At 42.3% G+C, this 57,671-nt stretch carries 46 protein-coding genes and 2 pseudogenes (1 of these 48 running past the window's edge); 43 read left to right on the forward strand and 5 right to left on the reverse strand.

The features are described 5' to 3' along the window. Positions 1 to 288 precede the first annotated feature (288 nt). The 4 genes from WKT11_RS10640 to WKT11_RS10655 all read left to right on the forward strand — a co-directional run bounded on the left by WKT11_RS10640 (position 289) and on the right by WKT11_RS10655 (position 5,083). Positions 289 to 1,476, forward strand: coding sequence for a pyridoxal phosphate-dependent aminotransferase (locus WKT11_RS10640; protein WP_117674224.1), 1,188 nt, complete (start codon positions 289 to 291; stop codon positions 1,474 to 1,476). A 511-nt stretch (positions 1,477 to 1,987) separates the two neighbouring features. Further along, positions 1,988 to 3,796, forward strand: a complete 1,809-nt coding sequence (locus WKT11_RS10645; RefSeq protein ID WP_117674225.1) for a Na/Pi cotransporter family protein — start codon at positions 1,988 to 1,990, stop codon at positions 3,794 to 3,796. A 211-nt stretch (positions 3,797 to 4,007) separates the two neighbouring features. Beyond that, positions 4,008 to 4,262 (forward strand): hypothetical protein, encoded by a 255-nt coding sequence (locus WKT11_RS10650; RefSeq protein ID WP_117674226.1) that lies wholly within the window; start codon positions 4,008 to 4,010, stop codon positions 4,260 to 4,262. A 113-nt stretch (positions 4,263 to 4,375) separates the two neighbouring features. After that, the gene (locus tag WKT11_RS10655; RefSeq protein ID WP_117674227.1) at positions 4,376 to 5,083 is read left to right on the forward strand and encodes a helix-turn-helix domain-containing protein; all 708 of its coding nucleotides are present in this window, start codon (positions 4,376 to 4,378) and stop codon (positions 5,081 to 5,083) included. 143 nt (positions 5,084 to 5,226) lie between these two features. On the opposite strand, the gene WKT11_RS10660 is transcribed toward WKT11_RS10655, so the two are convergent. Continuing rightward, on the reverse strand, positions 5,227 to 6,360 hold the full coding sequence (locus WKT11_RS10660) for an ROK family transcriptional regulator (protein ID WP_118516747.1): 1,134 nt from the start codon (positions 6,358 to 6,360) through the stop codon (positions 5,227 to 5,229). Between the two features lie 283 nt (positions 6,361 to 6,643). Between WKT11_RS10660 and WKT11_RS10665 the strand changes: the two genes are divergently transcribed. The 12 genes and pseudogenes from WKT11_RS10665 to WKT11_RS10720 all read left to right on the forward strand — a co-directional run bounded on the left by WKT11_RS10665 (position 6,644) and on the right by WKT11_RS10720 (position 18,506). Then, positions 6,644 to 8,260 carry a mannitol dehydrogenase family protein gene (locus tag WKT11_RS10665; protein WP_118247398.1) on the forward strand — a complete coding sequence of 539 codons (1,617 nt, stop codon included), beginning with the start codon at positions 6,644 to 6,646 and terminating at the stop codon, positions 8,258 to 8,260. 66 nt (positions 8,261 to 8,326) lie between these two features. Then, the gene (locus tag WKT11_RS10670) at positions 8,327 to 8,473 is read left to right on the forward strand and encodes a GntT/GntP/DsdX family permease (RefSeq protein ID WP_278277936.1); all 147 of its coding nucleotides are present in this window, start codon (positions 8,327 to 8,329) and stop codon (positions 8,471 to 8,473) included. Between the two features lie 84 nt (positions 8,474 to 8,557). Further along, a pseudogene (locus WKT11_RS20005) lies at positions 8,558 to 8,656 on the forward strand (VOC family protein); the annotation flags it as partial. A gap of 458 nt (positions 8,657 to 9,114) precedes the next feature. Continuing rightward, a complete protein-coding gene (locus WKT11_RS10680; protein ID WP_118136786.1) occupies positions 9,115 to 9,969 on the forward strand; it encodes a class II fructose-bisphosphate aldolase in 855 nt (284 codons plus the stop codon). A 1-nt stretch (position 9,970) separates the two neighbouring features. Next, positions 9,971 to 10,984 (forward strand): LacI family DNA-binding transcriptional regulator, encoded by a 1,014-nt coding sequence (locus tag WKT11_RS10685; RefSeq protein ID WP_118516746.1) that lies wholly within the window; start codon positions 9,971 to 9,973, stop codon positions 10,982 to 10,984. A 26-nt stretch (positions 10,985 to 11,010) separates the two neighbouring features. Beyond that, the gene (gene xylB / locus WKT11_RS10690) at positions 11,011 to 12,522 is read left to right on the forward strand and encodes a xylulokinase (RefSeq protein ID WP_118247405.1); all 1,512 of its coding nucleotides are present in this window, start codon (positions 11,011 to 11,013) and stop codon (positions 12,520 to 12,522) included. A gap of 31 nt (positions 12,523 to 12,553) precedes the next feature. After that, positions 12,554 to 13,600, forward strand: a pseudogene (locus WKT11_RS10695) (galactitol-1-phosphate 5-dehydrogenase); the annotation flags it as partial. After that, entirely contained in the window at positions 13,586 to 14,596 is a 1,011-nt protein-coding gene (locus WKT11_RS10700) for an aldo/keto reductase (protein ID WP_178761915.1), read from the forward strand. The pseudogene WKT11_RS10695 and the gene WKT11_RS10700, both read left to right, overlap by 15 nt. Before the next feature lie 117 nt (positions 14,597 to 14,713). Next, positions 14,714 to 15,103 (forward strand): hypothetical protein, encoded by a 390-nt coding sequence (locus WKT11_RS10705; RefSeq protein ID WP_118136780.1) that lies wholly within the window; start codon positions 14,714 to 14,716, stop codon positions 15,101 to 15,103. 105 nt (positions 15,104 to 15,208) lie between these two features. Then, positions 15,209 to 15,724, forward strand: coding sequence for a flavodoxin family protein BilS (gene bilS, locus WKT11_RS10710; protein ID WP_118629539.1), 516 nt, complete (start codon positions 15,209 to 15,211; stop codon positions 15,722 to 15,724). A gap of 23 nt (positions 15,725 to 15,747) precedes the next feature. Beyond that, on the forward strand, positions 15,748 to 17,307 hold the full coding sequence (cls, locus tag WKT11_RS10715) for a cardiolipin synthase (protein WP_118247394.1): 1,560 nt from the start codon (positions 15,748 to 15,750) through the stop codon (positions 17,305 to 17,307). Between the two features lie 110 nt (positions 17,308 to 17,417). Continuing rightward, a complete protein-coding gene (locus WKT11_RS10720) occupies positions 17,418 to 18,506 on the forward strand; it encodes a class II aldolase/adducin family protein (protein ID WP_117845068.1) in 1,089 nt (362 codons plus the stop codon). A gap of 89 nt (positions 18,507 to 18,595) precedes the next feature. On the opposite strand, the gene adhE is transcribed toward WKT11_RS10720, so the two are convergent. Together adhE and typA are read right to left on the reverse strand one after the other, a co-directional pair. Next, a complete protein-coding gene (adhE, locus tag WKT11_RS10725) occupies positions 18,596 to 21,253 on the reverse strand; it encodes a bifunctional acetaldehyde-CoA/alcohol dehydrogenase (RefSeq protein WP_340284255.1) in 2,658 nt (885 codons plus the stop codon). A gap of 652 nt (positions 21,254 to 21,905) precedes the next feature. Beyond that, positions 21,906 to 23,738, reverse strand: a complete 1,833-nt coding sequence (typA, locus tag WKT11_RS10730) for a translational GTPase TypA (RefSeq protein ID WP_117674237.1) — start codon at positions 23,736 to 23,738, stop codon at positions 21,906 to 21,908. Between the two features lie 455 nt (positions 23,739 to 24,193). Between typA and WKT11_RS10735 the strand changes: the two genes are divergently transcribed. From WKT11_RS10735 to WKT11_RS10785, 11 genes are all read left to right on the forward strand, one after another. Continuing rightward, entirely contained in the window at positions 24,194 to 24,820 is a 627-nt protein-coding gene (locus tag WKT11_RS10735; protein ID WP_117674238.1) for a single-stranded DNA-binding protein, read from the forward strand. A 298-nt stretch (positions 24,821 to 25,118) separates the two neighbouring features. Continuing rightward, positions 25,119 to 25,610, forward strand: coding sequence for a cob(I)yrinic acid a,c-diamide adenosyltransferase (locus WKT11_RS10740; protein ID WP_117674239.1), 492 nt, complete (start codon positions 25,119 to 25,121; stop codon positions 25,608 to 25,610). 56 nt (positions 25,611 to 25,666) lie between these two features. After that, positions 25,667 to 26,560 carry a 4-hydroxy-tetrahydrodipicolinate synthase gene (gene dapA / locus WKT11_RS10745; RefSeq protein ID WP_117845064.1) on the forward strand — a complete coding sequence of 298 codons (894 nt, stop codon included), beginning with the start codon at positions 25,667 to 25,669 and terminating at the stop codon, positions 26,558 to 26,560. An 18-nt stretch (positions 26,561 to 26,578) separates the two neighbouring features. Beyond that, positions 26,579 to 27,340, forward strand: coding sequence for a 4-hydroxy-tetrahydrodipicolinate reductase (dapB, locus tag WKT11_RS10750; protein ID WP_117845062.1), 762 nt, complete (start codon positions 26,579 to 26,581; stop codon positions 27,338 to 27,340). Positions 27,341 to 27,871: 531 nt separating this feature from the next. After that, a complete protein-coding gene (locus WKT11_RS10755; protein WP_147324757.1) occupies positions 27,872 to 28,366 on the forward strand; it encodes a hypothetical protein in 495 nt (164 codons plus the stop codon). Between the two features lie 288 nt (positions 28,367 to 28,654). Continuing rightward, positions 28,655 to 29,422, forward strand: a complete 768-nt coding sequence (gene hisA / locus WKT11_RS10760; RefSeq protein WP_117674243.1) for a phosphoribosylformimino-5-aminoimidazole carboxamide ribotide isomerase — start codon at positions 28,655 to 28,657, stop codon at positions 29,420 to 29,422. A 242-nt stretch (positions 29,423 to 29,664) separates the two neighbouring features. Then, the gene (gene hpf / locus WKT11_RS10765) at positions 29,665 to 30,192 is read left to right on the forward strand and encodes a ribosome hibernation-promoting factor, HPF/YfiA family (RefSeq protein ID WP_117674244.1); all 528 of its coding nucleotides are present in this window, start codon (positions 29,665 to 29,667) and stop codon (positions 30,190 to 30,192) included. 184 nt (positions 30,193 to 30,376) lie between these two features. Then, the gene (thiD, locus tag WKT11_RS10770) at positions 30,377 to 31,189 is read left to right on the forward strand and encodes a bifunctional hydroxymethylpyrimidine kinase/phosphomethylpyrimidine kinase (protein WP_117674245.1); all 813 of its coding nucleotides are present in this window, start codon (positions 30,377 to 30,379) and stop codon (positions 31,187 to 31,189) included. A 140-nt stretch (positions 31,190 to 31,329) separates the two neighbouring features. Further along, a complete protein-coding gene (malQ, locus tag WKT11_RS10775; protein WP_278277937.1) occupies positions 31,330 to 32,847 on the forward strand; it encodes a 4-alpha-glucanotransferase in 1,518 nt (505 codons plus the stop codon). A gap of 352 nt (positions 32,848 to 33,199) precedes the next feature. Beyond that, positions 33,200 to 35,776: a preprotein translocase subunit SecA gene (gene secA / locus WKT11_RS10780; protein ID WP_117674247.1), complete on the forward strand. Its 2,577-nt coding sequence runs from the start codon at positions 33,200 to 33,202 to the stop codon at positions 35,774 to 35,776. A gap of 228 nt (positions 35,777 to 36,004) precedes the next feature. Continuing rightward, positions 36,005 to 37,468 carry a sodium-dependent transporter gene (locus WKT11_RS10785; RefSeq protein ID WP_117674248.1) on the forward strand — a complete coding sequence of 488 codons (1,464 nt, stop codon included), beginning with the start codon at positions 36,005 to 36,007 and terminating at the stop codon, positions 37,466 to 37,468. A gap of 180 nt (positions 37,469 to 37,648) precedes the next feature. Here the strand turns inward: WKT11_RS10785 and WKT11_RS10790 are convergent, their stop codons facing one another. Next, positions 37,649 to 38,485: a helix-turn-helix domain-containing protein gene (locus WKT11_RS10790; RefSeq protein WP_117674249.1), complete on the reverse strand. Its 837-nt coding sequence runs from the start codon at positions 38,483 to 38,485 to the stop codon at positions 37,649 to 37,651. A 523-nt stretch (positions 38,486 to 39,008) separates the two neighbouring features. Here WKT11_RS10790 and dapF point away from each other — a divergent pair. The 8 genes from dapF (at position 39,009) to WKT11_RS10830 (ending at position 49,557) form a co-directional block, all read left to right on the forward strand. Further along, positions 39,009 to 39,857, forward strand: coding sequence for a diaminopimelate epimerase (gene dapF, locus WKT11_RS10795; RefSeq protein WP_117674250.1), 849 nt, complete (start codon positions 39,009 to 39,011; stop codon positions 39,855 to 39,857). Positions 39,858 to 40,274: 417 nt separating this feature from the next. After that, positions 40,275 to 41,385 (forward strand): peptide chain release factor 2 gene (gene prfB / locus WKT11_RS10800; RefSeq protein ID WP_117674251.1). Its coding sequence is split into 2 segments (ribosomal slippage): positions 40,275 to 40,349 and positions 40,351 to 41,385, totalling 1,110 coding nucleotides; the frame shifts between segments, so codons are not numbered across the junction. Between the two features lie 220 nt (positions 41,386 to 41,605). Next, complete coding sequence (locus WKT11_RS10805; RefSeq protein ID WP_117674252.1) at positions 41,606 to 42,061, forward strand: ACT domain-containing protein; 456 nt, start codon at positions 41,606 to 41,608, stop codon at positions 42,059 to 42,061. Positions 42,062 to 42,067: 6 nt separating this feature from the next. Continuing rightward, on the forward strand, positions 42,068 to 43,282 hold the full coding sequence (locus WKT11_RS10810) for a homoserine dehydrogenase (protein ID WP_117674253.1): 1,215 nt from the start codon (positions 42,068 to 42,070) through the stop codon (positions 43,280 to 43,282). A 163-nt stretch (positions 43,283 to 43,445) separates the two neighbouring features. Next, positions 43,446 to 44,654 carry an aspartate kinase gene (locus WKT11_RS10815; RefSeq protein WP_117674254.1) on the forward strand — a complete coding sequence of 403 codons (1,209 nt, stop codon included), beginning with the start codon at positions 43,446 to 43,448 and terminating at the stop codon, positions 44,652 to 44,654. A gap of 14 nt (positions 44,655 to 44,668) precedes the next feature. Continuing rightward, the gene (locus tag WKT11_RS10820; RefSeq protein ID WP_117845058.1) at positions 44,669 to 45,736 is read left to right on the forward strand and encodes a DUF975 family protein; all 1,068 of its coding nucleotides are present in this window, start codon (positions 44,669 to 44,671) and stop codon (positions 45,734 to 45,736) included. A gap of 186 nt (positions 45,737 to 45,922) precedes the next feature. Further along, positions 45,923 to 47,203, forward strand: coding sequence for a M28 family metallopeptidase (locus WKT11_RS10825; RefSeq protein WP_117845056.1), 1,281 nt, complete (start codon positions 45,923 to 45,925; stop codon positions 47,201 to 47,203). A 194-nt stretch (positions 47,204 to 47,397) separates the two neighbouring features. Beyond that, positions 47,398 to 49,557, forward strand: a complete 2,160-nt coding sequence (locus WKT11_RS10830; protein WP_117674257.1) for a Tex family protein — start codon at positions 47,398 to 47,400, stop codon at positions 49,555 to 49,557. Positions 49,558 to 49,772: 215 nt separating this feature from the next. On the opposite strand, the gene WKT11_RS10835 is transcribed toward WKT11_RS10830, so the two are convergent. Further along, complete coding sequence (locus tag WKT11_RS10835) at positions 49,773 to 50,666, reverse strand: LysR family transcriptional regulator (protein ID WP_117674258.1); 894 nt, start codon at positions 50,664 to 50,666, stop codon at positions 49,773 to 49,775. A gap of 198 nt (positions 50,667 to 50,864) precedes the next feature. On the opposite strand from WKT11_RS10835, the gene WKT11_RS10840 reads away from it, so the two are divergent. The 8 genes from WKT11_RS10840 to WKT11_RS10875 form a co-directional block, all read left to right on the forward strand. Then, positions 50,865 to 51,098 (forward strand): HPr family phosphocarrier protein, encoded by a 234-nt coding sequence (locus WKT11_RS10840; RefSeq protein WP_117845054.1) that lies wholly within the window; start codon positions 50,865 to 50,867, stop codon positions 51,096 to 51,098. Between the two features lie 28 nt (positions 51,099 to 51,126). Next, complete coding sequence (locus WKT11_RS10845; protein ID WP_181993279.1) at positions 51,127 to 51,420, forward strand: DUF1294 domain-containing protein; 294 nt, start codon at positions 51,127 to 51,129, stop codon at positions 51,418 to 51,420. Positions 51,421 to 51,756: 336 nt separating this feature from the next. Further along, on the forward strand, positions 51,757 to 52,617 hold the full coding sequence (locus WKT11_RS10850; RefSeq protein WP_117845050.1) for a mechanosensitive ion channel family protein: 861 nt from the start codon (positions 51,757 to 51,759) through the stop codon (positions 52,615 to 52,617). Between the two features lie 332 nt (positions 52,618 to 52,949). Further along, positions 52,950 to 54,560, forward strand: a complete 1,611-nt coding sequence (locus WKT11_RS10855; RefSeq protein WP_181991543.1) for an ABC transporter substrate-binding protein — start codon at positions 52,950 to 52,952, stop codon at positions 54,558 to 54,560. 213 nt (positions 54,561 to 54,773) lie between these two features. Then, entirely contained in the window at positions 54,774 to 55,694 is a 921-nt protein-coding gene (locus tag WKT11_RS10860) for an ABC transporter permease (protein WP_117845048.1), read from the forward strand. A 13-nt stretch (positions 55,695 to 55,707) separates the two neighbouring features. Continuing rightward, a complete protein-coding gene (locus tag WKT11_RS10865) occupies positions 55,708 to 56,607 on the forward strand; it encodes an ABC transporter permease (protein WP_020993648.1) in 900 nt (299 codons plus the stop codon). A 12-nt stretch (positions 56,608 to 56,619) separates the two neighbouring features. Continuing rightward, positions 56,620 to 57,609 (forward strand): ABC transporter ATP-binding protein, encoded by a 990-nt coding sequence (locus WKT11_RS10870; protein WP_022380021.1) that lies wholly within the window; start codon positions 56,620 to 56,622, stop codon positions 57,607 to 57,609. A gap of 3 nt (positions 57,610 to 57,612) precedes the next feature. Next, positions 57,613 to 57,671: the start of an ABC transporter ATP-binding protein gene (locus tag WKT11_RS10875; RefSeq protein WP_117674263.1), read on the forward strand. The gene runs 916 nt beyond the window's last position; only the first 59 of its 975 coding nucleotides appear in the window; it begins with the start codon at positions 57,613 to 57,615; its stop codon lies beyond the right edge, outside the window.

Raw genomic sequence — 57,671 nt, forward strand, 5'->3', positions numbered from 1 at the left:
TTTTTTTGCCCATTTTCGGGAAAAGGTGATTAAAAAACGATTGACATTTTGTTACTGGAGGAGCGCAAACATTCCTTCTGAATAACTGTGTAGCGAAGTGGATGATCTTATCCACTTGGCTTCAGTTAAAAAGATGGAATATAGTATATTGTCGCACATTGACACTTTACCATGATAAGGTTAAAATAGAGATAAATTATGCACTGCAAGAGAAATTGGACAGTTGCAATATTATTCTGAATTTCGGTGGTTTGCCACCGGGATTATTTGAACAGGAGCGAATGTGTTATGATAGCAGAAAAAATGAAACCTTATGTAAAAAATAATTCAGCCATCCGTATGATGTTTGAGGAGGGAAACCGTCTCAGGGCCATTTACGGTGCGGACAAAGTTTATGATTTCAGCCTTGGGAATCCCAGTGTTCCGGCACCGGAGTGTGTGAAGGAGGCTATTATTGATCTGGTGAACGAAGTGGAGCCGACAGTGCTTCATGGTTATATGAGTAATGCGGGATTTGAGGATGTGCGCCAGACGATCGCAGAATCTTTGAACCGCCGCTTTGGAACTAAATTTGCGGCAAAGAATCTGATTATGACGGTTGGGGCAGCCAGCGGTCTGAATGTGATTTTCAAGACAATCCTGAATCCTGAGGAAGAAGTGATTGTTTTTGCACCATACTTTCTGGAATATGGTGCATATGTGCGCAATTTTGATGGCAAGCTTGTGGAAATCTCTCCGGATACCACCACATTTCAGCCGAATCTTGAGGAGTTTGAGCAGAAGATTACAGCAAAGACAAGGGCAGTGATCGTAAATACACCTCACAACCCCACTGGTGTTGTATATTCCGAAGAAACTATTAAGAAGCTGGCAGCAATTCTTGAGAAAAAACAGAAGGAATTTGGCAGTGTAATTTACCTGATCTCTGACGAGCCATACAGAGAGCTGGCTTATGACGGTGTAGAAGTTCCGTATCTGACAAAATACTACGACAATACTATTGTTGGTTATTCTTACAGTAAATCTCTGTCCCTTCCGGGAGAGCGTATCGGTTATCTGGTAATTCCGGATGAAGCAGATGGCAGTGAAGAACTTATCACTGCTGCGGCTATTGCCAACCGTACTATCGGATGTGTCAACGCCCCATCCCTGATGCAGAAGGTGATTGCTAAATGTGTAGATGCAGAAGTGGATGTAGCTGCATATGACAAGAACCGTCTGGCATTATATAACGGACTGAAGGAATGCGGATTCGAGTGCATTAAACCGCAAGGCGCATTCTACCTTTTCGTGAAATCTCCGATAGCAGATGAAAAAGCGTTCTGCGAAGCTGGAAAGAAATATAATATCCTTATGGTTCCGGGAAGTTCCTTTGCCTGCCCGGGTTATGTGAGACTGGCTTATTGCGTATCTTATGATACGATCATTAATTCTCTGCCAGAGTTTAAGAAACTGGCAGAAGAGTTTGGACTGTGAAAACGGCGGGGATTGATATTGGGACAACAACGATGAAGATCAGATGCCTTTAACAGAAAAAATCTGGTACTGTGTGAAATTATTGAGGATATGTTCAAGGCAGAACTTGTTCTGGCAGAATGTGAGGAGGAAGCTGCGACAGGAGCGGCAATGAGCAGTCTGCCAAGGTCGGCTTAATGATTAATCGGATGAGGGTCATGTTCTTTTGCTGTCCGATTTATTGTATGTTATTTTCCGGCATGTTCTGATATGTTTTGAATCATGCTGGAAAATTTTATGAAAATTGCAAAAAAATTCAGGAAAAAAAAGACAGCATTTTAAACGCTATGGAAAAAATGCAATTTTTGAAAAAACAATTATTGTAATAATCTCCCGAACGTGACATAATAAGAATGGAAAAGTAAAAAGCAGGTTAAATTCTGATTAGAAACAGGTAAAATAACCTGCTTACATTATGCGCCGATTTCCTGGGATGAGGATGGAAATCAGGCAGACGACAAAGGAGAAAATAATGGGAATTTTTTCAATGATATTGTCATTGCTGAGTGGAGTGGCATTATTTCTGTTTGGTATGTCATTGATGGGCGATGGCCTGAAAATGGTTGCCGGAAATAAGCTGGAAGCTTTCCTGTATCGAATGACAAACACACCGCTGAAAGGAGTTGCTCTGGGTACTGGTGTTACCAGCGTGATCCAGTCTTCTTCTGCCACAACCGTTATGGTCATTGGTTTCGTTAATTCAGGTATGATGAAGCTGAAGCAGGCCATTGGTATTATCATGGGAGCTAACATTGGAACCAGTATTACCGGGTGGATTCTCTGTCTTTCTTATATTGATGGAAAGAATGGAATTGCTAAGATTTTATCCACTGCAACAATTTCAGCAGTAGTAGCGATTATTGGTATTATCCTTCGTATGGCATGTAAGCGCTCCGTGCATAAAAATATCGGTAATATCATGCTTGGTTTTGCAATCCTGATGACAGGTATGCAGACAATGAGTGGCGCTGTTTCACCGCTGAAAGACAGTCCGACCTTTACAAACATGCTGACCATGTTTTCCAATCCATTGATCGGTATTCTGGTAGGTATCGCATTTACAGCAGTGCTTCAGAGTGCATCTGCAACAGTCGGTGTGCTGCAGGCATTATCTGTAACAGGCATCCTGACATTCTCCAGTGCATTCCCGATCGTTCTCGGTATCGGTGTAGGTGCTGCCTGTCCGGTTCTGATCTCAGCCATCGGCGCGAATAAAAATGGTAAACGTACAGCACTTGTTTACCTGATCAATGACCTGTTTGGCCTGATACTCTGGTCTGTGATCTTCTATACGGTAAATGCTATCGTACATTTCGGATTTATGGATATGATCATGTCACCGGTTTCCATTGCTTTACTGAATACTGTATTCCGTGTGGCAACAGTATGTGTTCTCTTCCCATTTATACCGAAGATTGAACAGCTGGTGTGCTGGCTTGTGAAAGACAGTGCAGAGGAATTGGAAGACGAGGCGGACTTCGACCTTCTGGAAGAACGTCTCCTGAACTACCCGGCACTTGCTATTGGACAGTGCCATCGTGCCATGAGCGGTATGGCGAAGAAGCTTCGTAAGAATGTTAACCGTGCCATGAACCTTCTGAACGAATATCAGCAGGATAAATTTGACAAGGTACAGAGAAAAGAGAACCTGATTGATAAATATGAGAGCCGTCTTGGTGACTATCTGATGAAGCTGACAAAGCATGAGATGAACAGCGCCCAGACAAAGCAGGCTTCCCTTTATCTTCATACCATCAATGACTTTGAGAGAATCGGTGACCATGCATCCTACATTGCCTATATGTCCAGCGAAATGCATGATAATCACACCAATTTCTCACAGGAAGCCTGGGATGAGCTGAATGTAGTAATGGAAGCAGTTCGTGAGGAGATCAACCTTACCTGCCGTGCGTTTCTCAATGATGACAAGGAAATGGCTCAGAGAGTTGCACCGCTTGGAATGATTATCACATCCTTATGCAATGAGCTGAAGATGCATCATGTAGAGCGTCTGAGTAATGGCAATTGCGGACTGGAAGAGGGAACTGTATATACAGACATTCTCAACAGCTTCAATCGTATTGCAGCACATTGTGCAAGTGCAATGGTAGCTCTCCTTAAGAGTGGAGACGAGAATCCGGATATGCATATCCATGATTCCAAGATTTACCCATCTGACAGCGTGGAATATTATACATACTTCAAGGAATATCGCCAGAAGTATGAAATCGTAAAGAACGAGGAACACATGCGAAGCATGGAACCGGAAGAAGTAGAATAATACTTTTATACTACAAAACAGTAAATGTATATGATATAATGACAGCAGATGATCTGGAAACAGATGTCTGCTGTTTTTTGTAAATCAAATATATTTATGCAGAGGTTCTTTCTGTATCCTGAATCAGCTATTGCAGGTTGGAAATTGTGCAAACACAACACTCTGCAAACATAACACCCTGCAAACATAACACCTAAAGGAGGAAACAATTATGTTATTCGACAGCAGAACAGTTTATCTCGGTGCATCCAGAGATAAATATGAGCAGTATTGTAAAGCCTTAGATTCAGAGAAAATCAAATACAAAACAAAGAGAGTCAACCACGAAGAAAAAATGACAGCCCCGGGCAGGGGAATCGTCCGCAGCATGGGTGGGAACTTTGGAACAGATAAAACATTGTATGAAATCATGGTCGGAGAGAAAGATTATGACAATGCAATGGGGATTCTGACAGCACTGAAGTAGACTTTACAAAGTATAAATGCCAATTCTACCAGCAGTAGGGTGACTTTCCCCATGGTCTATGACATAATTAAAGTAACAAAAGTACAAGAAAGACGTACAAGGGAGAGCATACTATGGTAGACACACAGAAAGTTGGAGCATTCATTGCACAGTGCCGCAAAGAACATAACTGGACACAAAAAGAGCTGGGCGAGAAAATGGGAGTCACAGATAAGGCAGTTTCTAAGTGGGAAAATGGAAGATCATTCCCTGACATCACCCTTCTTGAAGCTCTATGCGAAACATTTGACATCACTGTCAGCGAACTCCTGTCTGGAAAGAAAATAGAACCAGAAGATTACAAAAGAGAAACCGAACGACTGTTGATCCAGTACATTGGAGAGAAACGTCTGAGAGGTTTCCAGATAGGAATTTATCTTCTGGGTCTGGTAACGATTATATTGGGAGGCATTGGTTTCGGTATTTGGGGCATTCATATTTCATGGAAGATAGGTCCTGTACCCATAAAATGGATTTTGCTTGCAGCAGCCCTGATCACTTTTGGTGTCATGGCATACTTCGACCGCAATCTGCCTGGGAAAAATTACCGTAGTTCCATTATGTGGCTTGAGTGTATTGTTGAAGCATTTACTTTAGCCTGCATTTTTGGAAATTCCATAATCAGTTTCTGGGATATTGATAATATGACGGAGAGTATAGTTTTTATTCTGATTATAGCTGTAATTATGCTCTGCTTATTTGCCGCCCGAATAATCGCAGCTCGCACAAACCGGGAAGAATATGAGATGCAAAAAAATGCAGATAAACATGAAACAGAATAGTGAAGAGAAGAATTTCTTACATAAAGCAGACAGGTAGCATATAACAGCAGTGGGAGGAGACTTACCTGTATCAGGAGGAGTGCAAGCCTCCTTCTGATAAACTGTGGAGCAGTTAATTGGTGTAGAGAAGCAGATTGCTATGGTTAAACAGATTGAATAAATTTCTCTACATAATGCAGAGCCGCTCCGATTGCCGGTGTATATTGTCCGTTGGTACCGACCAGGATCTGAGTTTTATCCAGTATGAATGCTGCGGCTGTATGGAGATGTTCTGTCAGATATTCAATATCTTCTTCTGTAAAATAAGGTGCCAGATATCCGCTGAGGATGATCGGTGCATCAATAATAAGGTTAAGATTTTTCATGGCAAATGCCAGATGGTTTAAATAATCTTTCCAGATCTGTATGATCTGGGGAGATTTTTTTTCGCGCAGAAGAGGGAAAAATTCTTTGGAAGGCATGCCTGCAGCCTGTTCCAGTGCATTGGCAGAGCAGTAGGTTTCCAGGCAGCCGCGGCTGCCGCAATAGCAAAGCGGACCATCGGGATTAATGCACATATGTTCAAGAGTTCCGCTGTGCATGGAGATTCCCTGATGAATCTGATGATTGGTAATGATGCCGCCGCCCAGATTTCGGTTCAGCAGGATGATAACAGCACTGTCAAGCTCCGGATGATTCCATAATTCAAGGAACGCAGCTGATTTCGAATCATGTTCCAGATAACAGGGATAAGGAAGATATCTGGAAAAATCATCCAGTTTCATGCCAGCGTTATCCATGATATCTCCATATAGTACAGTGGTATGATCCGGGGATGTGATACCCTGTGTGGCAATGGAAATGCCAAGAACTTTGTCATTGTCGTACTGGCGCGATGAGATGAATTCCTTTACTGCGTCAGTAACCTGCTTATAGTAATCCGGTGTATTGGAATATGGAAGTGGAATGGTGTCTGTATAGAAAGCATTTCCATACAGGTCTACAGCAGTAATATGAAACATCCCTTTTAAAATACCGATACCAATGGAAATTTTAAAATCTGATACAATCTGAAGGGCGTTTGCCTTTCTTCCACCTGTGGATTCAAAGAAACCATTTTTTTCTATAAGACCTTCCTGCTCCAGGAGATTCAGGTTCTGGCTGACAGTGGATAAACCCATCTGCAGTTCCTGAACGATCTGCAGCTTGGAGGTCATTTTTTTTCTGTAAATGTACTGGTAAACCTTTGACTTATTTATTTTCTTGAGACTAATGTTGGTCAATCCCTTTTCACTCATAATATTCTCCTGATTATGTTATAAGATAATGTTAAGTTTCAGATTTATTGTAGCATACAACGAAAAAAAAACAATAAAAATATCCGGTGTGAACAGTAACGAATCAACTTGTTAATACCTATAGTAAAAATAAACAAAAAAGTCATTTGAAAATTAGAATTTCTGTCAATGGATTTTTTAAATAAAGAGATATATACTCAACTTACAGTTAAAGTATAAACGTAAGTAAAAAACATAACAACAAACAATAAGTATCGAATAAGACGAACAAGGAGTATATAACATGAAATTATCAATCAATGGAATCAAGGAACAGGAAGCATGGAAAAAGGCAGGGATCGCTCTTCCGGGTTATGATGTAGAGGCTGCCTCTGAGAAAGCAAAGGAGAATCCGGTATGGGTTCATTTTGGTATCGGAAATATTTTCCGCGTATTTATCGGTGGAATTGCAGATGGTCTTCTGGAAGAGGGAGTTCTGGATCGTGGGATTACCTGTGTGGAAACCTTTGATTATGATGTAGCAGACAAGATTTATGATCCATATGACAATCTGGGATTAAGCGTGATCCTGCATGGGGATGGAACCCGTGAGTATAAAGTAGTCGGAGCTTTTGCAGAAGCAGTGAAGGCACAGTCTTCTAATGCAGCACAGTGGAAACGCCTGAAAGAAATCTTCACAAGCAAATCCCTGCAGATGGTTTCCTTTACGATCACAGAGAAAGGCTATGCATTACAGAAAGCTGACGGAACATGGTTCCCGTTTGTAGAAGCAGATATCAAGAATGGTCCGGATAAAGCGGCTGGTGCCATGGCAGTTCTGGTTGCAATGCTTTATGAAAGATATAAAGCCGGTGAATATCCCATCGCACTGGTTTCCATGGATAACTGCTCACAGAACGGTGCAAAGCTTCGCGAGTCAGTATTGACAATGACAGAAGAGTGGAAGAAAGCCGGATTTGTTGATGAGGGATTTGTAAACTATGTAAGCGATGAAAAAGTTGTTGCTTTTCCATGGACAATGATTGATAAGATCACACCTCGTCCAAGCGAGCAGATCGCAGCAGATCTTGAAAAGCTGGGTGTTGAGAACATGCAGCCGGTGATCACAGGTAAGAAGACATACATTGCACCATTTGTCAATGCTGAGAAACCGCAGTATCTGGTAATAGAGGACAGCTTCCCTAACGGACGTCCGGCTCTGGAAAAAGGTTTTGGCGTATATATGGCAGACAGAAATACAGTTAACCTTTCTGAACGTATGAAAGTAACAGTATGTCTGAATCCGGTTCATTCTGCTACAGGTCCGCTGGGAGTAGTTCTTGGATATGATCTGTTTGCGCATATGCTTAATACAAATGAAGATATGATGAAAATGGCACGTATGATTGCTTATGATGAAGGTCTTCCGGTAGTTGCTGACCCTGGAATCCTTTCTCCCCAGGCATTTGTTGATGAGCTTTTTAACGATCGTTTTCCAAATGAATATCTGGGAGACACAAACCTTCGTCTGGCAGTAGATGTATCTCAGATGGTTGGTATCCGTTTCGGCGAAACAATCAAAGCATATGTACAGAAATTCGGAGATGCTTCCAGACTGACAGCTATTCCTCTGGGAATTGCAGGATGGCTCAGATATATGCTTGGTGTAGATGATGAAGGAAATAAATTTGAACTTGCACCGGACCCAATGAATGAGGAACTGCAGGAACAGTTTAAGGATATTGTAGTAGGCAAACCTGAAACATTCAAAGATCAGTTAAAACCAATTCTTTCCAATGAGCGTCTGTTCTTCACTGACCTTTACAAAGATGGTGTAGGAGAGAAGGTTGAGGATATGTTCCGTGAGATGATCGCAGGACCTGGGGCTGTAAGAGCAACAATACATAAATATGTCGGATGATTTTCATCAGATGAATATTATAACGGACTATCAGGAGGAAAATGAAAGTGATAGATTCTGCTTGCTATTACAGGCGGAGGAATTATCCGTTGGGTATTGCAGGACTGCGGTATGGGTGATATAATCGGACAGGCACTTGAGAAGAGAGGTCTTCTTCTGGTGCTGGTAGTCTTTCTGATCACAGCATTGGTACGTGCATCTGTGCAATTGTGATCAGCCTGTTTTGCGTAAGGAGGATAAGAAATGGATTTTAAAGAACAGCTGAATGGAATTCAGCATATTGGAATTCCAACTAATGATATTGTTCATGTTCTTCCCTTCTGGGAAAACGGGGTAAAGTTCTTTACAATTGAGGGACCGAATAAAGAGAAGGTTGAGTTCGGCCAGTATTTATAAAGTCAGGCGGTTAAATTCAGCGAGAAAAAGCATCTGTTAAAGCAGGTGCTTTTTGTTTTCAATATTTTATTGAGAAAAGCCTGAGAAAAGTTTAAAATTCTGTCGTTGTGCAACGCATCAGTTATATAGCAATCCTCTTAAATTCATTATTTGTTACTGTTCACACGCTACTATTCCGCGAGGTGTTTTGGCATGAATATGCCAAAATCCCGAGATATACGGCGCGGATTTATGCGATTAGCATAAATCCTGTGCATCGCGAAGCGTGTTACTGAGAACGGAGTGAACAGTAACCATTATTTACGAGGATTGCTATAGATAACGAATCATACTTGACAGAAGTTTAAGTAAGAGATATAATCGACTAAAACAGAAACGTTTCGGTTTCGAGAGCGTTTCCTGCACTGTAGTAATCAGAACAAAAAATATACATCATTAATTATGAGGAGGAAATCGTTATGCCACTTGTAACATCAAAAGAAATGCTGACAAAGGCTCAGAAAGGCGGTTATGCAGTAGGTGCATTTAATGCGGAGAATATGGAGATGGTGAAAGCGATCATCCAGGCTGCGGAGGAACTGAAAGCGCCGGTTATGATCCAGACAACACCATCTACAGTGAAATATGGAACAGTAGAAACTTATGCAGCGATCGTTGCAGCAGAGGCTGAGAAAGCATCTGTTCCGGTATGTATGCATCTGGATCACGGCAGTAGCTTTGAACTTGCTATGCAGGCAATGCATGCAGGTTATACTTCTGTTATGATCGATGGCTCCAAGCTGGATTTTGAGGCTAATATTGCAGAGACAAAACGTGTGGCAGATGTTGCAAAAGCACTGGATATTCCATGCGAAGCTGAGCTTGGCAAGGTTGGTGGCAAAGAGGATGATCTGGAGGCTGAGGCAGACACAAATACAGATCCTCAGGAGGCAAAGGAGTTCGTTGAACGTACAGGAGTTACTTCCCTTGCTGTTGCCATCGGAACTGCACATGGCTTCTATGTAGGAACTCCCGTTCTTGATAAGGAACGTCTCAGTGAGATCCGCCAGGTTGTAGATATTCCGCTTGTACTTCACGGTGCATCTGGTTTAAGTGATGAGGATGTCAGGGACTGTGTAAAACGTGGTATCTGTAAAGTGAATTTTGCTACAGAGCTTCGTGCAGCATATTCCAAGGCAGTCAAAGAGCTTCTTGCAGAAAAACCAGACACCATTGATCCGAAAGCATATGGAAAAACTGCTATCGCAGCAGTGAAGGAACTGGTAATGGCAAGAATGAAAGTCTGCGGATGTGACGGCAAGGCAGAGAAATAAAATGGCGGCAACAATGAAAGATATAGCCAGACTGACAGGACTTGGACTGGCTACAATCTCTTCCTATTTTAATGGGGGAAACGTCAGGGAAAAAAACAGAGTAAAAATTGAAAAGGCTATTGAGGAACTTCATTATGAGGTCAATGAAGTTGCCAGAGGGCTTAAGACAAATGCGACAAAGACCATAGGCGTTGTAATCCCGGAGCTGAATAATATATTCTGTGCCGAGATTATAACAGGGATGGAAGATATTCTCAGAAGTCACGGTTATGCAACCATCGTCTGTGATTGTCGTACAGATAAGAAGCTGGAGCAGGAGGCAGTGGAGTTCCTGATCCGCCGCAGGGTGGATGGAATCATTAATATGCCGGTGGATGAAACAGGGGCACATCTGAAGAGATTCCAGAAAACAGGAAAGCCGATCGTGCTGATAGACCGTAAGATTCAGGGAATTCCCTGTGACAGTGTTCTGGTGGATAACAAAAAAGCGGCAGAGGATGCGATGCAGCTTTTTATAGAAAAAGGGCATAGAAAAATTGGAATTATAGGTGGCCCTGAGGGGATTTTTACAGCAGAGGAACGTTTGGAAGGATATTATACAGCTCTTAAAAAAGCTGGAATTTCCATAAAAAATTCCCTGGTATATCGTGGTGACTATACGATCCAGGGAGGTGTCAGAGGCCTGGAACAGCTTGTCCGGGAGAATCCGGATATGACAGCGGTTTTTGTGACCAACTATGAAATGACAATGGGTGCAATGATCGGAGTCAATGAACTGGGAATACAGATTCCGGAGCAGCTTTCTATGATAGGGTTTGATAATCTTCAGTTTGCAAGGGCGTGCCGTCCCAAGCTGACGATCGTATCACAGCCCACCGACAGGATTGCCAAAGAGATTGCAAGGATTATTCTGGAGCATCTTGAAAAGAAAGAAGAAAGATCTGAGGAACCTTTTATGGAGAAACTTCAGACAGAGATTATGGAAGGAAAATCTGTAAGTATTCTGAACAGATAAAATAGAATCATGGGAGCAGCAAAATGATGAAATCATATTTATTGGGGATTGATATCGGAACAAGTGCCTGCAAGGTTGCGGTATTTGACAGGAATGGAAAAGTTCTTGCAGCAGCCAGTGGTGATTATCCGGTATATTATCCACATGAGGGATGGGCAGAGCAGAACCCTGAGGAATGGTGGGATGCAGTCTGCCGGGCAACAAAGGAAACCATACAGAAGGCAGATATCACTGCAGATGAGATTGCAGGAATCGGGATCGATGGTCAGAGCTGGTCTGCAATCCCAATTGACAGAGAGGGAAACGTGCTGGCCAATACACCAATCTGGATGGATACGAGAGCACAGTCTATTTGTGACAGACTGAATCAGGAGATTGGACAGGAGGAGATTTTTGAGGTGGCGGGAAATTCTCTTCAGCCTTCTTATTCTACTGCAAAGATCCTCTGGTATAAAGAAAATCTTCCGGAGGTATACGCAAAAATCTACAAAATCCTTCAGTCCAACAGCTACATTGCATTTAAACTGACAGGTGCGGTTACCCAGGATGTGTCACAGGGATATGGATTGCATTGTTTCAATATGAAGAAGGGATGCTGGGATGAAAAAATGTGTGAACGTCTTGGAATCCCCATGGAATTTCTTCCGGAAATCTGTGATTGTGACCATGTGGTTGGAACAGTTACCGGGAAGGCAGCTGCAGAGTGTGGACTTGTAGAAGGAATTCCCGTAGTTGCCGGTGGACTTGATGCGGCTTGCGGAACTCTTGGTGCAGGTGTGATCCATTCCGGTGAAACACAGGAACAGGGTGGACAGGCCGGAGGAATGAGTATTTGTACAGAGGAATATAAGGCTGATCCGAGGCTGATCCTGAGCTATCATGTTGTCCCGGGCAAATGGCTTCTTCAGGGAGGAACCACCGGAGGCGGCGGTGTAATGCGCTGGTTTGAACGTGAATTTGCAGATTATGAACGGATGATGAAAGAACAGACAGGTGTCTCATCTCTGAATCAGCTCAATAAGATTGCAGAAAAAGTTGGGCCAGGCTGCGATGGAATGGTATTTCTTCCATATATGTCCGGGGAGCGTTCTCCTATCTGGAATCCATATGCAAAGGGTGTTTTCTATGGACTGGATTTTGCAAAAACAAAAGGACATATGGTCCGTGCCTGTATGGAAGGGGTGGCGCTTTCCCTGCGGCACAATCTTGAAGTGGCCAGGGAAGCAGGGGCAGAGGCAGATGTATTGAGAGCTATGGGAGGTTCTGCCAATTCCCTGCTCTGGACACAGATCAAATCCGATATTACAGGAAAACCGATCATAGTACCGGCATCTGATACGGCAACCACCCTTGGTGCGGCACTTCTGGCAGGGGTGGGAGTAGGTTTTTACAAAGATTATGAGGAAGCAGTTTCACTTACGGTCAAAGAGACCCGCCGCCATGAACCGGATCCGAAGAACAAAGCAGTTTATGACAAAACTTTTGAGACTTATATGGAACTTTATAAGTCTCTGGCACACATAATGACTGCAAAATAAAAAGCAGAATTCATGAAAGGAGAAATATATTATGAAAGCAGCAGTGGTAGTTGCAAATGAAGATGTACAGTATCAGGAAATCGAAGAACCTAAGGTGACCAAAGGAACTGTTAAGATACGTGTCAGATATTCTGGTATCTGTGGCTCAGACATTCCGCGTGTCCTGAATCATGGGGTCCATTTTTATCCAATCGTACTTGGACATGAGTTTTCCGGAGATGTAGTGGAAGTGGGGGAAGGTGTGACTAAGGTAAAAGTGGGAGACCGTGTTTCCGGTGCACCGCTTCTTCCATGTATGAAATGTGATGACTGTCAGCAGGGAAATTTCTCTCTCTGTAAGCACTACAGCTTCATAGGCTCCAGACAGCAGGGAAGTAACGCAGACTATGTGGTTGTTCCGGAGCAGAACGCTGTTCCTTTTGAAAGCAGTGTTCCATATGAGCAGGGAGCTATGTTTGAGCCTGCAACTGTTGCAATCCACGGTGTATTCCAGAATGATTACCACGGTGGCGAGTATGTCGCAATTCTTGGCGGTGGTACAGTTGGAATGTTTACCATGCAGTGGACCAAGATCTTTGGTTCCAAGAAAGTGGTAGTTTTTGATATTAGTGAGGAACGCCTTGAGCTGGCGAAACGCCTTGGTGCAGATGAAGTCATCAATACCAGAGACGAAGGATATATGGAAAAGGCTATGGCGATCACAGGCGGTAAGGGTTATGGTTTTGTCTTTGAGACCGCAGGACAGGTTCCAACCATGCATATGGCATTTGAGCTGGCTGCAAACAAAGCACATGTCTGCTTTATCGGAACCCCTCATGAGAATCTGACATTTACACCGGCACAGTGGGAAAATATGAATCGTAAAGAATTTAAACTGACCGGTTCCTGGATGTCTTACAGCGCACCTTATCCGGGACGCGAATGGGATCTGACTGCACATTATTTTGCAACAGGTCAGCTGAAATTTGATCCTGGATTTATCTACAAAAAAATTCCAATGAGTCAGGCACAGGAAGCATTCCAGTTATTTAAAACACCTGGACTTGTAAAAGGAAAAATTCTTTTGTCAAATGAGGAAGAGGTTGTTGATCCGAAAGTTGTGCCAAAGGTAACGCTTCCGTCAGGAGAAAAAGTACCTTGTATGGGTATGGGAACCTTTGGTTCTGACCGTGTAAGTGCAGAAGAAGTATCTGAGGCTGTGGCGGGTGCGATCCGCAGCGGATATCGTATGTTTGACTGTGCAGCATGCTATGGAAATGAGCATCAGATTGGTGAAGTTTTCAAGGCAGCTTTTGATGAAGGGGTAGTAGAAAGAAAAGATCTTTTCATTATGACAAAGGTATGGAATGACATGCATAGAAAGGTAGAAGAAGCCTGCACCAGAAGCATTCAGGATCTTCAGTGTGACTATGTGGATCTGTATTTTATCCACTGGCCATTCCCGAACTACCATGCACCATTCTGTGATGTAGATTCCAGAAATCCGGAATCCAGACCTTTCAGTGTGGAGGAATTTATGGATACCTATCGTCAGTGTGAGAAACTGGTAGAAAAAGGTAAGATCCGCTATATCGGTATTTCCAATATGACTATTCCGAAACTGGAAGCAGTTCTTCCGTTAATGAAGATCAAACCGGCGGCATGTGAACTGGAGCTGCATCCATGTTTCCAGCAGCAGGAACAGTATGATTATCTGATTGCTCATAACATCCAGCCGGTAGGATATATGCCCCTTGGTTCTCCAAGAAGACCGGAAAGAGATATCTGCCCGGAGGATGTGGCTGATATGCAGACCCCAGAAATGCAGGAGATTGCCAAAGCGCATGGAGTACATCCGGCATTGATTGCCCTGAAATGGGCCCATCAGAGAGGGGAAATCTCCATTCCATTTTCTGTACATAACTATGTAAGTAACCTGAAATGTGTAACAGAAGATCCCCTGACTGATGAAGAAATGGCCAAGATCGCTACCCTGGAAAAAGGAAACCGACTTGTCAAAGGTCAGGTGTTCCTGTGGGAAGGCGCAAAGGACTGGCATGACCTGTGGGATGAAGATGGGGTTATTGTAAAATAAAGCGAGAAAAAGCATCTGTTAAAGCAGGTGCTTTTTGTTTTCAATATTTTATTGAGAAAAGCCTGAGAAAAGTTTAAAATAGGAGATAATAAAAAATAAACGAAAGGAGTTTTTATCATGAATAAACGAACAGAGAGAATGAGCCGGAGTGCAGCTGAGAGAATTAACCGCAAAGATACAATGATCAGACAGAATAATGCAGAACTTGAGGAGCTGAGGAGTCAGTATGAGAATCTGGATATCTGTGAGGAGGATAAGCAGGTGATTGATGATTATATTGCCTGCAAAGATGCCAGAGCTGACAGGATGGCAGAGAAGCTCTATGAAAAGGGAAGAAAAGATGTAAAGAGATGTATCCGTATTCGAAAACTGATCCGCAGATGCATAATTCTGTCTGCCATTGTTACAGTGGTACTGGTCCAGTATAATAAGAATGAGAAGCTGAGAGAAAGTATGGAAGAGCTGCTGAAAATGTTCCGGGATGGAGTGTCTGGTGAAGAGTTATAACTGATATAAATAACGCAGATAAAAATGTACTCTCGGAATCTTTTTACAGAAGCAAACACAAGGAAGACTCTGAGAGTGCATAAAATAAAAAAGGAGCAGGACAGCATGGGAGAACAAAGATATTCAATTTTATACAGTAGTAAAACAGGGAACACAAAGAAGCTTGCAGAGAAGATCAGGGAGGTACTGCCTGAGGAAAACTGCGATTATTTTGGGACAGAAGGAGCGAAGGCTCTCACATCCGATATATTATACATTGGATTTTGGACAGACATAGGGAATGCAGATCCTGCAACACTTGAACTGTTAAAGAGTCTGAAAAACAAGAAAATCTTTCTGTTTGGAACAGCAGGTTTCGGAGGCAGTGAAGCCTATTTTCAGCAGGTTCTCGGGAAAGTTAAGGAATCTGTGGATGAGAGTAATACAGTGATGGGAGAATTTATGTGTCAGGGGAAAATGCCCCAGTCAGTCAGGGACAGATACGTAAAGATGAAGGAGAAGCCGGATCATGCACCAAACCTGGATGAACTGATCGAGAATTTTGACAGGGCGTTATCTCACCCTGACAATGAGGATCTGGACAGGCTTGGCAGAATAATCAGGAAAGACTTTTCTAAATAATTGGCAGAGGGGAGAGAAAGAACATGAAACAGGATACTCTGGAAGGCAGGGCGAAAACGAAAAATGGTGTAAAACGATTATGTTTTTCCGCGGTATGTATTTTGTTGGAAGCAGCTTTTATCATTGTTATGATTACAAAGCTGAATCAATATGCGGAGATTATCAATCTGATGACAAGGCTTCTTGCAGGTGTACTGGTTCTTAAGTTGTATGCGTCAGACCAGACTTCATCTATGAAGATGCCATGGGTTATTTTGATCCTTGTATTCCCTATTATGGGAGTGGGATTATATTTACTGATTGGTCTTAACGGCGGTACCCTCAAAATGAGAGAGCGCTATGCCCAGATTGACAGGGAACTTCTGCCGTTGCTTCCCAATGACAGTGAGTGCAGGGAAACGCTTGGCAGAAAGATTCCGAAGGCAGGCAATATCGCTGATTATATACAGAGAAATGCCTCCTATCCGGTTTATCAGAATACGGACGTTATTTATTATGATGAGGCAGTTAAAGGACTGGAGGCTCAGCTGGAAGATCTGGCAAAGGCAGAGAAATTTATTTTTATGGAATACCATGCCATCGAGGATGCACAGGCCTGGCATAAAATCCAGAGTGTTCTGGAGGACCGCGTAAAGGCGGGAGTGGATGTCAGGGTATTTTATGATGATATGGGTTCCATTGGATTTATCAACACAGATTTTATCAAGAAGATGGAAAAGGTTGGAATCCACTGCAGAGTATTCAACCCCTTTACTCCGGGCCTGAATGTGTTTCTGAATAACAGGGATCACCGCAAGATTACAGTGATTGATGGAAAAGTAGGATTTACCGGAGGGTACAACCTTGCTAATGAGTATTTTAATTTCACACATCCTTATGGACAGTGGAAGGATACAGGCATCCGTCTGGAAGGCGAGGCTGTCCATTCTTTGACAGTGACATTCCTGGAGATGTGGAATGCTGTCAGCGACAAAGATAAAAATGACAGTGATTTTAACAAATTTCTGCTCAGTACAGATTATCAGGCAAAGCAGACGGGCTTTATCCAGCCCTATGCAGACAGCCCTATGGATAATGAGCAGGTAGGCGAAGAAGTGTATATCAGTATGGCGAACAAAGCGGAAAAATACTGCTGGTTTATGACTCCATATCTGATCATCACAGATGAAATGACACATGCCCTGTGCCTGGCTGCTAAGCGAGGGGTAGATGTGAGGATCATTACACCTGGTATTCCGGATAAAAAAATGATCTACAATATTACCCGTTCCTTCTACCATGGACTGGTGAAACATGGGGTGCGTATCTACGAGTGGACGCCTGGCTTCTGTCATGCAAAGATGAGTGTGGCAGATGACTGTATGGCAACCTGCGGAACCATAAACCTGGATTACAGAAGTCTGTATCATCATTTTGAGAATGGATGCTTTATGGCGGACTGTCAGGCAGTTCTGGATATCCGAAATGATCTTGCAGCAACAATGGATGAATGCCGTGAAGTGACAGAACAGTACAGTACCGGACGAAGTGCATATCTGCGACTGGGACAGCTGTTTATGAGATTATTTGCGGGATTATTATAACGTTACTGTTTACTCCGTTCACAGCAACATTATAACACTTGGAAAAAAGTAGGATATCGTGTACAATAGGAAAGAGCAAAACTATTATAAATATGGGAGGAATTTTAATTATGGATCTTTCAACCTTAGTAAAAATGTCAAATGCTTATGGAAGCAACCCTGCTTATGTTCTTGCAGGCGGTGGCAATACTTCAGTAAAAGATGACACCACATTGTATGTAAAAGGCTCCGGTACACAGCTTGCTACAATCAAGGCAGAGGAATTTGTGGAAATGAGCAGAGCACGTTTGAATGAAATCATGAAAACAGATTATCCTGAAGATGATGTCAAACGTGAATCACTGTATCTTGCAGATGTTATGGCAGCAGTAACAGATGCTGATAAAACCAAACGTCCAAGTGTGGAAGCGCTGCTTCATAATTTATTTGCCTATACTTATGTACTGCATGTTCATCCTACACTTGTCAATGGACTGACCTGCGGAAAAGGGGCAAAGGAACTCAGCGAAGAGCTTCTTGGAAAAGATGTACTCTGGATCGATATCTGCAAACCAGGTTATACACTTGCGCGTATCTGTTATGAGAAAATGAATGCTTATAAAGAAGAATCCGGAAAAGATGTTCAGGTTCTTCTGCTCCAGAATCACGGAATTTTCGTTGCAGCAAATACTGTAGAGGAAATTGGAGTGTTATTTGACGATGTGATCAGTAAATTAGAGAAACAGGTAAAGAGAACTGCTGATGTCAGTGATGCTGTTACACCTGAAAAAGAGCAGGCAGCAGAGAAGCTTTCCCGGTTACTGGGACATGCGGTAGAAGTTGTACCTGTAGCGGAAGCTGATAACTTTGTAAAAGATAAAGCAGCGGCTGCACCCCTTCTGAAACCGTTTACACCGGATCACATTGTATATTGCGGACCATATCCGTTATTTGTAGAAAATATTGATCAGGCAAAAGCAGCGCTGGATGAATTTATGGCAGAGAATGACAAAGAGCCAAGACTGATCCTGGTACAGGGAGTCGGTGCCTTTATTATGGAAGATGATAAGGGAAAAGCTGCAAAAGCACAGCTTCTTGTAAAAGATGCGATCAAGCTTGCAGTATATTCAGAAAGCTTTGGCGGACCGCTTCACATGACAGATGATATTACATACTTTATCACACATTGGGAAGCAGAAGCATACCGCAGTAAGAAATAATATAATAAGGGGCTGTCTTTTTTTGACAGCCCCATTTTGTTGATTTAAACACTATATTTTTAAAGGAAAAGGTTTATTTTCAGCAAATTTTATTTCTCTTCTTTTTTCTCTTTGGCTTTCCTGGATTCAGGAATATTTCCCTCACCATAGTAAGCTTTCAGATAGATTTCTTTCAGCTCAGACATTAATGGATATCTCGGGTTGGCACCTGTACACTGGTCGTTGAATGCCTGTTCGGTCATTTCGTCCAGAGTTTCAAGGAAGTACTTCTCGTCTACGCCGTATTCTTTGATCGTATGTTTGATCTCAATAGTATCCATCAGTTCCTGCAGTTTCTGGAGAAGCTTCTCAAATACTTCGCTGTCGTTCTTGCCTGTCAGACCTACAGAACGGCCAATCTCAGCGTAACGTGCAAGTGTGTGCGGATACTGATACTGTGGGAAGGTACCCATCTTAGCCGGAACTTCGGCTGCATTATAGCGCAGAACATGAAGCAGAACCAGAGCATTTGCGATACCATGTGGAATGTGATGGAAAGCTCCCAGCTTATGAGCAAGAGAGTGGTTTACGCCAAGGAAAGCATTTGCGAAAGCCATACCAGCCATGCAGGAAGCATTTGCCATATGCTGTCTTGCTTCTACATCAGAACCATCTTTGTATGCACGTGGCAGATAGTTAAATACCAGTTTAATCGCATTTAATGCAAGACCATCTGTATAATCAGACGCCATCATGGAAGCATAGGCTTCAAGTGCATGAGTCATAACGTCGATACCGGAAGCACAGGTCAGTCCTTTAGGTGCGCTCATCATATTATCGGTATCAACAATAGCCATATCAGGCATTAATTCATAATCAGCCAGAGGCCATTTGATACCTGTAGTTTTATCAGTAATGATAGCAAACGGTGTTACCTCGGAACCTGTACCGGAAGATGTCGGAACAGCTACAAAGTAAGCTTTCTTACCCATATGCGGGAATGTGAAGATTCTCTTACGGATATCCATAAAGTCCATAGCCATATCATCAAAGTTGGCGTCCGGATTTTCATAGAGAACCCACATGATCTTGCCGGCATCCATTGCGGAACCACCGCCCATTGCGATAATGCAGTCAGGCTCGAACATTCTCATTGCTGCAGCACCGGCTCTTGCAGAAGCGAGAGATGGATCTGGTTCTACATCATAGAAGCAGGTATGTACGATTCCCATCTGATCTAATTTATCTTCGATCTTCTTAGTATATCCATTCTTATAAAGGAAAGAGTCTGTTACGATAAAGCAGCGTTTCTTGTGCATAACAGTGCCAAGCTCATCCAGAGCAACCGGCAGGCAGCCTTTTTTGAAATAAACTTTTTCCGGTGTTCTAATCCAGAGCATATTTTCTCTCCTTTCAGCAACGGTCTTGATGTTGATAAGATGTTTCACACCTACATTCTCAGATACGGAGTTGCCACCCCAGGAACCGCAGCCCAGAGTCAGGGACGGAACAAGTTTGAAGTTGTAAAGGTCGCCGATGCCGCCCTGAGAAGATGGAGTATTGATGAGGATACGGCAGGTCTTCATAGCTGCTGCATGTTTTTCCATCTTTTCCTTCTCTCTTGTGTCAATGTAGAGAGCGGAGGTATGTCCATAACCGCCGTCAGCTACAAGCTGTTCAGCTTTGGCAATCGCTTCGTCAAAGGTCTTGGCTTTGTACATGGCAAGTACAGGGGAAAGCTTCTCATGTGCGAATTCTTCGCTGATGTCTACAGATTCAACTTCACCGATCAGAATCTTTGTCTCAGGAGGAACTGCAACACCGGCCATCTCAGCGATAGTGGCAGCTTTCTGACCTACGATCTTTGCATTCAATGCGCCATTGATAAGGATAGTTTTTCTTACTTTCTCTAATTCATCCGGTTTCAGGAAGTAACATCCTCTGTAAAGGAATTCTTCTTTTACTTTCTTATAAATGCTTTCAAGAACAGTTACAGACTGTTCGGAAGCACAGATCATACCATTGTCAAATGTTTTGGAATGGATGATGGAGTTAACTGCCAGACGGATATCTGCACTGTCATCAATGATAACAGGAGTATTTCCGGGACCTACACCTAAAGCAGGTTTTCCGGAAGAATAGGCAGCTTTAACCATTCCGGGACCACCTGTAGCAAGGATGATGTCTGCTTCACGCATAACCTGATTTGTCAGATCAAGACTTGGAACATCAATCCATCCGATGATTCCCTCCGGTGCACCGGCTTCTACAGCTGCTTCCAGAACAACCTTTGCTGCATCAATGGTACATTTCTTTGCGCGGGGATGCGGACTGATGATGATCGCATTACGTGTTTTCAGCGCGATCAGAGTTTTGAAGATTGCAGTAGACGTCGGGTTAGTTGTAGGAATAACTGCAGCGATCAGACCGATCGGTTCAGCTATTTTCTTAATACCGTAAGCAGTGTCTTCTTCAATCACACCGCAGGTTCTGGTATTCTTATATGCGTTGTATACATACTCGGCTGCGTAATGGTTCTTGATAACCTTATCTTCTACAATACCCATTCCTGTTTCTTCAACAGCATCTTTAGCAAGCGGGATACGTGCTTTGTCAGCAGCAGTAGCGGCAGCTTTAAAAATCTTATCTACCTGCTCCTGGGTAAATGCTGCGAAAATCTTCTGTGCCTCTTTCATGGCTGCAATCTTTGCGGTAAGGGCTTCAGGGGTGTCGATGATGGTTGGAATAGTGTTCTCTTTTTTTGCCATTTGGGAATCCTCCTGTTTGTGTTTTCGTTAAAAGTATTTACCGTGACCTGTTATGGTTTTATTATACAAATAAACTGATTATTCGGTCAACAGTAATATTAATATAAGCGTAACGAAATATTATGGTGAAAATTGTGAATAATCACGTAAATAATGTGAATAAAATATCAAATGTCAGAATATATGAGAAAAATTTAACAATATATTTTCTGTTGGCAACTGAGAGAAAGTTAAAAAAATAACGTTAATAAATTAACAACCTCGATGATGCTATTATATGACTTTGTTAATCATTTGTCAATCACAAAACATGCAAAAAGTTAACGAATACTAACTCGAAATTTCGTGAAAATATAACAATATAATTTGTAGAAGGATTTATGTTTTTAACCGAATCAAGTAAGTCCCCTGCGGAGGTTGCGAAGAGCAATAAGCAGTGGTTGGGGACTTACTTGTATCAGGAGGGGTACAAGCCCCTCCTGATAAACTGCGAAGCAGTTATTCGGTTATGAGCAAGTAGCGAAAGCGGATTGCGAATATCCGATTGACTATGTTTGCAGGAGATTAAGAGTTACTGTGAACGGTAATGATTAAGAAAAACTAAGCCCCGCAAAATCTGCGGGGCTTAGTTTTTCTTAAGTTTCTATTTGTTTCAGGCTTTTCTGAAAGCTGCTCTCTTACGTTCTCTGGAATCCAGAAGTCTCTTACGGATACGGAGAGATACCGGTGTAACCTCCAGCAGTTCATCCTGATCGATAAAGTCGATCGCCTGTTCCAGACTCAGAACTCTGGGCGGAGTTAATTTCAGCGCATCATCAGCAGAAGAAGAACGTGTATTAGTCAGATGTTTAGTCTTGCATACATTCAACTCAATATCCTCAGCCTTACCATTCTGACCGATAACCATACCACTGTAAACCTTAGCACCAGGTCCGATAAACAGAGTACCACGCTCCTGAGCTGCGAACAGGCCATAAGTAACAGCCTCACCAGCCTCAAATGCGATCAGAGATCCCTGTTTTCTGTACTGGAAATCTCCCTTATAAGGTGCATAGCCGTCAAACATAGTATTAATGATACCAGTACCCTTTGTGGAAGTAAGGAACTCACCACGGAATCCGATCAGTCCACGGGAAGGGATGTGGAATTCCAGACGTACAGTGCCGTCGCTGGCAGTACTCATACCCTGCAGTTCACCTTTACGTTCGCTCAGCTTCTGGATTACAGTACCGGAAAATTCTTCCGGAACATCTACATAAGCAATTTCCATAGGCTCAAGCTTCTTGCCACGCTCGTCTGTTTTATACAGAACTTCCGGTTTACTTACTGCGAATTCATAACCTTCACGTCTCATGTTTTCAATCAGGACAGACAGATGAAGTTCTCCACGTCCGGAAACTTTAAATGCCTCAGTTGTATCAGTGTCTTCTACACGAAGGCTGACATCTGTGTTGAGCTCACGGTAGAGACGGTCACGCAGATGACGGGAGGTAATGTATTTACCTTCCTGACCGGCCAGCGGACTGTCATTTACGATGAAGTTCATGGCAATAGTAGGCTCGGAAATCTTCTGGAAAGGAATAGCTTCCGGATTATCCCCTGCGCAGAGAGTATCACCGATATGGATATCTGCGATACCGGAAATAGCAACGATAGCACCGATAGTGGCCTCTTTTACTTCAACTTTGTTCAGACCGTCAAACTCGTAGAGCTTGCTGATCTTAACTTTCTTACGTTTGTCCAGATCATGATGGTTTAACAGAGTCAGTTCCTGGTTAACAGCGATTGTACCGTTTTCAACTTTACCAACACCGATACGTCCAACGTATTCGTTGTAATCAATCGTGCTGATCAGAACCTGAGTATCTGCCTCCGGATCTCCTTCCGGAGCCGGGATATATTTCAGGATTGCTTCAAATAACGGAGCCATATCCTTAGGAGTGTCGTTTAAGTCGATCACAGCATGTCCTGCTTTGGCAGAAGCATACAGGAACGGACAGTCAAGCTGTTCATCAGAAGCACCAAGATCCATAAGAAGTTCCAGAACCTCATCTACAACTTCATCCGGACGGGCTTCCGGACGGTCGATCTTGTTGATACATACGATTACATGAAGGTCAAGTTCCAGTGCTTTCTTAAGAACGAATTTTGTCTGAGGCATAGCACCTTCGAAAGCATCAACGAGAAGAATAACACCGTCTACCATCTTAAGTACACGTTCTACCTCGCCGCCGAAATCAGCATGTCCTGGTGTGTCAATGATGTTGATTTTTGTATTTTTGTAATGAACAGCTGTGTTCTTGGATAAAATAGTGATACCACGTTCACGCTCGATATCATTGGAGTCCATGACACGTTCCTGAACTTCCTGATTCTCACGGAATACACCGCTCTGTTTCAGAAGCTGGTCAACCAGAGTAGTTTTACCATGGTCAACGTGTGCGATAATGGCTACGTTACGGACATCTTCACGTTTTGTTCTCATAAAATGATTTCCTTTCCTATTTGAATATGAATTAAATTAATGATTTATTCGGTTACTGTTCACACGCTACTATTCCGCGAGGTGTTTTGGCATGAATATGCCAAAATCCTTAAGAATACGGCGCGGATTTATGTGATTAGCATAAATCCTGTGCATCGCGAAGCGTGTTACTGAGAACGGAGTGAACAGTAACTTTATTCTTCCTATTATATATGTGTTTTTTCTTTAATAAGTTACCCGAAGTTTCAGTTTACCACATTTTCGCCAGATTACAAGGTGTTGAAATAAATTTTTTTATTTTTATAAATTCCGGTTCTAAATCTGAAAGCCTGTACATAACTATATAAAGAACAATACAAGGTACACTAGAGCATCGGGAAATGTTTACTGTCTATTGCGTATCAGTAACAAAAAAATTTCACCGGGAGTGCTCTACGAGGAAGGAGAACCACATTATGGCAGATAAAATTATTGAAAACAATCAGGTATCTATGATGGGAAAAATTGCAGCAGGATTTACGTTCAGTCATCAGGTCTTCGGGGAAGGCTTCTATATGACAGAACTGCTGGTTAAGAGACTAAGTGATTCGGAAGACAGAATTCCGGTTATGGTTTCTGAACGTCTGGTGGACGTAACACAGGACTACATAGGAGAATATGTAGAGATTCATGGACAGTTCCGCTCTTATAACCGGCACGAAGAAAAACATAACCGACTGGTGCTTTCTGTGTTTACCAGAGAACTGAAATTTGTGGAAGAAGAGGATGACACGGTTCCTGTAAACCAGATTTTTCTGGATGGATTTATCTGTAAACCGCCGGTATACAGAAAGACTCCGCTTGGAAGAGAAATCGCAGATGTACTTCTGGCAGTAAACCGTCCTTATGGAAAATCAGACTACATACCATGTATCTGCTGGGGAAGAAATGCCCGCTATGCATCAGCCTTTGAAGTAGGTGGCCATGTCCTGATCTGGGGCCGCATTCAGAGCAGGGAATATATGAAGCGGATCGGGGAGAATGAAACAGAGAAGAGAGTTGCGTATGAAGTTTCTGTAAGTAAGCTGGAATATATGGAGTAGGCCTTTTACACGTTATTAAGAAGTTATGGCTCACAAGCTATTATTCTGCAAAGCGTGTTACTGGGCACGGAGTGGACAGTAACGTGAAAAGGAATGTCCGCATTAATTACTTGCAATTCTTCATAAACTGCGGTAATATAAGCGTATTCAGATAAAAACAGGTTACAGTGTAACCATGTTTATTTATGTCTATAATGACACAAAAAAGAAAGATAACTGTTCTGTATCTTTGCGGATAGCAGATAGCCGAATAGTTAATAAGCTACAATTTCAATAACGATAAGAGGAATTGTTTGTTATGGAAAAAGAATTTACAGAGGTTTACTGTGGCGGAGGAAAGGGAAAGACAACTCTGGCCATTGGTCAGTGTCTGAGAGCTTCTGCCCAGGGTAAAAGCGTCATTATTATTCAGTTTCTGAAGGGAAGAGAGCGCAGAGAACTGGACTTTCTGGAAGAACTGGATAATCTGGATATCAAGATATTCCGTTTCGAAAAGCATGATGAGTGTTATGAGGAATTGAATGAGGAGGAGAAAGCAGAAGAGAAGACAAATATTCTTAATGCTTTAAACTTTGCACGAAAAGTTATTGCAACTCAGGAGTGTGATTTCCTGCTTCTGGATGAGATTCTAGGACTTCTTGATTATGGAATCACCACCGAAGAGGCAATCGGTGATATTCTCAAGATGAAAGATGAGAGTATGCATATCCTGATTACTGGACGGACGTTACCGGATAGCCTGCGTAAATATGCAGACAGCATAACTACACTGACAACAGAAATCTGTTAGGCTGTCTGGAATGACAGTCTGTATAGAATCTACAGAAGAATAAAGGAGGAGAGCAAATGGCAATTTTTAAAGGTGCAGGTGTTGCGATCGTAACCCCTATGTATGAGGATGGTAAGGTCAACTATGATAAACTGGAGGAACTCCTGGAGTATCAGATCGCAAACAGTACGGATGCGATCATCATTTGCGGAACAACAGGAGAATCATCTACAATGACACACGGAGAGCATCTTAAGACAATTAAGTTCGCAATCGACAAAGTAAATAAACGTGTCCCGGTTATCGCAGGTACAGGTTCCAACTGTACAGATACCGCGATCATGATGTCAAAAGAAGCTGCTTCCTACGGTGCAGATGCACTTCTGGTAGTAACTCCTTATTATAACAAAGCAACTCAGAAAGGTCTGATCGCTCATTATACAGCAATCGCAGAGGCAGTTCCGGAAACTCCTATCATTATGTATAATGTTCCAAGCCGTACAGGATGTAATATCCAGCCTGCAACAGCAGTAGCACTGGCTAAGAATGTTAAGAATATCGTTGGTATTAAGGCAGCAAGCGGAGATCTTTCCCAGATCGCAACTATGATGGCTATGGCAGACGGATGCATTGAACTGTATTCCGGAAATGATGACCAGGTACTTCCGATTCTTTCACTAGGCGGACTTGGTGTAATTTCCGTACTTTCCAATGTTGCTCCTAAGGAAACACATGATATGGTCATGAAATTCCTCGAGGGAGATACAAAGGGTGCAGCAGAGATTCAGTTAAAAGCAATTCCGTTAATTCACGCACTGTTCAGTGAAGTAAACCCAATTCCGGTTAAAACAGCTCTGAACCTGATGGGACGTGAAGCAGGACCTCTTCGTATGCCATTATCCGAGATGGAAGAAGCAAACAAAGAGAAACTTGCTGCAGAACTGAAGAACTTTGGAATCAAACTTGCGTAAATTTGAGAGGAAATACAAATGGTAAAGATTATTATGCATGGCTGCAACGGTCATATGGGTCAGGTAATCTCAGGGCTTGTTGAGAAAGATCCGGATGCCGAGATCGTAGCAGGTATCGACGTAGCAGATCAGGGAAAGAACAGCTACCCTGTATATACAAATATGGAAGAATGTCAGGTAGAGGCAGATGCCCTGATTGATTTTTCTTCTGCAAAAGCAACAGATGCGCTTCTTGCTTACTGTGAGAAACGTCACCTTCCGGTTGTATTATGTACAACAGGCTTAAGTGAAGAACAGCTTGCAAAGGTTGAAGAGACTGCCAGGAATGTCGCAGTTCTGAAATCTGCAAATATGTCTCTCGGAATCAATACTCTGATGAAACTGCTTCAGGACGCTGCAAAGGTTCTGGCAACAGCAGGATTTGATATCGAGGTTGTTGAGAAACATCATCGTCTGAAACTGGATGCTCCGAGTGGAACAGCACTTGCACTGGCAGACAGCATCAATGAGGCTATGGATAACCAGTATCATTATACTTATGACCGCAGTCAGAGACGCCAGATGCGCGACGACAAGGAAATTGGTATCTCAGCAGTTCGTGGCGGAACAATCGTCGGAGAACACGAAGTAATCTTCGCAGGTCCGGACGAAGTGATCGAATTTAAGCATACGGCATATTCTAAAGCTGTATTTGGAAAAGGTGCGATTGAAGCTGCCAAATTCCTTGCAGGAAAACCGGCAGGAAAATATGATATGAGCGATGTTATCAGCGCGAAATAATGATAAGAGCATAAAATAATAAAAAAGGAAGTGCATCCGGTACAAAACACGGGCACTTCCTTTTTTGCTGAAATCAAGTAAGCTTTCTGTTTCAATTGTGAATATCTGCCTGGCTTAATGATAATATGCATAAGTTAAAAGTCTCTGTGAATCCTGCCAGCGTTCTAAACATCGGTTTTTTGATTGCATACTGGGCAATTTTGGCCAGGTCAGAGGCTGTTGTGTAATGATTATAACCGGCATCAAGACCATTTGGAGTAGCAAAGTGAGTGCTTGTTTAAGTTCTTTAGACAAAGAATCCTGTTTACAGAAATTTTTATCAGGCTGACATATCATTTGCATCATAACACGAAATGTAAAATTTTCCAGAATAGTATTGGTTTTTATGCACATATTAAAAATACGATGACAGCAGAGAACAAACAAAAGGTTTACTCTCGCATCATACAACATAAAAAATCATAATACAAAAAGCGGAGGGATTTCCGTCGCATGAACAGGCGGACTGCTTTCCGGGAACAGGAGACGAATATGAGAAAAAAAGTAAAGAAGATTCTTGTGAGTGCGGCACTTATTGTGACATTATGTATGTTTACTGCGTGTGGAAATACCAACAATGCAGCAGATGAGGCAGATACAAATGAGGAAAATATGACGGATGAAAATGTGACAGATGATACGGTTGATGATGCAGATAATGGTGTGAAAAATAACACAACAGACGGCAACGTAGCTGGAGATAATACAGTCAGAAACGATACAGACGGCAATAATACAACCGGAAATAATACAACAAATAATACAGACAATGGAACAGTGACGGATGATGGACTGGCTGGAAATGGAGCAGCAGAGGATGGTATGGCAGGTGATGCGGTAAATGGCGATAATAATACTGCAACAGATAATAATGATGGAACTGTTTCCGGAGCACTTGGGAATGGAGTCAGAGACCTGGGCGAAGGAGTTGGTGATGCAGTTGAAGATGTAGGCGATGCTGTTGGAAATGCAGCGGAGGGAAGATAGAAAGAGGAGCTCAATTAAAACATGGAATTTATCTGAATCCGTTGAATAACTGCGCGTCATATTCTCATTGCTTCAGTGATGAGTTAGACGCGCAATTTTTTTGCTGACATAAGGAGACTGGTGTAATATGTCAATATCGTATGCGGCAGTCTCAATTATGATTGACAGGATTTCTAAAAAAATCGAGACAACAGAAATGGTTTATGGTATTATCGTAGTAAAGTAATAAAATATTGCTGTTAACTTTGTTCTCAGTAACAATAAAATAACAATGGAGGAAACAGGTCTATGAAATTTCGGCCATGTATTGACATACATAATGGAAAAGTGAAACAGATTGTGGGAGGGAGTCTCACAGATGTACAGGATCAGGCGAGTGAGAATTTTGTATCTGAACAGGATGCATCTTTTTATGCAGATTTATACAAAAAAGCAGGAATAAAGGGTGGTCATGTGATCTTATTAAACAGTCATGACTCTCCTTATTATGAAGCAACGAAAGAGCAGGCACTTCTTGCTCTTCGTACATATCCGAAAGGTTTGCAGATCGGAGGGGGCGTAAATCCGGATAATGCCGGGGAATACCTGAATGCCGGGGCAAGTCATGTGATTGTTACTTCCTACGTCTTTAAAGATGGAAAAATTTCCTGGAAAAATTTAAACAGAATGAAAGATACTGTGGGAAAAGAGAATCTGGTTCTGGATCTTAGCTGTCGCAAAAAAGATGGAAAATATTATATTGTGACAGACCGCTGGCAGAAATTTACGGAAGTCATCGTAACATTAGAAACTATGGAAGAACTGGGAAACTACTGCGATGAGTTTCTGGTTCATGCGGTAGACGTGGAAGGTAAGGCACGCGGAGTAGAGACTGAACTGGCAGCTCTGCTTGGGGCATACAGAGGAAATCCGGTTACCTATGCCGGAGGTGTCGGCTCTGTGAGTGACATTGAGGATCTTCGTAAATACGGAAAAGACAGACTTGATGTTACAGTAGGCAGCGCACTGGATCTCTTTGGAGGAAGGATTCCATTTACAGAATTGATTAAACTTTAACTTATAGCAATTCCATAAAAGATTGCAATTAATTCGACACATCAGAGCGTGAAGTCCTGCGATAATTATTATATTTGTAATGAAAATAAATAGGAAATTACGTGGGTTTTATCATAATAAGGTGGGAACTTTGAGGATATTCTTAAAGTAAACAGAAAAAATGTGAAATTTTAATAAAATAGTGTTAAAATTCAAAATTATGTGTTATAATAGACCCATCAAACAGCAAAGGGGATGGAAGCATGAAATTTATCATCAGCGGAAAAAATATTACAGTTACAGAAGGTCTTAAGACAGCGGTCCAGGACAAACTCAGTAAACTGGAAAGGTATTTCACTCCTGACACCGAAGTTGTAGTAACTTTAAGTGTTGAAAAAGAAAGACAGAAAATCGAAGTAACGATTCCTGTAAAAGGAAACATCATCCGTTCTGAACAGGTAAGCAATGACATGTATGTATCAATTGATCTAGTAGAGGAAGTCATTGAACGTCAGCTTCGCAAGTACAAAAATAAAATCGTAGACAAACAGCAGGCAGCAGCCAACTTCCAGAAAGCATATCTGGACAAGGACTACGAAGAAGATGAAGAGGTTAAGATCATCCGTACCAAGAAATTTGGAATTAAACCAATGTATCCGGAAGATGCATGCGTACAGATGGAACTTCTCGGACATAATTTCTTTGTATTCTACAATGCAGAAACAGAGCAGGTAAATGTAGTTTACAAACGTAAAGGAAATACTTACGGTCTGATCGAACCGGAATTCTAGTCTTATCAGAACATAAAAAGGCTATAAAAAAAGTTTTCATAAGAAAAGCTTCCGTGCAGAATCCAAACTTCTGTGCGGAAGCTTTTTTAACCGAATCAACTGCGAAGCAGTTATTCGGTGTAGAGCCACGTAGCAAAGGCAGAAGTTTTTATCTGGTTAAATAAGAAAAAGAAGAGGTAGAGGAATGAAAACAGCATTGACAATTGCAGGCAGTGATTCCAGCGGTGGAGCTGGGATTCAGGCGGATATTAAGACAATGATCGCAAATGGTGTATACGCAATGAGTGCGATTACAGCATTGACGGCACAGAATACAACAGGTGTAACTGCAATCATGGAAGTGACACCGGAATTTCTGGGAGAGGAACTGGATAATATTTTTACAGATATTTATCCGGATGCAGTAAAGATAGGAATGGTATCTTCAAGCACCCTGATTGGGAAGATTGCAGACAAACTGGAGGAATATAAAGCGGGAAATATCGTGGTCGATCCTGTTATGGTGGCAACGAGCGGAGCGAAACTGATCAGCGATGAGGCAATCGAAATATTGAAACAGCGTCTGCTTCCGATTTCAAGTGTACTGACTCCGAATATTCCGGAAGCGGAAGTTCTGGCAGAGATGGAGATTCATACGGCAGATGATATGATCGCAGCAGCAAAGAAAATCAGTGATACATATCACTGCGCGGTTTTGTGTAAAGGCGGACACAAGCTAAATGATGCCAATGATCTGCTTTACCGGGATGGCAGCTATCGCTGGTTTGAGGGAAAACGTATTAACAATCCGAATACCCATGGAACCGGCTGCACGCTTTCCAGTGCTATTGCCTCAAATCTTGCCAAAGGCTTTGATCTGGATACATCGGTAGAGCGCGCTAAAGATTATATTTCCGGAGCACTGGCAGCGATGCTTGACCTTGGAAAAGGCAGCGGACCGATGGATCATGGATTTGCAATTACAGGAGAATATAAGAAAGAATCTGAGAGGGAATAATTTTCAGTAAACAGGATGCGAAGATTAAGCTAGTATGACTCACGCTAATTAGCGTGAGCCATACTAGGTTTAAAGCATAGGAAATCTAATGCTTTAAGCCTGGTTTTTCACTTTTGACGTAGTACTCAAAATATGATAGAATATACAGAAAATCCTGTAAAGAAAGAAGGAGCAAAAACGCAATGAGAAAAGCCGGAGTATTAATGCCAGTTTCCGCACTTCCATCACGTGTTGGTGCCGGGGAACTCGGAGAAGCAGCATTTCATTTTATAGAATTACTAAAAAAGAATCATGTTAAAATATGGCAGATTCTTCCACTTAACCCAGTTGGTTACGGAAATTCTCCATATCAGCCATATTCCTCTTGCGCTGGTGATGAAATATATATCAGTCTGGACAAACTTGCAGAGGATGGGCTGCTGAAGACAGCACCTGAAGCTTTTTTACAGAATGCGAAGAGAGTAGATTACGAAGCTGTCCGTCAGTACAGAGAGCCGTTCCTGAGAGAAGCTTTTGAAGTTTTTACAAAGAAAAAGGGACAGGAAGAGTCTGCATATAAAGAATTTGCAGCACAGGAATGGGTGTATGAATATGGCGTATTCCGTGCATTGAAGAAAGCAAATAACGGAAATTGCTGGAATGACTGGGCGGAAGAGGACAGAAACTGGCCGGAGAACAGACATGCATTATCAGCAGAAGTCGAGGCAGAGGCCCAGTATCAGATGTTCCTTCAGTATATTTTCTACACTCAGTGGATGGACGTAAAGAAAACGGCAAACGAAGCCGGTATTGAGATCATGGGCGATGTTCCGTTCTATGTAGGTCAGGATTCTGTAGATGTGTGGGGCGGTAAGGATAATTTCCTTCTGGACACAGACGGACGTCCGATCTTTATTGCAGGAGTACCACCAGACTATTTCAGCGCGACAGGTCAGAGATGGGGAAATCCGATTTACGACTGGGAACATATGAAAGAACAGAATTATCAGTTCTGGGTAGACAGAATCGGTTACAGCAATAAATTGTTTGATATCATCAGAATCGATCATTTCCGTGCATTTGATACATACTGGAAGATTCCTGCAACCTGTCCGACTGCGATTGACGGCGAATGGATCGAAGCACCTGGATATGAAGTGATTGACACACTTCAGAAAGAGCTTCCGGGGCTGAATCTGGTGGCTGAGGATCTGGGACTGCTCCGTCCGGAAGTTCTGGTATTAAAGGATCATTACCATCTGAAAGGAATGAAAATCCTTATCTTTTCTATCGAAACAGGTGGAAAATATGCCAGGGATACCTTCCATGATGTGGAAAACATGATTTTCTATACAGGAACTCACGATAATGACACGATTATGCAGTGGTATGAAAATATGAGCACTGCATCCAGAAGAAAACTTCGCCGTATGTTAAAGAAAGCAGGGGCATCACAGGGTTCTGTCAAAGACCGATTCCTTCAGTATACCATGCAGAATCAGGCGGAATATGCGATCATCCCGCTGGCAGATATCCTTGGACTGGGAAAAGAAGGCCATATTAATACACCGGGAACAATCGGTTCTCCGAACTGGGAGTGGCACTTACCGGATTTTGTACAGGCCGAGAAAGAATTACAGAAATTAGGACGCCTGATTGTAGATACTAAACGTATTTGACCGAATCAGGTAAGTCCCCTGCGGAGGTTGCGAAGAGCAATAAGAAGTGGGTGGGGACTTGCTGCTTTTGGTATTTTATGTTCAAACACTTCGCGGGATAGTGACATGTGAATAAGAACAGATTTAGTAACAATTTTCTTATTTTGTTTATGAAAAATTCATTGTTTTCCATACTGGAAAGTGTTAGAATAGTTTAGTATTGTGTATACAGAAAAATCGTTTGTAATGTTCGCATGCTGCTATTATGTTTGCAGTGAACGGAGTAAACAATAATAACCGGTATCGTACAGATGCCGGTGTATAGCAGCAATGCTTTGTAAAAATAGAGAGATTAACAGGAGTAAAACCTAATATGAATATGTTTTCAAAAGTATTCGGGACCCGCAGCCAGCGAGAGGTTAAGCGTATCATGCCTCTGGTTGAGAAAATCGAGAGCCTGCGCCCGGACATGCAGAAGTTAAGTGACGAGGAACTGAAAGGAAAGACAAGAGAGTTCAAGAAACGTCTGGAAGAGGGAGAGACATTAGATGATCTGCTTCCAGAGGCATTTGCGGTTGTACGTGAAGCCGGTAAACGTGTTCTTGGAATGGAGCATTTCCGAGTGCAGTTAATCGGTGGTATCATTCTTCACCAGGGACGTATCGCAGAGATGAGAACAGGTGAAGGTAAAACACTTGTTGCCACACTTCCGGCATACTTAAATGCCCTGGAAGGTAAAGGTGTGCATATCGTAACAGTCAATGACTATCTGGCTAAACGAGATGCAGAAGAGATGGGACAGATCCATGAATTCCTTGGCCTGACTGTCGGCGTTGTTTTAAATGATATGAAGCAGGATGAACGTCGTGCTGCATACAACTGCGACATTACCTATGTTACCAATAACGAACTTGGTTTCGATTATCTGCGTGACAACATGGTTATTTATAAAGAACAGCTGGTACAGAGAGATCTGCACTACTGTATCATCGATGAGGTCGACTCCATTTTGATCGATGAGGCGCGTACACCTCTTATCATTTCCGGTCAGAGTGGAAAGTCTACGAAATTATATGAAGCCTGCGATATCCTTGCCCAGCAGTTAGAGCGTGGTGAAGCCAGCCACGAGATGACAAAGATGGCAGCTATCATGGGCGAGGAAGTTATCGAGACAGGTGACTTCGTTGTAAATGAGAAAGATAAGATCGTAAACCTTACTGAGCAGGGTGTTCATAAGGTTGAGAAATTCTTCCATATTGAGAACCTGGCTGATCCGGAGAATCTGGAGATCCAGCATAACATTATCCTTGCTCTTCGTGCACACAACCTGATGCATAAGGATCAGGATTACGTTGTTAAAGATGATGAGATTCTTATCGTTGATGAATTTACCGGACGTATCATGCCGGGACGCCGTTATTCTGACGGTCTTCATCAGGCGATTGAAGCAAAAGAGCATGTTAAGATCAAACGTGAGAGCAAGACTCTGGCAACGATCACATTCCAGAACTTCTTTAACAAATATGACAAGAAGGGCGGTATGACCGGTACAGCTATCACAGAGGAGAAAGAGTTCCGTGATATCTATGCAATGGACGTTGTAGAAATCCCGACGAACAGACCGGTAATCCGTGTTGACCATGAAGATGCTGTTTATATGACAAAGAAAGAGAAATTCAACGCAGTTGTCAATGCTGTAGTTGAGGCTCATGCAAAACAGCAGCCGGTACTGGTTGGTACAATTACAATCGAAACATCCGAACTTATCAGCCGTATGCTGAAGAGACAGGGAATCAAACATAATGTATTGAACGCGAAGTTCCATGAACTGGAAGCTGAGATCGTAGCACAGGCAGGTCAGGCAGGAGCAGTTACGATTGCTACTAACATGGCGGGCCGTGGTACTGATATTAAGCTGGATGATGTGTCAAGAGAGGCTGGCGGTCTGATGATCATCGGTACAGAACGTCATGAGTCCAGACGTATTGATAATCAGCTGCGTGGACGTTCCGGTCGTCAGGGTGACCCGGGTGAGTCCCGTTTCTACATTTCCCTGGAAGATGATCTGATGCGTCTGTTCGGTTCTGAGAGACTGATGAAGATCTTTACATCTCTGGGTGTTGCTGAGAATGAACAGATCGAACATAAGATGCTTTCCAATGCAATCGAGAAAGCACAGGAGAAGATTGAGTTTAACAACTTTGGTATTCGTAAGAATCTTCTTGATTATGACCAGGTAAATAATGAGCAGCGTGAGATCATCTACAAAGAGCGTCGTCAGGTTCTTGATGGTGAGAACATGCGTGAGGCAATCTACAAGATGATTCAGGATACAGTTGATACTTATGTAGATATGTGTTTCTCTGATGATGTAGATTCCGAAGAGTGGGATCTGAATGAATTTAACGGCGTACTTCTCCCGGTTATTCCGGTTCAGCCGCTTACTCTTGAGACTGTAAAAGGTAAGAAACGTGATGAGATTAAGCATGCATTGAAAGAAGAGGCAGTGAAGCTTTATGAAGCAAAAGAAGCAGAGTTCCCGGAACCGGAACAGCTTCGTGAATTAGAGCGTGTTGTACTTCTGAAATGCATCGACAGCAAGTGGATGGATCACATTGATGATATGGAAATTCTTCGTCAGGGTATCGGACTTGCTGCTTACGGACAGAGAGATCCGGTTGTTGAATACAAGATGAGCGCATTCGAGATGTTCAACAACATGATCACATCTATTCAGGAAGATACACTTCGTATGCTGTATCATGTACATGTAGAGCAGAAGATCGAGCGTGAACAGGTTGCCAAAGTTACCGGAACAAACAAAGATGACAGCGCCGGTCCGAAGAAACCAGTTCAGAGAAAAGAGATCAAAGTATATCCGAACGATCCGTGTCCATGCGGAAGCGGTAAGAAATACAAACAGTGCTGCGGACGTAAGAACAAAGCCTGAGCCTAGTTGAAAAGAGAATAGTGAAAGCAGGAAAGATATATTACCGGACATATAAAAAATGGTAATGGACTGCTTATGAGATAAAAGGGCTTAATTATATAAGGCCCTTTTATCATACACGGAAATACTTTAATGCGTTAAACTGACACATTGACTTGCTAAAGAATTGGTGTATCAGAACGGCTTATAATAGTGTACCGTTATAAAACCTAAAGGGGGAAAAACAGTATGAAGAGAGAGTCTTTTGGCTCACGCCTTGGTTTCATTCTGGTATCGGCGGGATGTGCCATTGGCATTGGAAATGTGTGGAAATTCCCATACATCTGCGGAGAATATGGAGGAGCAGCTTTTATTCTGATCTACTTATGTTTCCTGGTAATCCTGGGCATTCCGGTCCTGGTATCTGAGTTTGCGGTAGGACGTGGAAGCCACACGAGTGTTGCGAAATGTTTTGACAAACTGGCACCGGAGGGAAGCGGCTGGAAGCCGCTGAAATCCATCGGTATCATTGGATGTTACATGTTGATGATGTTTTACACTACAGTAGGCGGATGGATGCTTTATTATTGTGTAAAGAGTTTACGGGGAGATTTTGCAGGAGCATCTCCTGAGGCAGTGACACAGTCATTTTCCGATATGCTTGGAAATGCGCCGACGATGATGCTTTGGATGGTCATTATCTGTCTTATTGGATTCGCAGTCTGCTTCATGGGACTGCAGAACGGAATTGAGAAAATCTCTAAAGTAATGATGAGCGCGTTGCTGATCATTATGGTTGTTCTTGCTGTTCACTCCGTAATGATGGAAGGCGCAGGGGAAGGAATTAGTTTTTATCTGGTTCCTGATTTTCAGAAAATCAAGGATGCAGGAATCGGTAATGTAGTATTTGCTGCACTGAGCCAGTCATTCTTTACGTTATCCATTGGTATTGGTGCGATGTTGATTTTCGGAAGTTATCTGGATAAATCCAGAAGTCTGACAGGTGAAGCGGTAAGCATCACAATACTGGATACATTTGTAGCACTGACAGCAGGATTTATCATTATTCCGGCATGTTTCTCTTATGGAATCCAGCCAGATGCAGGTCCGAGTCTTATTTTTATCACTCTGCCCAATATTTTTGCAAAGATGAGCGGCGGTGCGTTATGGGGAAGTCTGTTCTTCCTGTTTCTGACATTTGCGGCAATTTCAACTATCATTGCCGTATTTGAGAACCTGATCGTATTTAATATGGAATTATTTGGATGGGATCGTAAGAAGAGTGTCGTTGTATGTGCGGTTCTGGTAGTAATCCTGAGTATTCCATGTGTACTTGGATTTAATGTACTTTCCGGATTCCAGCCGTTTGGTGATGGAAGTAACATCATGGATCTGGAGGACTTTATCGTTTCCAATAACCTTCTTCCGCTAGGAAGTCTTGGATACCTTCTGTTCTGTACAAGAAAGAATGGATGGGGATGGGATAACTTTATCGCAGAGGCGAACGCCGGCACCGGAATGAAGTTCCCGAAATCTCTGAAAGGTTATGTATCCTATGGAATTCCGGCGATCATTATCGTAATCTATCTGAAAGGATACTATGATAAATTCGCAGGCCTTGGAACAGGAGCGCTGGTTGGCTGGATGATCGTGGCACTGGTGTTGCTGGGATTTGTATTTTACTGCGCGATGGCGAAGAAGAAAGCGAAATAAGCAGATAGTAGTGGAATCAAATAAACAAAAGAGAATATGAAAAAAGATGCAGACTTGTCTGAAAAATAATCAGATATGCCTGCATCTTTTTATTTTGTAATATTTGCAATTGTTCACTGACACATTATTATTTTATGAATGTTTTACGTTATAATTATAAGAGAATGAAATGATTATGAGTTATGAAATGTTACTTGGTGTAGCTCCAAACTGTTTTCGATATGCACGGGAAAAAGTGCTATATTCAGAGAAACCGCTTTCTAATGCTGCTTTTGTTACCGGCATTCCTTCTGAAATCAGGGTTCGAGCCATGAGAAGCCGCTTATTTACGATATAGTTATGGAGTGTGAAGCCCGTTTCTTCTTTAAATTTTCGCATCAGATGATATTTGCTGATATAATACCTGGAGGCGAGATTGTCTACCGACAGATCTTCTTTCAGATTGTGGTTGATGTATTGCAGAATATCCGCAATCTGTGAATCAAAAGAGTATGATTTTCTGTCGAAAATATATTGCTTTTCCAGAAAAATACGGTTTACATAGATCATAAATTGCAGAAATAATGACTGAGCCAGAAGGTCTTTGGCAAATGCGTCGGATTTTGTGGCAGACTCTAATTCCAGAAGGATTTCTTTCAGCTTTTCCTGAAGAGAAGGGTGCAGACGAATCAGATTATAGCTGCGGTCGTTTGCTTTCTGGAAACATTTCAGAAGTTCCTGCCAGGGAATATCATTCTGAATCCAGAGAATGAAGCGTTCGTAGGGAACGGAAGCATCGATTTCCGGACGGTGGATCGCATGGCGGTCTACGAGCAGGATGTCCCATGGTCTAAGGTTGTAGGCTTTTCCTTCGATATGATAAGTAGCTTTTCCGGAGATAAAAATGACTACTTTATGAAAATCGTGATAGTGATAAGCAAATTCTTTTTTTGTCTGGTCTTTAATATGAAAAAGTCGGAACTGCTCATTAAGGTAGCCTGTTTTTTCTGATTGATAGAACTGTTCTGATAAGGTCATAGTTACCTCCAATCCTATAGAACTGTGTTTGCTATTGTTTTTGGGCAGTATTTATCATATCATTTAATGCAGGCAGGTGCAATCAATGAACGGAATTTCTGAGAAAACATGCTACAAAGATATTGACATTATTGAAAGATGATAGTATCATACAATTACAAAGTAATCGTAAAAACTTTGTAACTATTTCAAAATGGGGTAAAGAAATAGAAAACAGAACAGAGAGGAGTGATAACATCTGTAAGGCTGTTATATCAGAGAACTGATATAATGGTCTTTTTTTTATGTTTCTATGCAGACTGATAAAAAGTATAAAGAACTGAAAAAGATAATAAAAGTATAAAGGAAAAATGAAATGAGAGAGCATTTTTTGCAATGTAAGTCGCATTTTAATCCATATACATGGTAAAAATAATCGAATATAATAAGCCTATAGTAAGTAAAAGAAGAATATGACAGATTAGTAGAAAGTGATTTTGAAAGAAGATATTTGTGAGTGATAGATAAGGAGAGGGATGCGGCTATGGCAAATACAATTATTATGAGTAAATACCAGGGACTTGGAAATGATTATCTTATTCTGGATCCAAAGAGGAACAGGGTGCAGCTCCAGGGAAAGAAAGTTGCCCTTCTCTGCCAGAGAGGATTCGGATTGGGAGCAGACGGCGTGCTCTATGGACCGGTAGAGATTGAGGGAAAACTTGGGGTGCGTATTTACAATGCAGACGGAAGTGAGTCAGCAATCAGTGGAAATGGTGTGCGTATCTTTGCAAAGTATCTGATGGATCAGGGATATGTTACAGAGAAGAAATTTGACATTGAAACCTTGTCCGGTACAATTCAGGTAGAATGTCTGAACAGCCGTGCAACGGAATTTAAAGTAAATATGGGAAAACCATCGTTTATTTCCAGCGACATTCCGGTATCCGGTGAAGTCCGCGAAGTAATTAAGGAAGGGTTTATGTTCCATGGAAAAGAATATAAAGCTACCTGTCTGACAGTAGGAAATCCACATTGTATTATTTTTACAGATAATGTAAGTGCAGAAGCTGTCAGAAATCTGGGACCTTATGTGGAAAACGCGGATGAATTTCCGGAGAGAATGAACCTGCAGATCTGCCGCCAGATTGACAAAGGAAATCTGGATATCGAAATATGGGAAAGAGGTTCCGGTTATACAAAGGCATCCGGAACAGGAAGCTGTGCGGCAGCGGCTGCGGCATATAAATTGGGACTTGTGGAATCCCGCATTAATGTAAACCAGCCTGGCGGAATGATTCAGATTGATATTGAAGAGGACGGAACAATCTACATGACAGGTACGGTCGGATATATTGCAGATATGAGTGTGGCGGAGAGCTTTTTCTCATAAAAATCAAAAAATTTTATAGAGTTGCCTATAGCCCGCAGTAAAGATTTTGTTACTGTTCACATCTACTATCCCGCGAGGCGTTTTGGCATGAATATGCCAAAATCCCGAGACATACGGCGCGAATTTCTGCGATTAGCATAAATTCTGTGCATCGCGAGGCGTATTACTGAGAGCGGAGTGAACAGTAATAAGATTTGTGCTGCGGATAATTCTTTATTTGTATTTTGATGGAAGATATGCTATTATTTTAAACGAGTCAAACAGCGTAATGGAAACTGTTTGCAGGGTTATCGACAAGTGGCGGAACGAATTACAAGTGTTCGTCTGTTATACTTGTCTGAACAGAAAATCCAGTCGGATATCGTAAAAATCTGACAAAGAATATTTATATTTAAAAATAAGAAAGTGGGTGAAGCTGTGGTTGAATTAGACCAGTTCAAGAGCATTCTTGCAACTTATACAGAACCATTAGTGGAAGTGAGGGATTCACTTTGACCTCGCTAACAAAGAGCAGAAGGTCGAAGAATTAGAGCGCGAGATGGAAGCGCCTGATTTCTGGGATGACGCAGAAGTTTCCCAGAAGAAAATGAAAGAATTAAAAGACATGAAAGATGACATGGAGACTTATCAGAATCTGATTACCCAGATGGAAGATATGGAAACCATGATTGAGATGGGATATGAGGAAAATGATCCTGCACTGATTCCTGAGATTCAGGAGATGCTGGATGAATTCCAGAAGGATTTCGACAATATCCGTATCAAGACACTTCTTTCCGGAGAATATGACAGTGAGAACGCCATCATCAAGTTAAATGCAGGTGCAGGCGGAACAGAAGCCTGTGACTGGTGCGGCATGCTTTATCGTATGTACAGCCGCTGGGTAGATAAGAAAGGTTTCAGTCTGGAAGTGCTGGATTATCTGGATGGTGATGAAGCAGGCATTAAATCTGTTACATTCCAGGTAAACGGAACAAATGCTTATGGTTATCTGAAGTCAGAGAAAGGAGTTCACCGTCTTGTGCGTATCTCTCCTTTTAATGCGGCAGGTAAACGCCAGACTTCTTTCGTATCCTGCGATGTTATGCCGGATATCAAGAAGGATCTGGATGTAGAGATCAATGATGACGATATCCGTATCGATACTTACCGAAGCAGTGGTGCCGGCGGTCAGCATATCAATAAGACATCATCTGCCATCCGTATCACACATTTCCCGACCGGAATCGTGGTACAGTGTCAGAATGAACGTTCTCAGCATATGAATAAAGATAAAGCAATGCAGATGCTGAAAGCGAAGCTGTATCTTCTTAAGCAGCAGGAAGCAGAGGAGAAACTTTCCGGTATCCGTGGAGAGGTAACTGATATCGGATGGGGAAATCAGATCCGTTCTTATGTCATGCAGCCATATACTATGGTCAAGGATCATCGTACAAACGAGGAGACCGGAAATGTGGATGCAGTGCTTGACGGCGGAATCGATATCTTTATCAATGCATATCTGAAATGGATCGCGCTGAAGAAATAAAACATTAGAAAAGGCTGTCCCGGATTACGACAGCCTTTTTCGCGTTGTATAAATAGTTGAGCGTTTTATGGTGATTTGTAGATATATTATGCGATGTAGGAAATACAGATGAGATAATCTGTTTATGCAGAAACATATTTCTTGCGTATTTTTGTCCATTGTGATAAGATATCCATTATATGAAAACAAATGTCTTTAAGAAACGGACAGGTAAATTGATATGCAGAAACAAGTATCAGAAAAAAAGAAATATTTTGTAGTAAGGGAACGCGCGGTTCCGGAAGTGCTGTTAAAGGTCGTGGAAGCCAAGAAGCTTCTTGATTCCGGCAAGGTGGACACTGTGCAGGATGCGGCAGAGCGCACAGGAATCAGCAGGAGTTCTTTTTATAAATACAAAGATGATATTTTTCCATTTCATGAAGAAACCAGGGGAAAGACAATCACCTTTATCATCCAGATGGATGATGAACCGGGGCTTTTGTCGGTTGTCCTGCAGACAATTGCACGGTTTCATGGAAACATTCTTACCATTCATCAGAGCATTCCGATCAACGGAATTGCCACACTTACTTTGAGCGTGGATATTCTTCCGGGAGAGGGAGATGCGGAAGCAATGGTTGAGACAATTGAACAGAATGAAGGAATTCACTATCTGAAAATACTAGGCAGGGAGTAAAGGAAAATGATCAATGTAGCAATTTTAGGATATGGCACAGTTGGAAGCGGTGTATTTGAAGTATTAAACACAAACAAAGAGAGCATTACAAGACGTGCCGGAGAGGAACTTAACGTAAAATATGTCCTGGATCTTCGTGATTTCCCGGGACAGCCGGTAGAAGAGGTTCTGGTTCATGATTATGAGCAGATTGTGAATGATCCGGAAGTGGATATCGTAGTAGAGGTTATGGGCGGTGTAGAGCCGGCTTATACTTTTGTAAAGAAAGCACTTCTGGCAGGAAAGAATGTATGTACCTCCAATAAAGCTCTGGTTGCAAAACATGGCCGCGAACTGATGGATATCGCGAAAGAAAAGAGCATTAACTTCTTATTCGAGGCAAGCTGCGGCGGCGGAATCCCGATCATCCGTGTGATCAATTCTTCTCTTACAGGAGATGAGATCGATGAAGTGACAGGTATCCTGAACGGAACAACCAACTACATGCTTTATAAGATGAATACAGAAGGCTGCGAGTTTGATACGGTATTAAAAGAAGCACAGCAGAAAGGATATGCAGAAGCAGATCCTACCGCAGACGTAGAAGGATATGATGCATGCCGTAAGATTGCGATTCTTTCTTCTCTTGCCTATGAGAGATATTTTGATTTCGAAGATATTTATACAGAGGGAATCACAAAGATCACACCGGAAGATATGGAATATGCTGCGAAACTTGGCAGAACTATCAAACTTCTTGGAACCAGCCGCAGACTGGCAGACGGAACCTGTTATGCAATGGTAGCACCGTTTATGCTCGGTCAGAACAGCCCTCTTTACAGTGTAAATGATGTGTTTAATGCAGTATTTGTACATGGAAATATGCTTGGAGATGCCATGTTCTATGGAAGCGGTGCAGGTAAACTTCCTACAGCAAGTGCTGTAGTTGGTGATATTGTGGATGCTGCCAAACATCTCCATGTTAACATTGTGACAAACTGGAACAGTACTCCGGCAGTATTGAAACCACTGGATGAAGTGACAGGAAAGTTTTTTGTGAGAATCAAAAAAGAAGCAGCAGAAAAAGTGAAGAAGGTATTTGGTGATGTTGAGATCATCAGCCTGGGACAGCTTCCACAGGAATGTGCATTTATCACTGATGAAATGACACAGGGAGAATTTGAAGAGAAGCTGACTCAGATCGGGGATCAGGTACTTGCAAAGATTAGAGTAAAAGATTGATAAACTGACAGATTTCGTGTATCATATAGTGTGCCTGATAAGGTGGACGCTGATACAAAACTTCAGATAAATATTTGTACAGTGATTACTGTAAACAGAACAGGAAAGGGAAGATATGAGAAGCTTCTCTTTCCTGTAAACTTATTATGGAGGAAGCAAAAAGATGTTAATTGTCAAGAAATTTGGCGGTACATCGGTTGCAAATAAAGAACGTATCTTTAATGTTGCCAACCGCTGTATAGAGGAGTACAGAAAGGGAAATGACGTGGTAGTTGTTCTGTCTGCGATGGGCAAATATACAGACGAACTGATTACGATGGCGAAGGATATTAATGAGAAACCGCCGAAAAGAGAGATGGATATGCTCTTTACGATCGGTGAGCAGATGTCCGTTGCTTTGATGGCAATGGCGATGGACAAGCAGGGAGTTCCTGCTGTTTCCCTGAATGCATTTCAGGTTGCCATGCATACAACAAGTGCTCACGGAAATGCACGTTTAAAGAGAATTGATACAGAGCGTATCAGAAGAGAACTGGATAGTAAGAAGATTGTAGTTGTTACCGGCTTCCAGGGAGTTGACAAGTATGATGATTATACAACTCTTGGAAGAGGCGGTTCTGATACAACAGCAGTTGCGCTCGCGGCAGCTCTTCATGCAGATGCGTGTGAAATCTATACAGATGTAGACGGTGTTTATACAGCAGATCCGCGTAAGGTTCCGAAAGCAAGAAAGCTCAAAGAGATCACTTATGATGAAATGCTTGATCTTGCGACTCTCGGAGCAGGTGTACTTCACAACCGTTCTGTAGAGATGGCTAAGAAATATGGTGTGCCGCTTGTGGTACGTTCAAGTTTGAATAACAGCGAAGGAACCGTGGTAAAGGAGGAAGTTACAGTGGAGAGAATGTTGATCAGCGGTGTTGCTCTGGATACAGATGCAGTGAGAATCGCAGTAATCGGATTAAAAGATGAGCCGGGTGTGGCTTTTAAATTATTTGATACCCTTGCAAAGAAGAATATTAATGTAGATGTTATTCTGCAGTCTATCGGACGTGCAGGCAAGAAGGATATTTCCTTTACTGTAGACGGAAATGACCTGGATGATGCTGTTGCAACTCTGGATGCAAATCAGGCAAGACTTGGATATGCAGAACTGCATTCTGAGAGAAATATTGCGAAGCTTTCCATCGTAGGAGCAGGAATGATGAGCAATCCTGGAGTAGCTGCGAAGATGTTTGAGAGCCTTTACAATGAAGGTGTAAATATCAACATGATCTCCACGTCTGAGATCCGTGTGACAGTTTTGATCAATGAAAAAGATGGTGTGCGTGCGATGAATGCAGTGCATGATGCATTTAATCTGGCAGACTGATATAGGAGAATTTGATGACACAGAGACGTGAATTAAAAAGATATGCAAAACAGGCAATGTCAGGCAAATATGGAACGCTTATCCTGGCATTTGTTGTGGTGCAGGCGCTGGCGCTGATCAGCAGCATGCTGTCCTCCGCGCTGTTTCCGGGCGAGGAAACACTTGACCTTGTATTGGGATATGCATTTACATTTATTCTGACATTGCTGATTAATGTGATATCGGCAGGATTGAATTATATGTATCTGAATATTGCAAGAGGAAAAGCATATTCACTAAATGATTTGATCTATTTTTATAAACATCACCCGGACAGAGTGATCGTTGCTACTTTTTTCCTGGCAGTGATTAACTTGCTTACCATGTTGCCATATACCATTTATGGAAACATGAATACACCGGCTGAAGGTGCTTCTCTGGAGACGCAGATTACCTGGATGTATACAAGTATTTTCCTGATGCTTGTGGGAATGATCGTTTATCAGATTTTGTCTATTCCGCTGGAAATGACATATTATATTCTGGCGGACAAACCGGAACTGAAGGGAACAGATGCTCTGAAAGAAAGTATCGAAATGATGCAGGGAAACTTTGGAAGATATCTGATGCTTAAGATAAGTTTTATTCCGCTGATGTTCCTTTCTGTCTTTACATTTTATATTGCACTTTTGTGGGTACTGCCTTATATGATCATGACAGAAACCATGTTTTATCGTGATCTGACAGGAGAACTCACTGCACAGAAACAGGAAGAGGAACGTAATGCACAGGAATTCGTAAATCCGATGTTTGGCGGAACATTTGGGGAAAATCAGCAAAATCAGCAGCAGTTCTGGAGTGTGACAGGTGATTCATCAGTGGCTTCGGATGAGAACAAAGAAGTGCAGAATAATGCAGCAAGTGAGAATACCCAGGATAGTTTGTATGGTTCTGTGGAAAATAATAGAACGACACAGGATAACCCATATGATTCTTCAGAGAGTAAAGAAGTACAGGACAGCCTGCAGAGTCAGACAACTCCGGAAGAGGAAGAAGATAACGAACCAAAACCATGGGATGAATACTTCAATAGCTTGAAATAAAATCATAATATGAAAGACCTTTAACTGGCACAATGTAAAAATGTTGATAAAGGTCTTTTTTTATTTTTATTAATTTGGTTTTACTGAATTTTCTCATTTATAATGGTGGAAAAAACTTATACGTAAATGGTATAATAGGAATAATTGCTGGTAGTATAAATATATTTGAGAAAGGTTTTTACAATTATGAACACAAATGAAATCAGTGGAAAACGTCAGATGGAGTTTCTGGCGGAGTTTGATTATATCAGAGAGGCAGGAAGTGTAGGAGAGGAAAAAGCAGCAACGATTATTCAGGAAACATTGAATAGTTTTGGTGTGGAGAATCATCTGGAAGAGTTTTGTTTTGAAACTTTTCAGGTAAAAAAGGCGAAGCTTACGATAACGGAACCATATGCAAAAGAATACATCGTAACCGGATATGGAAGATGTGCCAATACAGATGAGAATGGACGGAATGCATCTTTTTTGTATGTGGAGAATGCTGATGAGATCAGCCTCGCAAATGCCAGAGGGAAAATTGTTATGGTAAATGACCCGGTAAGAAAGGAACTGTACCAGAAACTGGTGAAAGCAGGTGTAGCCGGTTTTATAAGTATTGTCGGTTCCCCATTGGACGAGGGCGTAGATTTGACACCGCGTGCATACAGCTTACCGAAGAATCTGCCAGGTGAAGAGAAAAAAGCAGCCGGGAAAGAAGCGGCAAATTATGACAATAGAATTCCGGGTGTAAGCATTCATTATAAAGATGCTGTCGAATTAGTGACAAGAGGGACGGCTAGGGCCTGCCTGTCTGTAGAACAGGAGACAGTGGCACGTACATCCCGAAATGTAGTGGCACGAATCAAAGGAACAGATAAAGCAGAGGAGATCCTGACTCTTACTGCACACTATGATTCCGTACCAGAGGGACCTGGTGCTTACGATAATATGTCCGGTGCCGCGATCATCATGGAACTTTGCAGATATTTCAAAGAACACAGACCACGCAGAACAATGGAATTCGTATGGTTTGGCGCAGAAGAGAAAGGTCTGCTGGGAAGTCAGAATTATATCAAAATTCATGAAAATGAACTTTCGGCACATCGTTTTAACATGAATGTAGATCTTGCCGGACAGCTTGTAGGCGGAACTGTGGCAGGTGTCACCGGTGATGCATCTGTCTGCAGTATACTCACATATATGGCTCATGAAATCGGTATCGGAATGTCAACGAAGAACCAGATATGGGGAAGTGATTCCAATACTTTTGCATGGAAAGGCATTCCTGCCATGACTCTGAACAGAGATGGGTTTGGCATGCATACCCGTCACGATACCATTGCACTGCTGTCAGACTGGTCACTGGAGAGAAGTGCAGTTTTGCTCGGTTATATTGCAGACAGACTGGGAAATATTGAAAGCTTTCCGTTTGAACGGAAAGTGCCGGAAGAATTTATTGCACAGCTTAATGAATATTTTGGGTAATTTACTTTTTATACGCTGTTATTCTGTGGGATTTTGACATATGTATGCCAAAATCCCGCACTTGACAAATTACCGCCAGATTGATACCCTATCACAAGAGCGTTTTTTATGCTATGGAAGAAAAACAATGTGGATGCAAGGGTCGATTACACGCATCTGCATTCTGAAAAGCAACAAGAGGAGATAAAAAATTAATGGATATTATTCAGGCAATTACACAGGAACTGAAAGTGGAGAAATGGCAGGTAGAAGCCGCAGTCAAATTAATTGACGAGGGCAACACCATCCCATTTATTTCCCGATACAGAAAAGAAGCAACAGGTTCTCTTAATGATGAGCAGCTTCGTACTCTTTCAGAGAGACTCACTTATTTAAGAAACCTGGAAGATAAGAAGAATCAGGTATTAAAGAGTATTGAAGATCAGGGCAAACTGACAGAAGAACTGAAGAAACAGATCCTGGATGCACAGACACTGGTAGTAGTAGAGGACTTATACAGACCATACCGCCCGAAACGCCGTACACGTGCGACAATCGCAAAGGAAAAAGGTCTGGAGCCATTGGCAGATATTATCCTTCTGCAGATGACAGATAAACCGGTAGAAGAGGAAGCCAAAGCATATATTTCTGAAGAAAAAGGCGTTAAGAATGTAACTGAGGCATTAAACGGAGCGAAAGATATCATTGCAGAGCGTATTTCTGACGAAGCGGATTATCGTATCTATATCCGTAACCTGACCACAAAGAACGGAAGCATTTCTTCTACAGCAAAGGATGCAGATGCACAGTCAGTATACGAGATGTATTATGAATTCGAAGAGCCAATCAAGAAACTGGCAGGACATCGTATCCTAGCATTAAACCGCGGAGAAAAGGAGAAATTTATCACTGTAAAGGTAAATGCTCCGGAAGAAGATATTCTCCGTTACCTGAACAAGAGAATCATTATAAAAGACAACCCAAATACAACATCAATCCTGAAAACTGTAGTAGAGGATAGCTACAAGCGTCTTATCGGACCTGCAATCGAAAGAGAAATCCGCAGCGACCTCACGGATAAGGCAGAAGACGGTGCAATCCATGTATTTGGCAAGAACCTGGAACAGCTTCTGATGCAGCCTCCAATCGCCGGAAAGGTCGTACTTGGATGGGACCCTGCGTTCCGTACAGGATGTAAGCTGGCTGTTGTAGATGCAACAGGCAAAGTTCTGGACACTACAGTTGTTTATCCGACAGCACCGACAACAGAGAAGAAAATCCGTGCTGCCAAGGATACAGTAGAGGGAATGATCGAGAAATACGGCGTTTCTCTTATTTCAGTAGGAAATGGTACTGCGTGTCGTGAATCTGAGCAGGTAATCGTAGATATGCTCAAAGAAATTCCGGAGAAGAAGGTACAGTACGTGATTACAAATGAAGCAGGTGCATCTGTTTACTCTGCAAGTAAACTTGCTACAGAAGAATTCCCGAACTTTGATGTAGGACAGAGAAGTGCGGCTTCTATCGCAAGACGTGTGCAGGATCCGCTTGCTGAACTTGTAAAAATCGATCCGAAATCTATCGGTGTAGGTCAGTATCAGCATGATATGAATCAGAAGAAACTGGATGAAGCATTAAGCGGTGTCGTAGAAGACAGCGTAAATAAAGTCGGTGTTGATTTAAACACGGCATCGGCATCTCTGTTAGAGTATATTTCCGGTATCAGCAAAGCAATCGCCAAGAATATCGTAGCTTACAGAGAAGAGAACGGACAGTTTACAGACAGAAAAGAACTTCTCAAAGTTGCAAAATTAGGACCGAAAGCATTTGAACAGTGCGCAGGTTTCATGCGTATTTCCGGTGGAAAGAATCCGCTGGATGCGACAAGTGTACATCCTGAGAGTTATGAAGCAGCAGCGGCACTCCTTAAGAAACTTGGATATAAACCAAATGATGTTGTGGCAGGAAATCTGCTTGGACTTTCCCTGCAGGTAAGAGATTACAAAAAGATGGCAAACGAACTGGGAATCGGTGAGATCACACTTCGTGACATCGTGAAAGAACTGGAAAAACCGGCACGTGACCCGCGTGATGATATGCCGAAGCCGATCCTTCGCTCCGATGTACTGGAGATGAAAGACTTAAAAGAAGGAATGGTTCTCAAAGGAACAGTCCGTAATGTTATTGATTTTGGTGCATTCGTAGATATCGGAGTTCACCAGGACGGTCTGGTACACATTTCTGAGATGACAGAGAGATTTATCAAACATCCTCTCGAAGCAGTAAGTGTAGGAGATATCGTAGATGTACGAGTTATCGGGGTTGATATGAAGAAGAAACGTATCAGCTTATCTATGAAGGGATTAAATAAATAATGTTACTGTTCACTGCGTTCTCAGTAACACGCTTCGCGATGCACAGAATTTATGCTATTCGCATAAATTCGCGCCGTATGTTTCGGGTTTTCTGTGACCTTCGCTCACAAAAAACACCTCGCGGGACATTGCCAGTGAATAGTAACTAAATAATACTGAGAAAAAACAGGGATTGTGCACAGCAGATATAAAAAATCTGCTGGCACAATCCCTGTTTATTCTGTCTCACGATGTGAGGTGAGATGTTCTTCAAGACTGCGGGCAGCGATGCTCTGCGGTCTTTTTACGTTGCGGATCAGACAGATTTTTCGCTCCGGAAGAGGTTCCTCGATAGGAATCTGCACGATTTTGCCCCTCGCGATATGCTCAGCGGCAAGTTCTTCCGGAAAGAATCCGATTCCCAGGTTATGCTGTACCATAGGAAAAATCTGGTCTGTTGTTGCCACTTCCATATCCGGCGAGAAGGGAAGATTATGGCGCATGAAGTACTGCGTATATAATTCCCTTGTACTGGTGCCCGGTGCGATTCCAATCAGGGGGATATCCTGCAAGTCCTGCAGACGGTGTTTTCTGGAGGCAATTTCTGCATATTCCTCTCCGCCGATAAGAATCTCCCGGAAAGAATACAGAGGAACTCTCTGGAGAGGCTTCTTCAGCGCAACAGGAGTAGTGACTACTGCAAAGTCTACCAGTCCGTTTTCCAGAGCCTGGACTGCCTGCGGTGTGGAATGATTGGAAATTCTAAGCTTCACATGTGGATAATGATGGTGAAAAACTTCCAGTTCATTCAGCAGAAACAGGCGCAGTGCGATTTCGCTGGCTCCGATATTGACAAGTCCACTCTCCAGCCCTTTGTCCTTGAGAAGTTCATTTTCACCGGATACAAGCTGTTCTATTGCAATAGAAACGTGTTCAAAAAGACGCTCGCCCTCAATTGTCAGCTGTACTCCACGATTAGAACGGATAAAAAGTTTGCATCCCAGGTCGTTCTCAAGGATATTCATACAGCGGGTGATGTTGGGCTGATTATTTCCCATAACGTCGGCTGCTTTGGAAAAGCTCTTGTACTGAGCTACATAATAAAAAATACGATAATAATCAAGAATCATAATACAGTCGGCTCCTTATGCTATATAAAAATAGAATATCTGATATAGAAAAATAACGTTTGTATATCAATGTGTGAATCAGTATAATACGACTGGGTCAAAAAATCAATATAAAAGTCCTGACAATAGGACGAAGACCGTTACTGAGAACGAAGTGAACAGTAATCGAAGACCAAAAGGAAAGGGAGATTACCGAATATGACAACAGCAAATAAGACAATTAAGATTAATGACGTAGAGGCGGCAAAAAAACTGGTCTGTGCGGCAGTCAGATGTCCATTTGATATTGACATTGTATCTAAAGGAAAAATTTTTATTGATGCCAAATCTATTCTCGGAGTATTAAGCCTTGGTGTGGAAGAACCTCTGGAACTTAAATATGATGGCTATGATGAGGATTTTGAATCAGTGATCGCAGGTCTGGCATGTTAAGATTAAAGAAAGGAATCCGCAGGTGCAGATGACATCTACAAATCTTCTATATATTTATGTGATTATCATTAATGTAGTTACATTTTTTATCTATGGCTTGGATAAAAGCAAGGCAAAAGCCGGACAGTGGCGCATACCGGAAGCGCAGCTGATATTTCTGGCGGTGATCGGAGGATCGGTGGGAGCTCTGGCCGGTATGAAGGTATTTCATCATAAAACAAGAAAGCCGAAATTTAAGATAGGAGTTCCGGTAATACTGATTATTCAACTTATTATTTATTTTTTGTTTTCGGGAAATGAGGGGATTATTCTGCACTTATAGCAATCCTCATAAATAATGCATATTGATTTTAGCTCATCAGAGCGTGAAATCCTGTGTCAGTAAAGCGGATATATTGTCCGCTTTCTTTTTTGTCCGGATTATGACATTGCTATAGGCGGATAAAATTGATTGTTACAGAGAATGAGGTATGTTATGCTACTCTTATATAAGAATTGCGGGGGCTGCAAAGCAGTGAAGTAATTCGTAGATATCAAGTCAGGGGAAAGATGTCTTTTAACCCTGATATCATATGAAAAGATGTCTGTTAAGTGAAAGAAGGGCAAAAAATAATACATGACAGAAATATAAAAAATATAAGAGAGCAGGTGAAAAATATTGGAACAGGAAATTCAGGAGGCAAAAAGTTTATATTACAGCTATAAACAGTATTTTTCAGACTATCTTCCGGATTTGACGAAACTGGGGCTGAAAGTAGTAATGGCATTGCTGGTATTTGTGGGCGGGCGCAAAGTGATCCAGTGGTTTGTTTCTTTCATAAAGAAGTCCATGGAGCGTGCGTCTGTAGACAAAGGTGTGATCCAGTTTACAGGGTCGCTGCTGAGAATTGTACTTTACATTTTGCTGGTATTTAGCATTGCCACTCATTTTGGCGTAAAGGAATCCTCTATTGCGGCACTGCTTGGTACTGCAGGTGTAACGGTAGGTCTTGCATTGCAGGGCGGTCTTGCAAATATCGCAGGCGGGATCATGCTTCTGATCTTCAAACCATTTCAGGTTGGGGATTATATCATTATCGCACAGCAGAATGAGTGTGAAGGAACTGTATACAAAATAGAAATCTGTTATACAACTCTGATTTCCATAGATAACAAACACATTGTAATCCCAAATGGAACGCTGTCCGGCAGCATTATTACAAACGTAACTGCCAGAGATCTTCGTAAGCTGGAGATCAAAGTAGGAATTTCTTATGATTCAGACATTAAGAAAGCAAAAGTAATCCTGGAAGAAATCCTTCATAATGATGAAGATACGAAAGACGACCAGGGAATGGTGGTGTTTGTAGATGAGCTTGGAGAGAACGCAGTGGTCATGGGCCTGCGTGTGTGGGTGGCTACGGAGAAATACTGGCCTGCCAGGTGGCGGCTTAATGAACTGATCAAAGAAGCATTCGATGCAAACGGAATTGAAATCCCGTACAATCAGCTACAGGTTCATGTGAAGAAACAGATCTGATAATAGCCAAATAATACCAAACAAGAATAAATAATCCTTAATTCATAGTGATTTGTACCAATTTCATTGTCAAATATTGGTATAATACCACCAAAATAATATAAAATACGACAAAATAATTGACAATACGACAACAGATTGCTATACTGGAGTCAAGTTAAACAACAAAGTGTTTTTATGAAGATGCAAAGGCGCATGTAAGTAAATGGATTGCTGCACGATTTTTATACATTGCAAAGATGCAAAAATATAAAAACACTTTTTTTGTACCCCAAATTAACTTCGTGATTGTAACTAAGTAACAATGTACAGAAAGAAAAGGAGAGAAAACTATGAAAATGTACAAAAAAGTTATGGCAGCAGCTCTTGCAGGAGTAATGACAGTTTCCATGTCCGCTACAGCATTTGCAGCAGATGATGACGGCTATATTCTCAAAGCCACAAATGAAGATTCCAAATCATCCGACAATGATCTGGTGATCGCAATCGAAGGAAGCGTAAGCTCCATGGACCCGGCAAACATTCCGGATACAAACGCAATCTCCGCTACACGTGGTGTATACGAGACACTGGTTTCTTTTGATGAGAACCAGGAATTAACAGGCAAACTTGCTGAATCATGGGAAGTTTCCGATGACTCTCTTACTTATACTTTCAAACTTCGTCAGGGTGTTAAATTCCAGGACGGAACAGACTTCAATGCAGCAGCAGTTAAAGCAAACTACGATCGTGTAGTTAACAAAGACAACAACCTTCGTCAGAGAAGAACATTTATCGTAACTAACGAAGACGGATCTGAAACACCTCGTGTAGACAGCATTGAAACACCGGATGATTACACACTGGTTATCAAACTGACACAGGCATGGGCACCATTTATCAACCGTATGACACAGTTCTGTATCATCAGCCCTGCAGCTCTTGAAGAGTATGGCAATGATATCATGAACCATCCATGCGGAACCGGCCCATATGTATGTACAGAATGGGAAGAAGGCGACCACACAAGCTTCGAGCGTAATGATGATTACTGGGGAGACAAACCGGGCGTTGACACTGTAACAATCAAAGAAGTTCCGGAAGCAGGTGCACGTACAGCTATGCTTCAGACAGGTGAAGCAGATTTCATCTATCCTACACCATCTGACCAGATTGAAGCAATCAAAGGAACAGACGATGTAAACATCCTTACAACAGACTCCAACATCATGAGATATGTAACTCTGAACATGGATCTGGAACAGCTTTCTGATGTAAAAGTACGTCAGGCTATGAACTATGCAATCGACAAAGATGCATACATCCAGTTAATGTATTCCGGATACGGGAAACCGGCTACATCCGTAGTTCCATCTATCATCGGTGGATATGAAGAACAGGAAGCTTACACATATGATGTAGACAAAGCAAAAGAACTTATGAAAGAAGCCGGATACGAAGACGGATTCAAACTTACTCTGTGGGGCGATAACACAACACAGGAAATCAAAGGTATGACATTTATTTCCCAGCAGCTTGCTCAGATCGGTATCGAAGTTGACGTTCAGCCAATGGAGCCTGCAACTGTAAGTGACAAGATTTATGTTGACAAAGAAGATGCTGAGATCAATATGTGGTATGTAAACTGGTCTGCATCTGACTTCACAATGGATGGTTCTTTACGTTCCCTGCTTTACAGCACAATGTGCCCTCCGACAAGTGCAAACACAGCATACTTCAATGACGCTGATTTTGATAAAGATATGGACGAAGGTCTTGCAACAGCTAACGAGGAAGAGCAGGCTAAATACTATGGTGATGCTCAGAAGATTGCATGGGAAGCATGCCCATGGTTATTCCTTGGCAATGACCAGATCATCTATTCTACAAAATCTTATCTGTCTGGCGTATATGTATCTCCGGACGGAGCATTTAACTTCGCAAATGCAACTTTAGCACAGTAAGTAATGGGGTTGAGAACAGGCTGCGAAGAACATAAATCTGGCTGTCTGATCTGAAATTGCAGCAATTCCATAAAAATACTGCCGATACGGCAGTGTGAATACAGGACAAAGATGTTCGAACCGGAGAACTGCCATAAGATTTACTATGGCAGTTCTCTGGCTATAAAGCATCAAATATAAATAACAGGTAAGAAAATAATAAGGAGGAAAAATATGGGACGTTATTTAGGTAAACGTTTGGCAAGCACGATCCCGCTGCTTCTGGTTATCTCATTCGTAGTATTTATGTTTATCCATATGATTCCAGGTGATCCGGCAAGACTGGTAGCCGGTCAGGATGCAACAAAGGAAGATGTGGCAGTTGTACGTGAACAGCTGGGACTGGATGAGCCATTACTTGTACAGTATGGTAAATATATGAAAGGTCTTTTTACAGGAGATCTGGGAAGCTCTATCAAAAACGGTAAAACTGTAGTAGAGACAATCGCACCAAGACTGAAACCAACTATCATGCTGACATTCTCATCCATGATATGGGCTGCAATCATCGGTATTGCAATCGGTATCATCGCTGCCGTATTTCATGGCAGAATTCTTGATTATGTAGGTATGATCATAGCAATCGCAGGTATATCTGTTCCAAGCTTCTGGTTAGGTCTGGAATTGATTCAGCTTTTTTCAGTAAGCCTGGGATGGCTTCCAACCAGTGGACTGGAAACCTGGAAGAGCTATATTCTTCCATCACTTACAATGGGAGCAGGAATCATGGCCGTACTTGCCAGATTCTCCAGATCTTCCATGCTTGAGACCATGCGTGAGGACTATGTGCGTACCGCACGTGCCAAAGGTCTTTCTGAATCACTGGTTGTTATGCGTCATGCATTTAAGAATTCTCTGATCGAGATCGTAACAGTAGCCGGACTTCAGATCGGTGGTCTCCTTTCCGGATCTGTTATGGCAGAGACGGTATTTTCCATCCCCGGACTTGGACGTCTTCTGGTAGACTCCATCCAGATGAGAGATTACAAAGTTGTTCAGGCATTACTTCTGTTCTTTGCTACAGAATATATCCTGATCAACCTGATCGTAGATGTTCTTTATGGCGTGATTAACCCAAGAGTACGTTATGAATAGAGGAGGAGAGAAGATGGCAGATAAGAACACAACATCAAACATTAACCTTGCTGCTGCCGAAGAACTCCCTAAGGCACAGAGCAAGTTCAAAGAATTTGTCAAGAAATTCATGAAGAGAAAAACAGCAGTGATTTCTCTGGCATTTATAGTTTTTATTATCTTAATGGCAATCATCGGACCGTATGTAGTTCCGTATGATCCGCAGGCACCGGATTACACAGCTATGATGCAGGGGCCAAGCGCAGCCCACATCTGGGGAACCAATGAATACGGACAGGATGTTTTCTCCCGTCTGATGGTTGGTACCAGACTTTCTCTTACATGCGCGCTGACAGCGACGATCATCGGTACGGCTATCGGTGTTGTTCTCGGACTGATCGCAGGTTTCTACGGCGGAATTATCGATTCCCTGATTATGAGATGCTGTGACGTACTTTTCGCTTTTCCTGATATCCTGCTGGCTATCGCAGTCGTTGCCATCATTGGACAGGGAATGGTAAATGTTATGATCGCGGTTGCGGTATTTACAGTGCCGTCCTTCGCACGAATCATACGAAGCGCTACGATTTCCGTAAAGCAGGCTCCTTATGTAGAGGTTGCCCGTTCCCTGGGATGCTCAAACACAAGAATCCTGTTTGTACATATTTTCCCTGGTACGATTCAGTCCATGATCGTTAACTTTACCATGCGTGTAGGTACTGCGATCCTTGCTGCATCATCCTTAAGCTTCCTGGGATTCGGTGCAAACGTTACAGAGCCTGACTGGGGTTCCATGCTTTCCACAGGACGTAACTATCTGAACACAGCTCCTCACATGGTACTGTTCCCTGGTATTCTGATCTTCCTTACAGTTCTGGCATTCAACCTGCTGGGCGACGGTCTCAGAGATACCCTGGATCCAAAGATGAACTAGGAGGAAGAAACCATGGCAGAAAAATTATTAGAAGTAAAGAACCTCCGTACGGAGTTTAAAAGAGATAAAACATGGGTGACAGCAGTTAATAATGTAAGCTTCTCCATTCAGCCGGGTGAAATTCTTGGTCTGGTAGGAGAGTCCGGATGCGGTAAATCCGTAACTTCCCTCTCCATTATGAAACTTCTGGCACGAAACAGTAAGATTTCCAACGGTGAGATCCTGCTTAATGGCAAGGATCTTCTCAAAGAAGATAAAAAAGGCATGAGAAAGATCAGAGGACGTGAAGTTGCCATGATCTTTCAGGAGCCGATGAACTCTCTGAACCCATGTATGAGAATTGAGAAACAGTTGACAGAAGCAATCCTGCTCCATAACAATTTCTCAAAAGAAGAAGCGCACAACAGAGCATTCGAAGTACTGAAATCAGTAGGTATCCCTGAACCGGATATGACATTAAAGAGTTATCCGCACCAGCTTTCCGGCGGTATGTGTCAGCGTGTTATGATCGCTATGGCAATGTCCTGTGAGCCGGAGCTTCTCATCGCGGACGAGCCGACTACAGCCCTTGACGTTACCATTCAGGCACAGATTCTGGAACTGATGGAGGACATCAGGGCAAAGAAGAATACAGGCATTCTGATGATCACACATGACCTTGGTGTTGTCGCTGAAATGTGTTCCAGAGTTGTTGTTATGTATGCCGGCCGAATCGTAGAAGAAGCGCCTGTGCAGGAACTTTTTGCAGATCCGAAACATCCATATACACAGGGGCTGATCGGTTCTGTGCCGAAACTTGGAAGCGGTGTGGAATCTCTTCCGTCCATTCCGGGAAGCGTACCGGACCTGTCTGTAATGCCGAAAGGATGTAAGTTTGCACCGAGATGTAAATATGCAATGGACATCTGTCATCAGCAGGAACCGGAGCTTGCAGATATCAACGAAGCAGGTACCAGAAAATGCAGATGCCATCTGCTCAACAAAACCGGAAAGGAGGCGTAACCTGTGAGCGAGCCGTTATTATCAGTAAAGAATATGAAGAAAACATTCCAGGCAAACGGAGG

Origin of the sequence: Blautia sp. HCN-1074 (assembly GCF_037890165.1) — a bacterium.
Lineage (GTDB): Bacteria > Bacillota > Clostridia > Lachnospirales > Lachnospiraceae > Blautia_A.

Coding starts and splice junctions, on each gene's coding strand:
- WKT11_RS10640 (WP_117674224.1), top strand. CDS start 289: ATGATAGCAGAAAAAATGAAACCTTATGTAAAAAATAATTCAGCCATC.
- WKT11_RS10645 (WP_117674225.1), top strand. CDS start 1,988: ATGGGAATTTTTTCAATGATATTGTCATTGCTGAGTGGAGTGGCATTA.
- WKT11_RS10650 (WP_117674226.1), top strand. CDS start 4,008: ATGTTATTCGACAGCAGAACAGTTTATCTCGGTGCATCCAGAGATAAA.
- WKT11_RS10655 (WP_117674227.1), top strand. CDS start 4,376: ATGGTAGACACACAGAAAGTTGGAGCATTCATTGCACAGTGCCGCAAA.
- WKT11_RS10660 (WP_118516747.1), bottom strand. CDS start 6,360: ATGAGTGAAAAGGGATTGACCAACATTAGTCTCAAGAAAATAAATAAG.
- WKT11_RS10665 (WP_118247398.1), top strand. CDS start 6,644: ATGAAATTATCAATCAATGGAATCAAGGAACAGGAAGCATGGAAAAAG.
- WKT11_RS10680 (WP_118136786.1), top strand. CDS start 9,115: ATGCCACTTGTAACATCAAAAGAAATGCTGACAAAGGCTCAGAAAGGC.
- WKT11_RS10685 (WP_118516746.1), top strand. CDS start 9,971: ATGGCGGCAACAATGAAAGATATAGCCAGACTGACAGGACTTGGACTG.
- xylB (WP_118247405.1), top strand. CDS start 11,011: ATGAAATCATATTTATTGGGGATTGATATCGGAACAAGTGCCTGCAAG.
- WKT11_RS10705 (WP_118136780.1), top strand. CDS start 14,714: ATGAATAAACGAACAGAGAGAATGAGCCGGAGTGCAGCTGAGAGAATT.
- bilS (WP_118629539.1), top strand. CDS start 15,209: ATGGGAGAACAAAGATATTCAATTTTATACAGTAGTAAAACAGGGAAC.
- cls (WP_118247394.1), top strand. CDS start 15,748: ATGAAACAGGATACTCTGGAAGGCAGGGCGAAAACGAAAAATGGTGTA.
- WKT11_RS10720 (WP_117845068.1), top strand. CDS start 17,418: ATGGATCTTTCAACCTTAGTAAAAATGTCAAATGCTTATGGAAGCAAC.
- adhE (WP_340284255.1), bottom strand. CDS start 21,253: ATGGCAAAAAAAGAGAACACTATTCCAACCATCATCGACACCCCTGAA.
- typA (WP_117674237.1), bottom strand. CDS start 23,738: ATGAGAACAAAACGTGAAGATGTCCGTAACGTAGCCATTATCGCACAC.
- WKT11_RS10735 (WP_117674238.1), top strand. CDS start 24,194: ATGGCAGATAAAATTATTGAAAACAATCAGGTATCTATGATGGGAAAA.
- WKT11_RS10740 (WP_117674239.1), top strand. CDS start 25,119: ATGGAAAAAGAATTTACAGAGGTTTACTGTGGCGGAGGAAAGGGAAAG.
- dapA (WP_117845064.1), top strand. CDS start 25,667: ATGGCAATTTTTAAAGGTGCAGGTGTTGCGATCGTAACCCCTATGTAT.
- dapB (WP_117845062.1), top strand. CDS start 26,579: ATGGTAAAGATTATTATGCATGGCTGCAACGGTCATATGGGTCAGGTA.
- WKT11_RS10755 (WP_147324757.1), top strand. CDS start 27,872: ATGAGAAAAAAAGTAAAGAAGATTCTTGTGAGTGCGGCACTTATTGTG.
- hisA (WP_117674243.1), top strand. CDS start 28,655: ATGAAATTTCGGCCATGTATTGACATACATAATGGAAAAGTGAAACAG.
- hpf (WP_117674244.1), top strand. CDS start 29,665: ATGAAATTTATCATCAGCGGAAAAAATATTACAGTTACAGAAGGTCTT.
- thiD (WP_117674245.1), top strand. CDS start 30,377: ATGAAAACAGCATTGACAATTGCAGGCAGTGATTCCAGCGGTGGAGCT.
- secA (WP_117674247.1), top strand. CDS start 33,200: ATGAATATGTTTTCAAAAGTATTCGGGACCCGCAGCCAGCGAGAGGTT.
- WKT11_RS10785 (WP_117674248.1), top strand. CDS start 36,005: ATGAAGAGAGAGTCTTTTGGCTCACGCCTTGGTTTCATTCTGGTATCG.
- WKT11_RS10790 (WP_117674249.1), bottom strand. CDS start 38,485: ATGACCTTATCAGAACAGTTCTATCAATCAGAAAAAACAGGCTACCTT.
- dapF (WP_117674250.1), top strand. CDS start 39,009: ATGGCAAATACAATTATTATGAGTAAATACCAGGGACTTGGAAATGAT.
- WKT11_RS10805 (WP_117674252.1), top strand. CDS start 41,606: ATGCAGAAACAAGTATCAGAAAAAAAGAAATATTTTGTAGTAAGGGAA.
- WKT11_RS10810 (WP_117674253.1), top strand. CDS start 42,068: ATGATCAATGTAGCAATTTTAGGATATGGCACAGTTGGAAGCGGTGTA.
- WKT11_RS10815 (WP_117674254.1), top strand. CDS start 43,446: ATGTTAATTGTCAAGAAATTTGGCGGTACATCGGTTGCAAATAAAGAA.
- WKT11_RS10820 (WP_117845058.1), top strand. CDS start 44,669: ATGACACAGAGACGTGAATTAAAAAGATATGCAAAACAGGCAATGTCA.
- WKT11_RS10825 (WP_117845056.1), top strand. CDS start 45,923: ATGAACACAAATGAAATCAGTGGAAAACGTCAGATGGAGTTTCTGGCG.
- WKT11_RS10830 (WP_117674257.1), top strand. CDS start 47,398: ATGGATATTATTCAGGCAATTACACAGGAACTGAAAGTGGAGAAATGG.
- WKT11_RS10835 (WP_117674258.1), bottom strand. CDS start 50,666: ATGATTCTTGATTATTATCGTATTTTTTATTATGTAGCTCAGTACAAG.
- WKT11_RS10840 (WP_117845054.1), top strand. CDS start 50,865: ATGACAACAGCAAATAAGACAATTAAGATTAATGACGTAGAGGCGGCA.
- WKT11_RS10845 (WP_181993279.1), top strand. CDS start 51,127: ATGACATCTACAAATCTTCTATATATTTATGTGATTATCATTAATGTA.
- WKT11_RS10855 (WP_181991543.1), top strand. CDS start 52,950: ATGAAAATGTACAAAAAAGTTATGGCAGCAGCTCTTGCAGGAGTAATG.
- WKT11_RS10860 (WP_117845048.1), top strand. CDS start 54,774: ATGGGACGTTATTTAGGTAAACGTTTGGCAAGCACGATCCCGCTGCTT.
- WKT11_RS10865 (WP_020993648.1), top strand. CDS start 55,708: ATGGCAGATAAGAACACAACATCAAACATTAACCTTGCTGCTGCCGAA.
- WKT11_RS10870 (WP_022380021.1), top strand. CDS start 56,620: ATGGCAGAAAAATTATTAGAAGTAAAGAACCTCCGTACGGAGTTTAAA.